Origin of the sequence: Pseudomonas sp. GM79 (assembly GCF_000282495.1) — a bacterium.
Taxonomy (GTDB): domain Bacteria; phylum Pseudomonadota; class Gammaproteobacteria; order Pseudomonadales; family Pseudomonadaceae; genus Aquipseudomonas.
On record NZ_AKJE01000021.1, the window covers coordinates 1 to 56627 of the forward strand.

Annotated in this window: 52 protein-coding genes (1 of these 52 running past the window's edge); 40 read left to right on the forward strand and 12 right to left on the reverse strand. The window is 59.7% G+C overall.

What is annotated here, in order from left to right; genetic code table 11:
• The first annotated feature begins 155 nt into the window (after positions 1 to 155).
• Both argE and argA read left to right on the forward strand, forming a co-directional pair.
• Positions 156 to 1325, forward strand: coding sequence for an acetylornithine deacetylase (gene argE / locus PMI36_RS26115; RefSeq protein ID WP_008067964.1), 1170 nt, complete (start codon positions 156 to 158; stop codon positions 1323 to 1325).
• Between the two features lie 265 nt (positions 1326 to 1590).
• Positions 1591 to 2889: an amino-acid N-acetyltransferase gene (gene argA, locus PMI36_RS26110; protein ID WP_007899457.1), complete on the forward strand. Its 1299-nt coding sequence runs from the start codon at positions 1591 to 1593 to the stop codon at positions 2887 to 2889.
• A gap of 167 nt (positions 2890 to 3056) precedes the next feature.
• On the opposite strand, the gene tauA is transcribed toward argA, so the two are convergent.
• Positions 3057 to 4043, reverse strand: a complete 987-nt coding sequence (tauA, locus tag PMI36_RS26105; RefSeq protein WP_008067966.1) for a taurine ABC transporter substrate-binding protein — start codon at positions 4041 to 4043, stop codon at positions 3057 to 3059.
• A gap of 368 nt (positions 4044 to 4411) precedes the next feature.
• On the opposite strand from tauA, the gene PMI36_RS26100 reads away from it, so the two are divergent.
• From PMI36_RS26100 to PMI36_RS26065, 9 genes are all read left to right on the forward strand, one after another.
• Positions 4412 to 5773 carry an OprD family porin gene (locus PMI36_RS26100; RefSeq protein ID WP_008067968.1) on the forward strand — a complete coding sequence of 454 codons (1362 nt, stop codon included), beginning with the start codon at positions 4412 to 4414 and terminating at the stop codon, positions 5771 to 5773.
• Positions 5774 to 6066: 293 nt separating this feature from the next.
• Positions 6067 to 6705 carry a peroxiredoxin gene (locus PMI36_RS26095; RefSeq protein ID WP_008067970.1) on the forward strand — a complete coding sequence of 213 codons (639 nt, stop codon included), beginning with the start codon at positions 6067 to 6069 and terminating at the stop codon, positions 6703 to 6705.
• 82 nt (positions 6706 to 6787) lie between these two features.
• Positions 6788 to 7057 carry a hypothetical protein gene (locus PMI36_RS31365; protein ID WP_157214929.1) on the forward strand — a complete coding sequence of 90 codons (270 nt, stop codon included), beginning with the start codon at positions 6788 to 6790 and terminating at the stop codon, positions 7055 to 7057.
• Positions 7058 to 7651 carry an NADPH-dependent FMN reductase gene (gene ssuE / locus PMI36_RS26090; protein ID WP_007899466.1) on the forward strand — a complete coding sequence of 198 codons (594 nt, stop codon included), beginning with the start codon at positions 7058 to 7060 and terminating at the stop codon, positions 7649 to 7651.
• A gap of 101 nt (positions 7652 to 7752) precedes the next feature.
• Positions 7753 to 8718, forward strand: a complete 966-nt coding sequence (locus PMI36_RS26085) for a sulfonate ABC transporter substrate-binding protein (RefSeq protein WP_008067972.1) — start codon at positions 7753 to 7755, stop codon at positions 8716 to 8718.
• Between the two features lie 25 nt (positions 8719 to 8743).
• Positions 8744 to 9892 carry an FMNH2-dependent alkanesulfonate monooxygenase gene (ssuD, locus tag PMI36_RS26080; RefSeq protein ID WP_008067973.1) on the forward strand — a complete coding sequence of 383 codons (1149 nt, stop codon included), beginning with the start codon at positions 8744 to 8746 and terminating at the stop codon, positions 9890 to 9892.
• A gap of 9 nt (positions 9893 to 9901) precedes the next feature.
• Positions 9902 to 10684, forward strand: coding sequence for an aliphatic sulfonate ABC transporter permease SsuC (gene ssuC / locus PMI36_RS26075; RefSeq protein ID WP_008067974.1), 783 nt, complete (start codon positions 9902 to 9904; stop codon positions 10682 to 10684).
• On the forward strand, positions 10681 to 11487 hold the full coding sequence (gene ssuB, locus PMI36_RS26070) for an aliphatic sulfonates ABC transporter ATP-binding protein (protein ID WP_008067975.1): 807 nt from the start codon (positions 10681 to 10683) through the stop codon (positions 11485 to 11487). Before ssuC ends, ssuB begins: the two co-directional genes overlap by 4 nt.
• Before the next feature lie 106 nt (positions 11488 to 11593).
• Positions 11594 to 11809 (forward strand): TOBE domain-containing protein, encoded by a 216-nt coding sequence (locus tag PMI36_RS26065; RefSeq protein ID WP_003229256.1) that lies wholly within the window; start codon positions 11594 to 11596, stop codon positions 11807 to 11809.
• 201 nt (positions 11810 to 12010) lie between these two features.
• On the opposite strand, the gene PMI36_RS26060 is transcribed toward PMI36_RS26065, so the two are convergent.
• Both PMI36_RS26060 and PMI36_RS26055 read right to left on the reverse strand, forming a co-directional pair.
• Entirely contained in the window at positions 12011 to 12649 is a 639-nt protein-coding gene (locus tag PMI36_RS26060) for a TetR/AcrR family transcriptional regulator (protein ID WP_008067976.1), read from the reverse strand.
• Between the two features lie 241 nt (positions 12650 to 12890).
• Positions 12891 to 14267: a glutamine synthetase family protein gene (locus PMI36_RS26055; protein WP_007897683.1), complete on the reverse strand. Its 1377-nt coding sequence runs from the start codon at positions 14265 to 14267 to the stop codon at positions 12891 to 12893.
• Between the two features lie 278 nt (positions 14268 to 14545).
• Here PMI36_RS26055 and PMI36_RS26050 point away from each other — a divergent pair, with 278 nt between their 5' ends.
• The 8 genes from PMI36_RS26050 (at position 14546) to PMI36_RS26015 (ending at position 23770) form a co-directional block, all read left to right on the forward strand.
• Positions 14546 to 15322 (forward strand): gamma-glutamyl-gamma-aminobutyrate hydrolase family protein, encoded by a 777-nt coding sequence (locus PMI36_RS26050; protein ID WP_008067977.1) that lies wholly within the window; start codon positions 14546 to 14548, stop codon positions 15320 to 15322.
• Between the two features lie 37 nt (positions 15323 to 15359).
• Complete coding sequence (locus PMI36_RS26045) at positions 15360 to 16718, forward strand: glutamine synthetase family protein (protein ID WP_008067984.1); 1359 nt, start codon at positions 15360 to 15362, stop codon at positions 16716 to 16718.
• A gap of 57 nt (positions 16719 to 16775) precedes the next feature.
• On the forward strand, positions 16776 to 18140 hold the full coding sequence (locus PMI36_RS26040) for an aspartate aminotransferase family protein (RefSeq protein WP_008067985.1): 1365 nt from the start codon (positions 16776 to 16778) through the stop codon (positions 18138 to 18140).
• Positions 18141 to 18322: 182 nt separating this feature from the next.
• Entirely contained in the window at positions 18323 to 19420 is a 1098-nt protein-coding gene (locus PMI36_RS26035; protein ID WP_032830096.1) for a polyamine ABC transporter substrate-binding protein, read from the forward strand.
• Between the two features lie 244 nt (positions 19421 to 19664).
• A complete protein-coding gene (locus PMI36_RS26030) occupies positions 19665 to 20762 on the forward strand; it encodes a polyamine ABC transporter substrate-binding protein (RefSeq protein ID WP_008067987.1) in 1098 nt (365 codons plus the stop codon).
• A gap of 61 nt (positions 20763 to 20823) precedes the next feature.
• Positions 20824 to 21966 (forward strand): ABC transporter ATP-binding protein, encoded by a 1143-nt coding sequence (locus tag PMI36_RS26025; protein ID WP_008067988.1) that lies wholly within the window; start codon positions 20824 to 20826, stop codon positions 21964 to 21966.
• Positions 21967 to 22001: 35 nt separating this feature from the next.
• Positions 22002 to 22883 (forward strand): ABC transporter permease subunit, encoded by an 882-nt coding sequence (locus PMI36_RS26020; protein WP_177319477.1) that lies wholly within the window; start codon positions 22002 to 22004, stop codon positions 22881 to 22883.
• On the forward strand, positions 22880 to 23770 hold the full coding sequence (locus tag PMI36_RS26015; RefSeq protein WP_007897694.1) for an ABC transporter permease subunit: 891 nt from the start codon (positions 22880 to 22882) through the stop codon (positions 23768 to 23770). Before PMI36_RS26020 ends, PMI36_RS26015 begins: the two co-directional genes overlap by 4 nt.
• A 226-nt stretch (positions 23771 to 23996) precedes the next feature.
• On the opposite strand, the gene PMI36_RS26010 is transcribed toward PMI36_RS26015, so the two are convergent.
• Together PMI36_RS26010 and PMI36_RS26005 are read right to left on the reverse strand one after the other, a co-directional pair.
• Complete coding sequence (locus tag PMI36_RS26010) at positions 23997 to 26408, reverse strand: penicillin acylase family protein (RefSeq protein ID WP_008067992.1); 2412 nt, start codon at positions 26406 to 26408, stop codon at positions 23997 to 23999.
• A 103-nt stretch (positions 26409 to 26511) separates the two neighbouring features.
• Entirely contained in the window at positions 26512 to 27090 is a 579-nt protein-coding gene (locus PMI36_RS26005) for a DUF6436 domain-containing protein (protein WP_008067994.1), read from the reverse strand.
• Between the two features lie 97 nt (positions 27091 to 27187).
• On the opposite strand from PMI36_RS26005, the gene PMI36_RS26000 reads away from it, so the two are divergent.
• Positions 27188 to 28135: an alpha/beta hydrolase gene (locus tag PMI36_RS26000; protein WP_008067996.1), complete on the forward strand. Its 948-nt coding sequence runs from the start codon at positions 27188 to 27190 to the stop codon at positions 28133 to 28135.
• Between the two features lie 133 nt (positions 28136 to 28268).
• Here PMI36_RS26000 and PMI36_RS25995 read toward each other — a convergent pair whose 3' ends face one another.
• Positions 28269 to 29021, reverse strand: coding sequence for a DUF2059 domain-containing protein (locus tag PMI36_RS25995; RefSeq protein ID WP_008067998.1), 753 nt, complete (start codon positions 29019 to 29021; stop codon positions 28269 to 28271).
• A gap of 133 nt (positions 29022 to 29154) precedes the next feature.
• Here PMI36_RS25995 and PMI36_RS25990 point away from each other — a divergent pair, with 133 nt between their 5' ends.
• Both PMI36_RS25990 and PMI36_RS25985 read left to right on the forward strand, forming a co-directional pair.
• Positions 29155 to 29787: a 2OG-Fe(II) oxygenase gene (locus PMI36_RS25990; RefSeq protein WP_008068000.1), complete on the forward strand. Its 633-nt coding sequence runs from the start codon at positions 29155 to 29157 to the stop codon at positions 29785 to 29787.
• 2 nt (positions 29788 to 29789) lie between these two features.
• On the forward strand, positions 29790 to 30275 hold the full coding sequence (locus PMI36_RS25985) for a DUF523 domain-containing protein (RefSeq protein WP_008068002.1): 486 nt from the start codon (positions 29790 to 29792) through the stop codon (positions 30273 to 30275).
• Between the two features lie 125 nt (positions 30276 to 30400).
• On the opposite strand, the gene PMI36_RS25980 is transcribed toward PMI36_RS25985, so the two are convergent.
• On the reverse strand, positions 30401 to 30988 hold the full coding sequence (locus PMI36_RS25980; protein ID WP_008068003.1) for a transporter substrate-binding domain-containing protein: 588 nt from the start codon (positions 30986 to 30988) through the stop codon (positions 30401 to 30403).
• Positions 30989 to 31123: 135 nt separating this feature from the next.
• Between PMI36_RS25980 and PMI36_RS25975 the strand changes: the two genes are divergently transcribed.
• Positions 31124 to 31549 carry a DUF4399 domain-containing protein gene (locus PMI36_RS25975; RefSeq protein WP_008068004.1) on the forward strand — a complete coding sequence of 142 codons (426 nt, stop codon included), beginning with the start codon at positions 31124 to 31126 and terminating at the stop codon, positions 31547 to 31549.
• A 77-nt stretch (positions 31550 to 31626) separates the two neighbouring features.
• On the opposite strand, the gene serA is transcribed toward PMI36_RS25975, so the two are convergent.
• Entirely contained in the window at positions 31627 to 32856 is a 1230-nt protein-coding gene (serA, locus tag PMI36_RS25970; RefSeq protein WP_007897715.1) for a phosphoglycerate dehydrogenase, read from the reverse strand.
• A gap of 204 nt (positions 32857 to 33060) precedes the next feature.
• On the opposite strand from serA, the gene PMI36_RS25965 reads away from it, so the two are divergent.
• The 4 genes from PMI36_RS25965 (at position 33061) to PMI36_RS25950 (ending at position 37359) form a co-directional block, all read left to right on the forward strand.
• Entirely contained in the window at positions 33061 to 34455 is a 1395-nt protein-coding gene (locus tag PMI36_RS25965) for an FAD-binding oxidoreductase (RefSeq protein WP_032830097.1), read from the forward strand.
• Positions 34456 to 34478: 23 nt separating this feature from the next.
• Positions 34479 to 35144: a fumarylacetoacetate hydrolase family protein gene (locus PMI36_RS25960; RefSeq protein WP_008007329.1), complete on the forward strand. Its 666-nt coding sequence runs from the start codon at positions 34479 to 34481 to the stop codon at positions 35142 to 35144.
• Between the two features lie 270 nt (positions 35145 to 35414).
• Positions 35415 to 36344 carry an SdiA-regulated domain-containing protein gene (locus PMI36_RS25955; RefSeq protein ID WP_008068008.1) on the forward strand — a complete coding sequence of 310 codons (930 nt, stop codon included), beginning with the start codon at positions 35415 to 35417 and terminating at the stop codon, positions 36342 to 36344.
• Positions 36345 to 36441: 97 nt separating this feature from the next.
• Positions 36442 to 37359 (forward strand): SdiA-regulated domain-containing protein, encoded by a 918-nt coding sequence (locus tag PMI36_RS25950; RefSeq protein ID WP_008068010.1) that lies wholly within the window; start codon positions 36442 to 36444, stop codon positions 37357 to 37359.
• A gap of 122 nt (positions 37360 to 37481) precedes the next feature.
• Here the strand turns inward: PMI36_RS25950 and rpiA are convergent, their stop codons facing one another.
• Positions 37482 to 38156 (reverse strand): ribose-5-phosphate isomerase RpiA, encoded by a 675-nt coding sequence (gene rpiA, locus PMI36_RS25945; protein WP_008068012.1) that lies wholly within the window; start codon positions 38154 to 38156, stop codon positions 37482 to 37484.
• A gap of 348 nt (positions 38157 to 38504) precedes the next feature.
• Here rpiA and ilvA point away from each other — a divergent pair, with 348 nt between their 5' ends.
• Together ilvA and PMI36_RS25935 are read left to right on the forward strand one after the other, a co-directional pair.
• Positions 38505 to 40019: a threonine ammonia-lyase, biosynthetic gene (gene ilvA, locus PMI36_RS25940; protein WP_008068014.1), complete on the forward strand. Its 1515-nt coding sequence runs from the start codon at positions 38505 to 38507 to the stop codon at positions 40017 to 40019.
• A gap of 39 nt (positions 40020 to 40058) precedes the next feature.
• A complete protein-coding gene (locus PMI36_RS25935) occupies positions 40059 to 40484 on the forward strand; it encodes a DUF2269 domain-containing protein (RefSeq protein ID WP_008068016.1) in 426 nt (141 codons plus the stop codon).
• A gap of 122 nt (positions 40485 to 40606) precedes the next feature.
• On the opposite strand, the gene PMI36_RS25930 is transcribed toward PMI36_RS25935, so the two are convergent.
• Positions 40607 to 41263 carry an HAD family hydrolase gene (locus PMI36_RS25930; RefSeq protein WP_008068018.1) on the reverse strand — a complete coding sequence of 219 codons (657 nt, stop codon included), beginning with the start codon at positions 41261 to 41263 and terminating at the stop codon, positions 40607 to 40609.
• 143 nt (positions 41264 to 41406) lie between these two features.
• Here PMI36_RS25930 and PMI36_RS25925 point away from each other — a divergent pair, with 143 nt between their 5' ends.
• Together PMI36_RS25925 and ptsP are read left to right on the forward strand one after the other, a co-directional pair.
• A complete protein-coding gene (locus PMI36_RS25925; protein WP_007897732.1) occupies positions 41407 to 41886 on the forward strand; it encodes an RNA pyrophosphohydrolase in 480 nt (159 codons plus the stop codon).
• A 22-nt stretch (positions 41887 to 41908) separates the two neighbouring features.
• Positions 41909 to 44188 (forward strand): phosphoenolpyruvate--protein phosphotransferase, encoded by a 2280-nt coding sequence (ptsP, locus tag PMI36_RS25920; protein ID WP_008068020.1) that lies wholly within the window; start codon positions 41909 to 41911, stop codon positions 44186 to 44188.
• 130 nt (positions 44189 to 44318) lie between these two features.
• On the opposite strand, the gene PMI36_RS25915 is transcribed toward ptsP, so the two are convergent.
• Positions 44319 to 45065: an NRDE family protein gene (locus tag PMI36_RS25915; protein ID WP_008068022.1), complete on the reverse strand. Its 747-nt coding sequence runs from the start codon at positions 45063 to 45065 to the stop codon at positions 44319 to 44321.
• Between the two features lie 134 nt (positions 45066 to 45199).
• On the opposite strand from PMI36_RS25915, the gene PMI36_RS25910 reads away from it, so the two are divergent.
• From PMI36_RS25910 to PMI36_RS25900, 3 genes are all read left to right on the forward strand, one after another.
• The gene (locus PMI36_RS25910) at positions 45200 to 45982 is read left to right on the forward strand and encodes a sulfite exporter TauE/SafE family protein (protein WP_007897738.1); all 783 of its coding nucleotides are present in this window, start codon (positions 45200 to 45202) and stop codon (positions 45980 to 45982) included.
• Between the two features lie 82 nt (positions 45983 to 46064).
• Complete coding sequence (gene lgt, locus PMI36_RS25905; RefSeq protein WP_008068023.1) at positions 46065 to 46871, forward strand: prolipoprotein diacylglyceryl transferase; 807 nt, start codon at positions 46065 to 46067, stop codon at positions 46869 to 46871.
• 64 nt (positions 46872 to 46935) lie between these two features.
• Positions 46936 to 47907 (forward strand): thymidylate synthase, encoded by a 972-nt coding sequence (locus tag PMI36_RS25900; protein ID WP_008068024.1) that lies wholly within the window; start codon positions 46936 to 46938, stop codon positions 47905 to 47907.
• Positions 47908 to 47970: 63 nt separating this feature from the next.
• Here PMI36_RS25900 and cadR read toward each other — a convergent pair whose 3' ends face one another.
• Positions 47971 to 48420 (reverse strand): Cd(II)/Pb(II)-responsive transcriptional regulator, encoded by a 450-nt coding sequence (gene cadR, locus PMI36_RS25895; RefSeq protein ID WP_007897786.1) that lies wholly within the window; start codon positions 48418 to 48420, stop codon positions 47971 to 47973.
• A gap of 84 nt (positions 48421 to 48504) precedes the next feature.
• Between cadR and PMI36_RS25890 the strand changes: the two genes are divergently transcribed.
• The 6 genes from PMI36_RS25890 to PMI36_RS25865 form a co-directional block, all read left to right on the forward strand.
• Positions 48505 to 50763: a heavy metal translocating P-type ATPase gene (locus PMI36_RS25890; protein WP_008068025.1), complete on the forward strand. Its 2259-nt coding sequence runs from the start codon at positions 48505 to 48507 to the stop codon at positions 50761 to 50763.
• 16 nt (positions 50764 to 50779) lie between these two features.
• Positions 50780 to 51643 carry a LysR family transcriptional regulator gene (locus tag PMI36_RS25885; protein WP_008068027.1) on the forward strand — a complete coding sequence of 288 codons (864 nt, stop codon included), beginning with the start codon at positions 50780 to 50782 and terminating at the stop codon, positions 51641 to 51643.
• Positions 51644 to 51883: 240 nt separating this feature from the next.
• On the forward strand, positions 51884 to 52960 hold the full coding sequence (locus PMI36_RS25880; protein WP_008068029.1) for a putative 2-aminoethylphosphonate ABC transporter ATP-binding protein: 1077 nt from the start codon (positions 51884 to 51886) through the stop codon (positions 52958 to 52960).
• Positions 52960 to 54684, forward strand: coding sequence for a putative 2-aminoethylphosphonate ABC transporter permease subunit (locus tag PMI36_RS25875; RefSeq protein WP_008068030.1), 1725 nt, complete (start codon positions 52960 to 52962; stop codon positions 54682 to 54684). Before PMI36_RS25880 ends, PMI36_RS25875 begins: the two co-directional genes overlap by 1 nt.
• Before the next feature lie 39 nt (positions 54685 to 54723).
• The gene (locus PMI36_RS25870) at positions 54724 to 55749 is read left to right on the forward strand and encodes a putative 2-aminoethylphosphonate ABC transporter substrate-binding protein (protein ID WP_008068032.1); all 1026 of its coding nucleotides are present in this window, start codon (positions 54724 to 54726) and stop codon (positions 55747 to 55749) included.
• A 127-nt stretch (positions 55750 to 55876) separates the two neighbouring features.
• Positions 55877 to 56627: the 5' portion of a TIGR03364 family FAD-dependent oxidoreductase gene (locus tag PMI36_RS25865; RefSeq protein ID WP_008068033.1), read on the forward strand. Its footprint extends 383 nt past the window's final position; the window shows 751 of its 1134 coding nt (coding positions 1–751); the start codon lies at positions 55877 to 55879; the stop codon falls past the right edge of the window.

The following is a 56627-nucleotide window of genomic DNA, read 5'->3' on the forward strand; positions in this document are numbered from 1 at the left end:
GCTCTTCCGATCTATCTACACTCTTTCCCTACACGACGCTCCCCCGCCGTCGCGGCTCGTCACCAAGCGTCAACACACCCTACGCGCCGCGACGGTTTATTCCTGTCGCCGGATGGTTCTATGATGGACTTCAATTCGGGAGTTGGGAGTCAGCGATGCCTTTGCCGTCCATGAAAGATCAGTTCGCTGCGCTGATCGCCGCGCCGTCCGTCAGCTGTACCCAACCCAGCCTGGATCAAACCAATCGGCCGGTCATCGACTTGTTGGCGACATGGCTTGGGGACTTGGGTTTTGCCTGTGATATCCAGCAGGTCAGCCCCGGCAAATTCAATTTGCTGGCCAGTTTTGGCTCCGGCCCCGGCGGCCTGGTGCTGGCTGGTCACAGCGATACAGTGCCCTACGACGAGGCGTTATGGCAGACCGACCCGTTGAAACTGACGGAAGTGGACGGTCGTTGGGTCGGCTTGGGCAGTTGCGACATGAAGGGTTTTTTCGCCTTGGCCATCGAAGCCGTCAAACCCTTGCTCGACCAACCGTTCAAGCAACCCTTGCTGATCCTCGCCACTTGCGATGAAGAAAGCTCGATGTCTGGCGCTCGCGCTCTGGCCGAAGCCGGGCGGCCATTAGGTCGTGCGGCGGTGATCGGCGAGCCGACCGGGCTGAAGCCGATCAGGATGCACAAAGGCATCATGATGGAACGCATCGACATCCTCGGCCAGAGCGGCCATTCCTCGGACCCGCGTCTGGGCCACAGCGCCCTCGAAGCCATGCACGACGCCATGGGCGAATTGCGCGGCCTGCGCCTGGCGTGGCAGCGCGAATTCCATAACCCGCAGTTCAGCGTGCCGCAGCCGACCCTTAACTTCGGCTGCATCCATGGGGGTGACAATCCCAACCGAATCTGCGGTCAGTGCTCGCTGGAGTTCGACTTGCGTCCGTTGCCGGGCATGGACCCCAAAGCGCTGCGCGCGGCGATTCTGCAGAAGCTCAATCCGATTGCCGAACGGCACAAGGTGAAGATCGATTACGCGCCGCTGTTCCCCGAAGTGCCACCCTTCGAGCAGGCCGAGGACTCGGAATTGGTGCGGGTTGCCGAAAAGCTCACCGGCCATCGCGCCGAAGCAGTGGCGTTCGGCACGGAAGCGCCTTATCTTCAGCGTCTTGGTTGTGAAACACTGGTATTGGGACCGGGCGACATCGCCTGCGCACACCAACCGGGGGAATACCTCGAAATGTCACGTTTGCAGCCTACCGTGCATCTATTACGTCAACTGATTGAACATTACTGCCTGACACCGGCCAAAACGGCGATGCCAGTCAGTTGAGCGCAACCCATGTGGGAGCGGGCTTGCTCGCGAATAGGGAGTGTCAGTTGATATTAATGTGTCTGATACACCGCCTTCGCGAGCAAGCCCGCTCCCACAGGTTCTGTGTTTTGGCTGACTAAACGTATAAATTGCCAGTGTCCCAACCCGTATTCATGAGGAGAGCGCGCGTGTCGCCAAGCCTGTTCCGACGATAACCATCAGCCCGCTGTGCGTTTACTGCTTTACCCTTTTTTCGGCTGCTATTTATTACAGGCCCAGGTTCATGCCCGAATACGTCAATTGGCTTCGTCACGCTTCGCCTTACATCAACGCCCACCGCGATTGCACTTTCGTCGTCATGCTGCCCGGCGACGGCGTGGAGCACCCGAACTTCGGCAACATCGTCCACGACCTGGTGCTGCTGCACAGCCTGGGTGTGCGACTGGTGCTGGTTCACGGTTCGCGCCCGCAAATTGAAACCCGCCTCGCCGCTCGCGGCCTGACTCCGCATTACCACCATGGCATGCGCATCACCGATGCGGCGACGCTTGAGTGCGTGATTGATGCGGTCGGTCAACTGCGCATCGCCATCGAAGCCCGGCTGTCCATGGACATGGCCTCATCGCCAATGCAGGGTTCGCGCCTGCGGGTGGCCAGCGGCAATCTGGTCACTGCACGGCCGATCGGCGTACTTGAAGGTGTCGACTATCACCATACCGGCGAAGTGCGCCGTGTCGACCGCAAGGGCATCAATCGCCTGCTGGACGAACGCTCCATCGTGCTGTTGTCGCCGTTGGGTTACTCGCCGACCGGTGAAATCTTCAACCTCGCTTGCGAAGATGTCGCCACCCGTGCAGCTATCGATCTGGGGGCAGACAAGCTGCTGCTGTTCGGCGCCGATCTGGGCTTGATCGACGAAAATGGCCGGCTGGTTCGCGAATTGCGCCCGCAACAGGTGCCGGCGCATTTGCAGCGTTTGGGCAGCAACTATCAAGCCGAGCTGCTGGATGCGGCCGCTGAAGCGTGCCGGGGCGGGGTGGCGCGCAGTCACATCGTCAGCTATGCCGAAGATGGCGCGTTGCTGACCGAACTGTTCACCCGTGACGGTGGCGGTACGCTGGTGGCCCAGGAGCAATTCGAGGTTGTGCGCGAGGCGGCCATTGAGGATGTCGGCGGTTTGCTGGACTTGATCAGTCCGCTGGAAGAGCAGGGCATTCTGGTACGGCGTTCCCGCGAGGTGCTGGAGCGTGAGATCGAGCAGTTCAGCGTGGTCGAACGCGAAGGCATGATCATCGCCTGCGCCGCGCTGTATCAGATTGCCGATTCGGATGCTGGGGAGTTGGCGTGTCTGGCGGTGAACCCGGAGTACCGCCATGGCGGTCGCGGTGATGAACTGCTGGAACGCATCGAAACCCGCGCCCGGGCCCAGGGGCTGAAAACCTTGTTCGTGCTGACCACCCGGACCGCTCACTGGTTTCGTGAGCGGGGCTTCGTGCCGAGCAGCGTCGAACGTCTGCCATCGGCGCGGGCGTCGCTCTACAACTACCAGCGTAATTCGAAGATCTTCGAAAAAGCCCTCTGATTGCCACTGTCTGTGTTGGCATTTGTGGCGAGGGAGCTTGCTCCCGCTGGGCAGCGAAGCGGCCCCAAAACCAGCGAACGCGTTATGACTGATTCACCGCGTTGTTGGATTGGGGAGTCCTCCGGCCTCCAGCGGGAGCAAGCTCCCTCGCCACAGGTTTGGGGGTGTTATTCAGTGACGAATTTCGCGCTGACATAGGGCGAATAATCCGGCAGCACCGTCTCGACCTTCCCTTGCTCCTTCAAAAACTTCGCCGTCTCGCCAATCGCCTTGGCTGTGCCTCCGTCCAGTAGCGCGGAGGTCTGTTGTGCCTTGGCATCCGGGAATGCGGAGCCGGCCAGCAGCTCCGGCACATCGGCGGCATTGGCACCGGTCAATTTGGCGATTTTCTGCACCGGCACCGAATCGGCGGTCCAGCTGTCTTTATGGGCGGCATAGTCGGCGAAGGAGTCCAGAGTGACTTTGGCAAATTTGGCCACGACCTCAGGGTGCTTCTCGGCGTAATCCTTGCGAGCGACCCACACCTCGAAGGTCGGCGCGCCCCATTGGCCGACCTGCGCCGCGTCGGTCAACGTCTTGCCGGTCTTGCGGATTTCCCCCAGCGCCGGTGACCAGACAAACGCGCCGTCGATGTCGCCACGCTTCCAGGCTGCGGCGATTTCGGCGGGTTGCAGGTTCACCACTTTGACTTTCGAGGCATCCAGCCCCCAGTGCTTCAGCGCGCCGAGCAGGCTGTAATGGGAGGTTGAAACGAAGGGCGTGGCGATGGTTTTGCCGATCAGATCTTCCGGTTTATCGATACCGCTGCCGTTGCGCACCACAAGGGCTTCGGCAGCGTTGATCTGAGCAGAAACAATGAACGCGACAATCGGCAGGTTGCGCGAAGCGGCCGCCGCCAGCGGGCTTGAGCCGAGGTTGCCAATCTGCACATCGCCGGAGGCAATGGCAGTGACCACGTCCGGGCCACTGTTGAAACGTCGCCAATCGATTTTCTGGCCAATGGTTTTCTCGTAAACACCATCAGCCTGAGGGACTTTGCTGGGGTCGATACCGGTTTGATAACCGACCGTGAGAGTCGCCGCTTGGGCGGAAAAAGAAAATATAAGCGATACACAAACTGTAACAAATTGACTAGATAGTGCGCGTTTGGCCATGATGGCGTCGCCTTTTCGAAAGTGATTGACGTATGGGGGATGCGCCAAAGCTAATCGATCTAAAAAAAGGCTAATAAATACCATTTAGGAATTAACTTATGAGCCGATAGGTTGTGTCCCGGTTCGGATCGTTGATGGAAAGATATATTCCTAAATGGTATGAAAAAGGATGAAATAATTCTTTTTGGGTTTATGAGGAAATCATTACCCTGCAGGGACCAAATCACAGCGGTTAGACCTTGGTCGTAGACACACATGGTTACGATTGACTTGTCAGTCACGGACCAGTGCTAATCGCGCATCTGTGGATCTTGGGCGTTAGACCCGAGACCAAAGAACACAAAAATTAGAACGAGAGGAGCGAAACAATGAAGAAGTCCACCTTGGCCCTGGCTGTGGCCGTAGGGGTTTTGGCGCAGCAGGCAGGCGCCGCCGGTTTCATCGAAGACAGCAAGGCTACATTGGGGCTGCGTAACTTCTACATCAACACCGATAACCGCGATGGCACTGCCAGCCCAAGTCGAAACGAAGAGTGGGGCCAAGGCTTCGATCTGCGCTTCACTTCCGGTTATACCCAAGGCACTGTCGGCTTCGGTATCGACGCCATCGGCCTGCTGGGTGTACGTCTGGATTCGGGCGGCGGCACTAATGGCAACGTTAACGCCAATGGCACCCCTGGTAACGCTTATGGCGGCACTGTGTTCCCGAGCAAGTCCAACGGCGAAGCGGTTGATAATTTCTCCAGCCTGGGCCTGACTGCCAAAGCCAAGATCTCCCAGACTGAATTGAAGCTGGGTACCTTGCAGCCAAAACTGCCGGTGATCGTGACCAACGATGGTCGTCTGCTGCCACAAACCTTCCAGGGCGGTCAGATCACTTCGGGCGAGATCAAGGACCTTACACTGGTCGGTGGTCAGATCGAGCACGCCAAGGGCCGTAACTCCAGCAACAACGAAGAGTTGTCGATCGCGGGTGCCAACGGTCGCACGGCGACTGGTCGCGACAGCAACAAATTCTATTACGGTGGCGGTGACTACAAAATCACCAAAGACCTGACTGCCCAGTACTACTACGGCAACCTGGAAGACTTCTACAAGCAGCACTTCCTGGGTCTGGTTCACAACTGGGCAATCGGCCCGGGTGTTCTGAAATCCGACCTGCGCTACTTCAACAGCCGGGATGACGGTGCCAACGGTCACGACGCTAACTACTTCACCTCTGGCAACTACAATGCGCCAAACGGTAAAGGCAAGGTCGACAATAACCTGTACAGCGGCCTGTTTCTTTACACCGTTGCTGGTCACACCTTCGGTGGCGGTTATCAGGTAAGCAACGGTAGCAGCGACTTCCCTTGGCTTAACCAGGGCGACGGCTCCTCGGCTTACATCATCACTGACATGCAAATCCAGAAGTTCGCCCGTGCCGGCGAGCGCACTTGGCAAGCACGCTACTCGTATGACTTTGCCAAGGTCGGTGTACCAGGTCTGACGGCCGGTCTGGTCTACCTCAAAGGTGATGAAATTGATACCGTCAACGCTCGCGGTGGCGAATTGGCTAACGGTGCTTCCGAGTGGGAACGCGACCTTACTCTGGCTTACGTCGTACCAGAAGGCCCGCTGAAAAACCTTGGCTTCACGTGGAAAAACGCTACCTGGCGTACCGACCTGCCGAGGACTCGTTCGCAGGATGAAAACCGTCTGATCGTCAGCTACTCGATCCCGCTGTTGTAACAGCGCTCGCGTAACCGACGTAAAAAAAGCCCCGCCCGGCATCACGCCGGGCGGGGCTTTTGCGTTTTCAAGGAGGGCTCACCCCCGTAAACCCTCCTTGAAATTCCCCTTTTTGCAACAACTCAAGGCCTTCTCGAACCTTGTCGGCGATGTTCGTCCTCATGTGCATTCAGGTCCAGTGAACAGATATTTAATATTCGTTTACGGTCTAAATAAATCGATATTTATTCTTTTTAATCTATAAGGAATGCAGGCACAGTTGGGCTCAACAAGCACTCACAAGGAGCAGCACCATGAGCCTCAGACTCGGCGATATCGCCCCCGATTTCGAACAGGATTCCAGCGCCGGCACTGTCCGTTTCCACGAATGGCTGGGCGATAGCTGGGGTGTGTTGTTTTCCCATCCGGCGGACTTCACGCCGGTGTGCACCACCGAGCTGGGCTTCACCGCCAGGCTCAAGGATGAATTCACCCAGCGCGGCGTCAAAGCCATTGCTCTGTCGGTCGACCCGGTGGACTCGCATCACAGGTGGATCGAGGACATCAACGAAACCCAGAACGCCATCGTCAACTTCCCGATCCTCGCCGATGCGGACCGCAAAGTGTCCGACCTGTATGACCTGATCCATCCGAATGCCAACGACACCCTGACCGTACGTTCTCTGTTCGTGATCGATCCGAACAAGAAGATTCGGCTGACGATTACTTACCCGGCGAGTACTGGCCGTAACTTCAATGAAATTTTGCGGGTGATCGATTCGCTGCAGCTCACCGACAACTACAAAGTGGCCACCCCGGCCAACTGGCAAGACGGTGATGAGGTGGTGATCGTGCCGTCGCTCAAGGACGAAGATGAAATCAGGCAACGCTTTCCCAAGGGTTATCGCGCGGTGAAGCCGTACCTGCGTCTGACGCCGCAGCCGAACAGGTAATCATCCGAATTTTGCGGTGTGGCTAAAATCGCTATCGCGGGCAAGCCCGCTCCCACAGCGGATTGGGGAGGATCAGAGATGTGTGGCAGACCTAAAACCCTGTGGGAGCGGGCTTGCCCGCGAAGGCGGCAGACCGGCCAGTGAAAATTTCATGTCATCCATAAAGCAGGGGATTTTGGGCCGTTTCTACGGCCTTTTTTTTTGCCTGGAAAAAGCAGTTTCACATAGAACTACAATGCATAACCAAATGAATAAATATGATTTATGGATATATAAATCAGCTGTTAAGGTCACTCCATCAACGCGAGATCGCAAGCCGCGAATCGCTAACACGCTCAAAGGAATTGTCTGAATGCTGGTCGTCTCACTCGGTGGCAGTCCCAGCCCACGCTCCCGTTCCGGGGTTTTGCTGGAGCGCTCGCGACGCTGGTTGCAAGAGCAAGGTGTGGAAGTGGTGAGTTATCAGGTACGGGACTTCCCGGCCGAAGATTTGCTGCATGCCCGCTTCGACAGCCCGAAGGTGATTGACCTGCTGCAACAGATTGAAAACGCCGATGGCTTGCTGATCGCCACGCCGGTTTACAAAGCGTCGTTCTCCGGTGCGCTGAAAACCTTGCTCGATCTACTGCCCGAACGCGCCTTGAGCCACAAGGTGGTTTTACCGATGGCTACCGGTGGCAGCATCGCCCACATGTTGGCGGTGGATTACGCGCTCAAACCGGTGCTGTCAGCGTTGAAAGCCCAGGAAATGCTGCAGGGGATTTTCGCCGTGGACAGCCAGATCGCTTACGGCGAAGGCAGCGCCCAGGCGCAATTGGCGCCAGAGCTTGCGCAACGATTGTTTGAAGCGCTGGAGCAGTTTTTCAGCGCCATGGCTCGACGGCCCAAGCCGCTCGATCCGAACCTGTTGAACGAACGTTTGTTGAGTGCTCGCTGGAGCATTTAAGCCAGCCCTCAAGCCACATCTGAATTTGAAATACTCCACCTTACTGGCCCGCTAACGGGCAAGCAGGTGCAGCCAAAACCCAACTGCAAAAGGAGAGCGCTATGCGCACTGTCATTTTGCGTCGTGGTCTGGTCGCTCTGTTTGCTGCGGCTGTAACCTTCGGCGCCATTACTCAAGCTCAGGCCGAGACACTCCGGATCGGCTATCAAAAATACGGCACTCTGGTGCTGCTCAAAGCCAAAGGCACACTGGAAAAACGCCTCGCCGCCCAAGGCGTGGACGTGCAATGGACTGAATTCCCCGGTGGCCCGCAACTGCTCGAAGGCCTGAACGTCGGCTCCATCGACTTTGGCGTCACCGGTGAAACGCCGCCCGTGTTCGCTCAGGCGGCCGGCGCCGATCTGCTCTATGTTGCCTATGAACCGCCAGCGCCCCACAGCGAAGCGATCCTGGTGCCGAAGGACTCGCCGATCAAATCGGTGCAGGACCTCAAGGGCAAGAAAGTCGTGCTCAACAAAGGCTCCAACGTGCATTACCTGCTGGTGCGTGCGCTTGAAGATGGCGGCCTCAAATACACCGACATCCAGACCGTGTTCCTGCCGCCAGCCGATGCCCGCGCCGCATTCGAGCGTGGCAGCGTCGATGCCTGGGTGATCTGGGACCCATACCAGGCCGCCGCTGAACAGCAACTGCAAGCACGCACTCTGCGCGACGGCAAAGGCCTCGTCGACAACCATCAGTTCTACCTGGCTACCAAACCTTACGCGCAGAAAAATCCTGAAGTGATCAAGGCTCTGGTGGAAGAAGTGCGCGCGGTTGGCGAATGGTCCAAGGCCAATCCCGAGGACGTGACCAAGCAAGTTTCGCCGCTGCTCGGCCTGCCAGCGGACATCACCCTGACCTCGGTGAAACGCCAGGGCTACGGCGCGCTGTTCCTCACGCCGGAAGTAGTCGCCGCCCAGCAAAAAATTGCCGACAGCTTCTACCAGCTCAAGCTGATTCCCAAACCCTTGAGCATCAAAGACGTGATCTGGGCGCCACCTGCCACCGTGGCCAAAGCGCCGTAATTCGATTTCCTGAGGAGACCACTCCATGAGCCTTAATATCTTCTGGTTCCTGCCTACCCATGGCGATGGCCATTACCTTGGCACCGCTGAAGGCGCTCGCGCCGTCGACCACGGTTACCTGCAACAGGTCGCGCAAGCGGCGGATCGCCTGGGCTTTGGCGGGGTGCTGATTCCCACCGGTCGCTCCTGCGAAGACTCGTGGCTGGTAGCCGCGTCGCTGATCCCGGTGACCCAGCGTTTGAAGTTCCTTGTCGCCCTGCGCCCCGGGATCATTTCCCCGACGGTGGCGGCGCGTCAGGCCGCGACACTGGATCGCTTGTCTGGCGGTCGGGCGCTGTTCAACCTGGTCACTGGTGGCGATCCGGAAGAACTGGCCGGCGACGGTTTGTTCCTCAGTCACGAAGAGCGCTATCAGGCTTCGGTGGAATTCACCCGCATCTGGCGCCGGGTGCTGGAAGGTGAAACGGTTGATTACGACGGTCAGCACATCAGCGTGAAGGGCGCCAAGTTGCTCTATCCGCCGATCCAGCAACCGCGCCCGCCGCTGTATTTCGGTGGCTCGTCGGAAGCCGCCCAAGACCTCGCGGCAGAGCAGGTCGAAATGGTTCTGACCTGGGGCGAGCCACCGGCCGCCGTGGCAGAAAAAATCGAGCAGGTTCGCGCCAAAGCCGCGAAGCTCGGTCGCACCGTGCGCTTCGGTATTCGTTTGCATGTGATTGTTCGCGAAACCAATGCCGAGGCATGGCAAGCGGCGGATCGACTGATCTCGCATCTGGACGATGACACCATTGCCCGTGCCCAGGCGTCACTGGCGCGTTTCGATTCGGTCGGCCAACAACGCATGGCCGCATTGCATGGCGGCAGCCGCGACCATCTGGAAGTCAGCCCCAACCTGTGGGCCGGTGTCGGTCTGGTGCGCGGCGGGGCCGGTACGGCGCTGGTCGGCGATGGCCCGACCGTGGCCGCTCGGGTGAAGGAATACGCGGACCTGGGCATCGATACGTTCATCTTCTCCGGTTATCCACACCTGGAAGAGTCCTATCGGGTGGCTGAGTTGCTGTTCCCGCACTTGGATATCGAGCGTCCGGAGCTGCCGAAAAGCGCCGGTTACGTCAGCCCGTTCGGCGAGATGGTAGCCAACGACATTCTTCCCAAAGCCGCGTCCCAGAGCTGAGGCGCCGCCATGAAGAAAATCATCCACAACCTCGCGCCCTGGGCGCTGCCGGTCTTGTTGCTGGCGGTGTGGCAGTTGTCGGTGTCGGCGGGCTGGTTGTCGACGCGGATTCTGCCGGCGCCGATCGCGGTGATCGAAGCCGGTGTGAGCCTGGTCAGCAGCGGTGAAATCTGGACTCACCTGGCCATCAGCGGCTGGCGCGCGGCGCTCGGGTTCGCCATTGGCGGCGGCATCGGTCTTGCGTTGGGCTTCATCACCAGCTTGTCGAAATGGGGCGAGCGCCTGCTCGACAGTTCGGTGCAGATGATCCGCAACGTGCCGCATCTGGCGTTGATTCCGCTGGTGATCCTGTGGTTCGGCATCGATGAGTCGGCGAAGATTTTTCTGGTGGCGTTGGGCACGTTGTTCCCGATTTACCTCAACACGTATCACGGCATTCGCAACGTCGATCCGGCGCTGGTGGAGATGGCGCGCAGTTATGGCTTGTCCGGTTTCAGCCTGTTTCGCCAAGTGATTTTGCCGGGTGCGCTGCCATCGATTCTGGTCGGTGTGCGTTTTGCGCTGGGCTTCATGTGGTTGACATTGATCGTGGCGGAAACCATTTCCGCGAGCTCGGGCATCGGCTATCTGGCGATGAATGCCCGGGAATTCTTGCAGACCGACGTGGTGGTGCTGGCGATTCTTTTGTACGCAGTGCTCGGCAAGTTGGCCGACCTTGCGGCGCGTGGGCTTGAACGCGTGTGGCTGCGCTGGCATCCGGCTTATCAGGTTGCCAAGGGAGGTGCTGTATGACGGCTCAACAACCTCCACGCCTGCGGCGCGGTATTCCGCTGGTGGTGCGCAAGCTGCAAAAAACCTTCGGTTCACGGCAGGTGCTGCGTGAAATCGACCTGCACATTCCGGCCGGGCAGTTTGTGGCGGTGGTCGGGCGTAGCGGCTGCGGCAAAAGTACTTTGCTGCGCTTGCTCGCCGGTCTCGACAAGCCCACGGGGGGTGAGCTGCTTGCCGGCGCAGCGCCATTGAGTGAGGCGCGGGAAGACACTCGACTGATGTTCCAGGAAGCGCGTCTGCTGCCGTGGAAAAAGATCATCGACAACGTCGGTCTCGGGCTCAAGGGCAACTGGCGGCCGCAAGCGTTGGAAGCGCTGGAAGCCGTCGGCCTGGCGGATCGCGCCAACGAATGGCCGGCAGCGTTGTCCGGCGGGCAAAAGCAGCGTGTGGCCCTGGCTCGCGCGTTGATCCATCAACCGCGCTTGCTGTTGCTCGACGAACCGCTGGGCGCATTGGATGCCCTGACCCGAATCGAAATGCAGCAACTGATCGAACGGCTCTGGCAACAGCATGGTTTCACCGTGTTGCTGGTGACCCACGACGTCAGCGAAGCGGTGGCGATTGCCGATCGGGTGATTCTGATTGAAGAGGGCGAAGTCGGCCTCGACCTGCCTGTGGAACTGCCGCGCCCTCGGGTCCGTGGCTCCCATCGGCTGGCGGCGCTGGAAACCGAAGTGCTCAACCGCGTGCTGTCCCTGCCTGGCCAGCCGCCGGAACCGGAACCTGTTTCACCACTGCCTACGCAATTGCGTTGGGCGCAATAAGAGCAGCGCAAGCTTCAAGCTTCAAGCTGCAAGTAAAAGCGCTCTGCTTCTTCTTGCAGCTTGTAGCTTGCAACTTGCAGCTCATTTCGACCTCAGGAGAAATCTTATGACTATCAAAGCCATCAACGTTCGTAACCAGTTCAAAGGCTCGATCAAGGAAATCGTGCTGGGTGACGTGCTGTCGGAAATCGACGTGCAGACGGCCTCCGGCATTGTCACTTCGGTGATTACCACCCGTTCGGTGAAAGAGCTGGAGCTGGTGGTCGGCAGTGAAGTAATCGCGTTTGTGAAATCCACCGAGGTGTCGATCGCCAAATTGTAAGCGCGTGCGCCAACTACAACCCCGGAGGGTGTGAACCCTTCGGGGTTTTTTATGCGTGTGATTCTGTGAGTTCGGCGGTGCGGCCTTCGCGAGCAAGCCCGCTCCCACATTCGATCTTCAGTGGACACAGATTCTCTGTACGACAGAGATTCACTGTGGGAGCGGGCTTGCTCGCGAAGGGGTCAGTGAAGCCCGCGAGGATCAGGCTGTAATACCGCGCTTGGGCAGATAGGGTGGCAAATACAACCCAAGATAAGCATCAAACACCCGCATCCCTTCCTCGGCCATGCGCGGCGTGATCTGCCCATGCTGCTGCACCGAGCGTGCATACACCCGATCCCCCAGCTCCATGGCCAGTGCAAACACATCGACATCACTCGGCAGCGTCGGTAATTGGAAGTGGTGGTCGAACAACTTGTGCATCAGGTCGCCGAGTTCGATGTCGTGCTGGCGGTCGGCCTGGGTGACTTCGGTCAGGCCATGCTGGGCGAGGATCAGTTGGCGGGCGGCGGCGTCTTCGTCGTAGATGGCGAGCATGCGTTGTTCCACCAGTCGCGACAGATCGCGCCAGCCGTTGAGGGCATGGTGATCGATGGGCGCTTGCAGGCAGGCGCGGAATGCGGCGTGGACATCGGCGGTCAGGGCTTCGAGCAGGGCCGGGACGCTGGCGAAAAAATGGTAGACGGAGGAGGGCGGAATCTCGGCGCGTTCGGCGACGCTGTAGATCGACAGGCTGGCCACGCCCTCGGCGGCCAGCAGCGTGCGGGCGGCATCGAGTATCGAATCGATCCGGGCCTGACTGCGGGCGCGGGGTTTGCGAATGGTGGCGGTGCGCGTCATTGAAGTCTCCTGCGGGGCAGCGGGCATTGTACGAGCAGGGTTTGATGTTGTCTGCCCGGACGCCTTCGCGAGCAAGCCCGCTCCCACTTTTGATCTCTGCCGTACAACAATACTTTGTTCACTGGAGATCTAATGTGGGAGCGGGCTTGCTCGCGAAGCAGGCGCCTCGGTCCCGCTGAAAAAAGCCATAAAAAAACGCCGCGAGCTGTGAAGCCGGCGGCGTTGTTTTTACTGCAACCGCTTACACGGTATGCAGGTACCAGTTGTACTCGAGGTCGGAGATGGAGTGTTCGAACTCCTCCAGCTCGCTCTCTTTACAGGCGACAAAAATGTCGATGTATTTTGGATCGATGTACTTGGCCATGACTTCGCTGTCGTCCAGCTCGCGCAATGCATCACGCAGGTTGTTCGGCAGGCTTTGCTCGTTCTGCTCGTAGGAGTTGCCTTCTACGGGTGCGCCCGGCTCGATTTTGTTGGTCAGGCCGTGGTGCACGCCCGCCAAAACAGAAGCCATCAACAGATACGGGTTGGCGTCGGCGCCGGCGACACGGTGTTCGATGCGCACGGCATCGGAGGAACCGGTCGGTACGCGGATGGCCACGGTACGGTTGTCCAGGCCCCAGCACGGCGAATTCGGCACGTAGAACTGTGCGCCGAAACGACGGTAGGAGTTGACGTTCGGGCAGAGGAAAGCCATCTGCGCCGGCAGGGTCTCGAGCACACCGCCGATCGCGTGACGCAGTGCGGCGTTCTGCTCGGGATCCTCGCTGGCAAAAATGTTTTTGCCATCTTTATCAAGAATCGAGATGTGGACATGCAGACCGTTACCCGCCTGGCCAGGGTAAGGCTTGGCCATGAAGGTGGTGTCCATCTCATGGTCGTAGGCGATGTTTTTGATCAGACGCTTGAGCAGGACCGCATAGTCGCAGGCCTTGATCGGGTCGGCCACGTGGTGCAGGTTCACTTCGAACTGTGCCGGGGCACTTTCCTTGACGATGGCGTCGGCAGGGATGCCTTGCTCTTTCGCACCTTCCAGAATGTCCTGGAGGCAGTCGACGTATTCGTCGAGGTCGTCGATCAGGTAGACCTGTGTCGAATGCGGGCGTTTGCCGGAGATCGGCGAGCGCGGCGGTTGTGGGCGGCCGTTCACGTTCTCCTGGTCGATCAGGTAGAACTCCAGTTCGAACGCAGCGCAGATGGTCAGTCCCATCTCGTCAAACTTGGCTACGACTTGTCGCAGGACTTCGCGCGGGTCGGCGAAGAAAGGATCACCTTCGAGTTCGTGCATGGTCATTAACAGTTGCGCGGTCGGGCGCTTCTGCCAGGGCTCATTGCACAGGGTGTCGGGGATTGGATAGCAGATTCGGTCAGCATCGCCGATGTCCAGGCCCAGGCCGGTGCTTTCCACCGTCGAGCCATTGATATCCAGAGCAAATAGAGAGGCCGGCAGGTTGATGCCTTTCTCGTAAACCTTGTGGAGGCTGGTGCGTTCAATGCGCTTGCCGCGCACCACACCATTCATATCCGCAATCAGAAGGTCAACGTACAGAACCTCAGGATGTTCCTTAAGGAACGCGTTCGCTTCGTTAAGCTGAACGGCACGCGGGGGTACCGACATGATGCAACACCTTTGTTGTTAAAAATATCAATCATTGATCTCTTCGGATTCCAGTCAACCCGAACGGCATGCCGAAGTCAAGCGAGGCCTTTTTTGCCCTAAAAAAGCACTCATGGGGCTTTTTTGAGGCACTTTGGGGCGTTTTTTTGCCTTCAGCCTTCTTGGCGCCCGCGAGCTTGAGCGGGCCGTGTTGTATTTTTTACGGGGGTGTTGTGTAAAAAAATGAACAAGGCTAAGCTCGATTTAAACCCATAACAGCAATAATACCGGGGTGCTTCATGTCTCGCCTGCCGTTAATCGGCGTCACCGCCTGCTCAAAGCAGATCGGTCTGCATGCTTATCACATCAGTGGCGACAAATACGTACGCGCCGTGGCATCAGCTGCCAAGGGCCTGCCGTTGATTCTTCCATCCCTGGCGGATCTACTGGTGCCGTCCGAAATTCTGGACGCTCTGGACGGCATTCTCTTTACAGGCTCTCCTTCTAATATAGAACCGTTTCACTATAACGGCCCGGCCAGTGCGCCAGGTACTGCTCATGATTCTGCACGCGATGCCACCACTCTCCCGCTGATCCGCGCCGCTGTCGAGGCCGGTGTTCCCGTGCTCGGCATTTGCCGTGGCTTCCAGGAAATGAATGTGGCGTTCGGTGGCAGTCTGCATCAGAAGGTTCACGAGGCAGGTCCATTCATGGATCACCGTGAAGACGACAGCCTGCCGCTGGACGGGCAGTACGCGCCAAGTCACCCGGTGCACGTTCAGCCGGGCGGTGTACTCGCCGGGCTGGGCCTGGCGAGCGAGATTCAAGTCAATTCGATTCATGGTCAGGGCATCGAGCGTCTGGCGCCTGGCCTTCGTGTGGAAGCGGTGGCACCCGACGGGTTGATCGAAGCCGTCTCTGTCATCGAAGGCAAGGCTTTTGCTTTAGGGGTGCAATGGCATCCCGAATGGCAGGTAAGCTTGAATCCTGACTACCTTGCGATTTTCCAGGCATTTGGCGATGCCTGCCGCAAGTACGCTCTACAACGCGACGCCGATGCGTCAAACAACGCCTGACTTATAAGAGTCAGGAAACTCAGCCTAAGAGGCATTTATGAGTAACAACCTCGACCAGCTCACCGATTGGTTGAAAGACCACAAGATCACAGAAGTCGAATGCATGATTGGCGACCTGACCGGCATCACCCGGGGCAAGATCTCGCCGACCAACAAGTTCATTGCCGAAAAAGGCATGCGCCTGCCCGAAAGCGTTCTGTTGCAGACCGTGACCGGCGACTATGTCGAAGACGACATCTATTACGAACTGCTCGACCCGGCTGACATCGACATGATCTGCCGCCCCGACCATAACGCGGTGTTCCTGGTGCCTTGGGCCATCGAGCCCACCGCCATCGTGATCCACGATACTTACGACAAGCAGGGCAACCCGATCGAGCTGTCGCCGCGCAACGTGCTCAAGAAGGTGCTGAAACTCTACGCCGACCACGGCTGGCAGCCGATAGTGGCGCCGGAAATGGAGTTTTACCTCACCAAGCGCAGTGATGACCCGGACTACCCGCTGCAACCGCCGATTGGCCGCTCCGGTCGCCCGGAAACCGGTCGCCAGTCGTTCTCCATTGAAGCGGCGAACGAATTCGATCCGTTATTCGAAGACGTCTACGACTGGTGCGAACTGCAGGAGCTGGACCTCGACACGCTGATCCATGAGGACGGCACCGCGCAGATGGAAATCAACTTCCGCCATGGCGATGCCCTGTCCCTGGCCGACCAGATTCTGGTGTTCAAGCGCACCATGCGTGAGGCCGCGCTCAAGCACAACGTGGCCGCGACCTTCATGGCCAAGCCCATGACCGGCGAGCCGGGCAGCGCCATGCACTTGCACCAGAGCATCATCAGCCTCGAGACCGGCAAAAACGTCTTCTCCAATGAAGACGGGACCATGAGCCAGCTGTTCCTCAACCACATCGGCGGCCTGCAGAAATTCATTCCTGAGCTGCTGCCGCTGTTCGCCCCCAACGTCAACTCGTTCCGCCGCTTCCTGCCGGATACCTCGGCGCCGGTGAACGTGGAGTGGGGCGAAGAGAACCGCACCGTGGGCCTGCGGGTTCCGGATGCAGGACCGCAGAACCGTCGGGTGGAAAACCGTCTGCCGGGTGCCGATGCCAACCCTTACCTGGCCATCGCCGCCAGCCTGTTGTGCGGCTTTATCGGCATGGTCGAAGGGCATAACCCGAGTGCTCCGGTCGTCGGTCGTGGCTACGAACGGCGCAATCTGCGCCTGCCATTGACCATCGAAGACGCCCTGGAACGGATGGAAAACAGCAAGACCATCGAAAAATACCTGGGCAAGAAATTCATCACGGGCTACGTCGCGGTCAAGCGGGCCGAGCATGAAAACTTCAAGCGCGTGATCAGTTCGTGGGAGCGGGAGTTCCTGCTCTTCGCCGTCTGATGCGCCGGGCGCGGCTGTAAATCGCCGCGCCTTCACTGGAATCCAAGGAGAATTCGCATGACCAGCAACAACCCGCAAACCCGTGAATGGCAAGCCCTGAGCAGCGATCACCACCTGGCCCCGTTCAGCGACTTCAAGCAGCTGAAAGAGAAAGGCCCGCGCATCATCACCAGCGCCAAGGGCGTTTACCTCTGGGACAGCGAAGGCAACAAGATCCTCGACGGCATGGCCGGCCTGTGGTGTGTCGCGATCGGTTACGGTCGCGATGAGCTGGCCGATGCCGCCAGCAAACAGATGCGCGAACTGCCTTATTACAACCTGTTCTTCCAGACGGCTCACCCGCCGGTGCTGGAGCTGGCCAAGGTGATCTCCGACGTCGCGCCTGAAGGCATGAATCACGTGTTCTTCACCGGTTCCGGTTCCGAAGGCAACGACACCATGCTGCGGATGGTTCGCCACTACTGGGCGATCAAGGGCCAGCCGAAGAAGAAAGTCATCATCAGTCGCAAGAACGGCTATCACGGTTCTACCGTGGCCGGCGCGAGCCTGGGTGGCATGACGTATATGCACGAACAGGGCGACTTGCCGATCCCGGGCATCGTCCACATTGCCCAGCCGTATTGGTTCGGCGAAGGCGGCGACATGACGCCGAACGAGTTCGGTATCTGGGCGGCCAATCAGCTGGAAGAGAAAATCCTGGAAGTCGGCGTCGACAACGTCGGTGCCTTTATTGCCGAGCCGATCCAGGGCGCCGGCGGCGTGATCATTCCGCCAGACAGCTACTGGCCGCGTATCAAGGAAATCCTCGCCAAGTACGACATTCTGTTCGTGGCCGACGAAGTGATCTGCGGTTTCGGCCGTACCGGTGAGTGGTTCGGTACCGATTTCTACGACCTCAAACCCCACATGATGACCATCGCCAAAGGCCTGACCTCCGGCTATATCCCGATGGGTGGCTTGATCGTGCGCGACGATGTGGTCGAGGTGCTCAACGAAGGCGGTGATTTCAACCACGGTTTCACGTATTCCGGGCACCCGGTGGCCGCTGCGGTAGCGCTGGAAAACATTCGTATCCTGCGCGACGAGAAAATTGTCGAGCGCGTGCGCACAGAAACGGCACCTTATTTGCAAAAGCGTCTACGGGAACTGAGCGATCACCCGTTGGTGGGGGAAGTGCGTGGGGTCGGTCTGTTGGGGGCCATCGAACTGGTTCAGGACAAAGCCACCCGCAAACGTTACGAAGGCAAGGGCGTTGGCATGATCTGCCGCACGTTCTGCTTCGAAAACGGCCTGATCATGCGCGCCGTCGGCGACACCATGATCATTGCTCCGCCACTGGTGATTACACCGGCTGAAATCGACGAGTTGGTGACCAAGGCACGCAAGTGCCTGGACCTGACCCTGAGTGCGTTGCAGGGCTAAGTGCTAGGCTCTGAGCGAGGTGCGAAGATTGCACTTCGCTCAGTGCAAACAAAGGATGGGTCTTTCCTTGAAAGCCTGCCTTGGATCTTGCCAGACTAACGGTTGTTCGGATGCCCGGTAACAGGCCGCTGAGCACGTGGTTAAAAAGAAAAATTGGAGCATTACCCATGAAGGCATTAGGTATGAAGATAGCTGGCAAGACCCTCCTCGCCATGTCGCTGATGGGCGTGATGGCGGGCGCCGTTCAGGCGGACGACAAAGTGCTGCACGTGTACAACTGGTCCGATTACATCGCGCCGGATACCGTCAAGAAGTTCGAGGCCGAGTCGGGTATCAAAGTCGTCTACGACGTGTTTGACAGTAACGAAACCCTTGAAGCCAAGTTGCTGGCAGGCAAGTCAGGCTACGACATCGTTGTGCCGTCGAACAACTTCCTGGCCAAGCAGATCAAGGCCGGCGTCTACCAGAAGCTGGACAAGTCCAAGCTGCCTAACTGGAAAAACCTGAACACGGACCTGCTCAAAGCGGTATCGGTGAGCGACCCGGGTAACGAACACGCATTTCCTTACATGTGGGGTTCGATCGGTATCGGTTTCAACCCTGACAAGGTCAAGGCTGCGCTGGGTGCCGATGCGCCGACCAACTCCTGGGACTTGCTGTTCAAACCTGAAAACGCTGCCAAGTTGAAGTCGTGCGGTATCAGCTTCCTCGATTCGCCAACCGAGATGATTCCGGTGGCGTTGCATTACCTGGGCTATCCAACTGACACCCAGGACAAGAAACAACTGGCTGAAGCCGAAGCGCTGTTCCTGAAAATCCGTCCTTCGGTGGGCTACTTCCACTCGTCCAAGTACATCTCCGACCTGGCCAACGGCAACATCTGCGTCGCCGTGGGTTACTCGGGTGACATCTACCAGGCCAAGGCTCGCGCCGCTGAAGCCGGTGACAAGGTGAAAGTCAGCTACAACATTCCCAAAGAAGGTGCCGGCAGCTTCTACGACATGGTCGCCATCCCTAAAGATGCCGAAAACGTCGAAGGCGCCTACAAGTTCATGACCTTCCTGCAGAAGCCGGAAATCATGGCTGAAATCACCAACGCCGTGCGTTTCCCGAACGGTAACGCAGCCGCCACGCCACTGGTTGAAAAAGAAATCACTGCCGACCCGGGTATCTACCCGCCAGCGGAAGTGTTGGCCAAGCTGTACGCGATTGCCGACTTGCCGGCCGCGACCCAGCGGATCCTGACTCGCAGCTGGACCAAGATCAAATCCGGTAAATAAGTAATAAACCCTGTAGCAGCTGCCGAAGGCTGCGTCCAACCGCGCAGCGGTTGCGCTCTCAAGAACGCGGGAAGGTCCTTCGGACCTTAACGCAGCCTTCGGCAGCTGCTACAGGGTTCTGCATAAAAGTTTTGCTGGAACGGTTTTTCGAGGGTAAGTTGCGCGCCGGTTTTGTTGCCAGGCAGCCATGGCTGTCATGTAACGCGGGGCAACTTGGGCCCAACTAATTTTAGAGGACCTCCACTTGCCTATTTTTTCTTTGTTGCGCAATGCCCTGCTGGTCGGCGCCGGGCTGACACTCGCTGTCAGTGTTCAGGCCGCTGGCACAGTGCATATTTATAATTGGTCGGATTACATCGGTGAAACCACCCTGGCCGACTTCCAGAAAGAAACCGGCATCAAGCCGGTGTATGACGTATTCGATTCCAACGAAACCCTGGAAGGCAAGTTGCTGGCCGGGCGTACCGGTTATGACGTGGTCGTGCCGTCCAACCACTTCCTTGGCAAGCAGATCAAGGCCGGGGCTTTTCAGAAGCTCGACAAATCGAAGCTGACTAACTATTCCAACCTCGACCCGGTACTGCTCAAGCGCCTGGAACAGAACGATCCGGGCAATCAGTACGCCGTACCGTATCTGTGGGGCACCAACGGCATCGGTTACAACGTCGACAAGGTCAAGGCCGTGCTGGGTCTCGACAAGATCGATTCGTGGGATGTGGTATTCGAGCCGCAGAACATCAAGAAGCTGCACAGCTGTGGCGTGGCGTTCCTCGACTCCGCCGATGAAATGATGCCCACGGTCCTCAACTACATGGGCCTGAACGCCAACAGCACCAACCCTGAAGACTACAAAAAGGCTGAAGCCAAGTTGCTGGCGGTGCGGCCTTACGTGACGTATTTCCACTCCTCCAAATACATCGCGGACCTGGCCAACGGTGACATCTGCGTGGCGATCGGTTTCTCCGGCGATATGTTCCAGGCCAAGGCCCGCGCGGCTGAAGCTGGCAAAGGCATGAACATCGCCTACTCGATTCCGAAAGAGGGCGGCGCGCTCTGGTTCGACATGCTGGCGATCCCCAAGGATGCCGCCAACGTCAAAGAAGCCCATGCCTTCATCAACTATTTGCTGAAACCCGAGGTGATTGCCCAGGTCAGCAATTCCGTAGGCTACGCCAACCCGAACCCCGGGTCGGACAAACTGATGGAACAGTCCATACGCACCGACGCATCGGTATATCCACCGCAAGCGGTCCTCGACAAGACATACGTATCCATCGAGTTGCCACCGAACATTCAACGTTTGATGACGCGCAGCTGGACCAAGGTCAAGTCGGGCAAATAGCTTCAAACTATCCAGGTTCGCCACGTTGAGCGAACTGCAAATTCTGTTGGGAGTTTCGTAAATGGCAGTTGCCTCCGGCGCCTATAAGAAAGCCCTCGAGGGCGACCAGACACCTAAACAGGTGCTGGTCAAAATCGACCGGGTCACAAAAAAGTTCGACGAGACGATTGCCGTGGACGACGTGTCCCTGGAAATCAAGAAAGGCGAAATCTTCGCCCTGCTCGGCGGCTCGGGTTCGGGCAAATCCACCTTGCTGCGGATGCTGGCAGGTTTCGAACGGCCCACGGAGGGGCGCATTTACCTCGATGGGGTAGACATCACGGACATGCCGCCGTACGAGCGGCCGATCAACATGATGTTCCAGTCCTACGCCTTGTTCCCGCACATGACCGTGGCGCAGAACATCGCCTTCGGCCTCAAGCAGGACAAGCTTCCCGCCGCTGAAGTCGATGCACGTGTGGCCGACATGCTCAAGCTGGTGCAGATGAGCCAGTACGCCAAGCGCAAGCCGCATCAATTGTCCGGTGGCCAGCGTCAGCGTGTGGCGCTGGCGCGTTCTCTGGCCAAGCGACCGAAGCTGTTGCTGCTCGACGAACCGATGGGCGCGCTGGACAAAAAACTGCGCTCGCAAATGCAGCTGGAACTGGTCGAGATCATCGAGCGGGTCGGCGTGACCTGCGTGATGGTGACCCACGACCAGGAAGAAGCCATGACCATGGCCGAGCGTATCGCGATCATGCACTTGGGCTGGATCGCCCAGATCGGCAGTCCGATCGACATCTACGAAACCCCGACCAGCCGCCTGGTCTGCGAGTTCATCGGCAACGTCAACATCTTTGACGGTGAAGTGATCGACGACGCCGAAGGCCACGCGATCATCACCTGCAAGGACCTGGACCGGCAGATTTATGTGGGCCACGGCATCAGCACTTCGGTGCAGGACAAATCCGTGACCTACGCGATCCGTCCAGAAAAACTGCTGGTGACGCCGACCATGCCGACCTGCGAATACAACTGGTCCAGCGGCAAAGTGCATGACATCGCCTACCTCGGTGGCCACTCGGTGTTCTACGTCGAACTGCCGAGCGGCAAGATCGTCCAGTCGTTCGTCGCCAACGCCGAGCGCCGCGGCCAGCGGCCGACCTGGGGTGACCAGGTCTACGTGTATTGGGAAGACGATAGTGGCGTGGTACTTCGCTCATGAACCTGCGCAAATTCAAACGCCGCCTCAATCGAATAATTCCCGGTGGCCGTCAGCTGGTCATCGGGGTTCCGTTCATTTGGCTGTTCATGTTCTTCATGTTGCCGTTCTTCATCGTCTTGAAGATCAGCTTCGCCGAAGCCGACGTGGCCATTCCGCCGTACACCGAGATCTACAGCTTCATCGACCAGAAGCTCCAGGTGCTGCTTAACCTGAGCAACTACGCGATGCTGGGCGATGACGAGTTGTACATCGCCGCTTACCTCGGTTCGCTGAAGATGGCGCTGATCAGCACCGTCCTCTGTTTGCTGATCGGCTACCCGATGGCCTACGCCATTGCCAGTGCCCGCAAAGAGCTGCAGACGGTGCTGGTGTTGCTGATCATGATGCCGACCTGGACCGCGATCCTGATCCGCGTGTATGCGTGGATGGGCATCCTCAGCAACAACGGCCTGCTTAACGGCTTTTTGATGAGCATGGGCTGGATCGACGAGCCGCTGCAGATCCTCAACACCAACCTCGCGGTTTACATCGGGGTCGTTTACTCCTATCTGCCGTTCATGATCCTGCCGCTCTACGCCAACCTGGTCAAACACGACACCAGCCTGCTGGAAGCCGCGTCGGACCTCGGTTCGAGCACCTTCAACAGTTTCTGGAAGATCACCGTGCCGCTGTCGAAAAACGGCATCATCGCCGGCTGCATGCTGGTGTTCATCCCGGTGGTGGGTGAGTTCGTGATCCCGGAGCTGCTCGGCGGTCCGGAAACCCTGATGATCGGTAAAGTGCTCTGGCAAGAGTTCTTCAACAACCGTGACTGGCCAGTGGCGTCAGCGCTTGCGGTGGTGATGCTGGCGATCCTGATTGTGCCGATCATTCTGTTCAACCGTAGTCAGGCCAAAGAAATGGAGGGCAAGGAATGAAGCGCTTCCGTTTCTCAAGTTTCATGCTGGTAGCGGGTTTGCTGTTCATCTACGCGCCGATGCTGATCCTGGTGATCTACTCGTTCAACGCCTCCAAACTGGTGACGGTGTGGGGCGGTTGGTCGATCAAGTGGTACGTGGGGTTGATGGACAACACCCAACTGATGGGCTCGGTGGTGCGCTCGCTGGAAATCGCCTGCTACACCGCGATTGCAGCGGTGGCACTGGGGACGCTGGCGGCCTTCGTGCTGACGCGAATCACCCACTTCAAGGGCCGCACGCTGTTCGGTGGCCTGGTCACCGCGCCGCTGGTGATGCCCGAAGTGATCACCGGTCTGTCGCTGTTGCTGCTGTTCGTGGCCATGGCGCAGATGATCGGCTGGCCGCAGGAACGCGGCATCGTCACCATCTGGATCGCTCACACTACGTTCTGTGCGGCGTATGTGGCGGTGGTGGTGTCGGCGCGCTTGCGTGAACTGGACCTGTCCATCGAAGAGGCAGCCATGGACCTGGGCGCGCGGCCGTGGAAGGTGTTCTTCCTGATCACCATTCCGATGATCGCGCCGTCGCTGGCGGCGGGCGGGATGATGTCGTTCGCCTTGTCGCTGGATGACCTGGTGCTGGCGAGCTTCGTGTCCGGTCCGGGTTCCACGACCCTGCCGATGGAAGTGTTCTCGGCGGTGCGCCTGGGCGTGAAGCCTGAGATCAATGCCGTGGCCAGCCTGATTTTGCTGGCGGTGTCGCTAGTGACGTTCCTGGTCTGGTACTTCAGCCGTCGTGCCGAAGAGATTCGCAAGCGTGCGATCCAGCAAGCCATCGAAGAAGGCGCCGCCGATTCCTGGAAACAACCCGACGTGCGCCGGGCGCAGGCGCCGGAAGCAGCTTGAGCTTGATGCCGGGTTGACCACGCATGTGTGGCCAACCCAAATCCACTGTGGGAGCGGGCTTGCTCGCGAAGACGGACTGACATTCAACATCCATGTTGACTGACCCACCGCTTTCGCAAGCAAGCCCGCTCCCACAGCGGTCGGTGTGAAGCAACAATCTTGTGATCACCACAAAACCTGTGGAAGCAGGCTTGCCCGCGATGACGTCAGTTAAACCAACAGAAATCTATTGCCCTGAGCGCGCTGGCAGCAGCTTCAACGTGCTACGGGTATTGGCCGTCACTTCTTCATCATTGAAATGCGCCTGGTAGTAAACCCCCTCGATATACGCCTCGGCCTGGTCGGCATAGTGGCTGTCGAACGGCACGCCGCTCTGGCCGACCGGGTTGATGGTCAGGCTGTGTGCCGGGTCGGCGAAGTCGATCAACCGTCGGGTTGACGGGCCATAAGTCACAGGCCACGGCGCCGGGCCGATCTTGGCCGAGAGGTTGTTCGGCACTTCGTGGGTGCCGGGCGCCGCGAATGGCCCGACGTTGAAGATGCGGTCCAGCGGTTTCTGCATCCCTAGCGGATGGCCGTGAGTCAAGGTGTGCGCCTTGCCCCACTTCCACTGTGCGAAATCGGCACCCAGGGTGGTTTTGAGGTGGACCATGCTCGCTTGCCAGGCCACCTTGACCGTATCGGCGCGGGTTTCCTTGCCGGGGGTGTTGCGGTTGTCCCACCACGGTGAGTCGGCGGAGGCCGCCAGCCGCGGCAGTGCGGCATCGATCACCCGGGTCGGCAGCAGCGTTTCGAAGAAGTCATTGCCCAGTTCATCGCGCATCGCCGCGTCGGCAAGGTTGAACAGAAACTGGTTGAACAGCGTGGCGCTGATGGAGTCCAGCGGGTAATCGCCGCTCCACTGCGCCAGTTGTTCCACCAGTTTGAGCTCGGCGGGATCGCTCACCCCTTCACGCAGTACCGGTAGTAATGGCACCAGCAAGCGCGGACCGTAGTCGGTAGTGGTGCCCAGTTGCAGCTTCTGGCTGGACTCGTTGTCCCACTTCACATTCTTGTCGCTGAGCTGGCGATTGAGCTGCTGACCGCGATCGGCGAGGTTGTAGTAACCGGGAATTTCCATGCCGGTCGGCGACACCGGTTGGAAGTTGGCCGAGACGATATAGCCCCGCGCCGGGTTCTCTTCCTGTGGGTTGGCGCTGAACGGGTAAAAACCTTCCTTGTCCGCCTGAGGAGTGCTGCCGTCGAGGATGAAACCGGGCTTCACCCCGGCCGGGCGCTTGGGCAGCAGCGCCGAGGCCCACCAACCGATGTCGCCCTTGGCGTTGGCGTAGACGATGTTCAGCCCCGGTGCCTGAACCTTGGCCGACGCGGCGCGGGCCTTGGCCAGGGTGTCGGCGCGGTTGAGCTGATAGAAGCCGTCGAGGATCGGATTCGGCGTCTCGAGGAAGGCCCACCACATGGCGACCGGTGTCTTGCCGGCGGCGGTGCCGAGCGCATCGTTGATGATCGGGCCGTGGGGCGACTGGCGCAGGGTAAGCGTGACCGGTGACTGGCCTTTGACCGCGATCTGTTGTTCGGTGTTGACCATGTCGACCCACTGGCCGCGATACCAGACCTGGTTCGGGTTGTCCGGGTTGACCTTCTCGGCGATCAGGTCCAGATCGTCGTTCTGGAACATCGTCAGGCTCCAGCCGAAGTCCAGGTTGTGGCCAAGAAACGCAAACGGCACCAGCGCCTGATGGTAGCCATACAGCTCGAAGCCCGGCGCTGACAGATGTGCTTCGTACCACACCGAAGGCACCGAGAAGCGAATGTGCGGGTCGCCGGCCAGCAGTGGCTTGCCGCTTTTGCTACGGTTGCCGGAAATCACCCAGGCATTGCTGCCTTCGAATTGCGGCAGGCCATTGTCGGCCAGGGCTTGCTCACTCAAGCGTGCGAGGGCGTTCAGCCCCTTCCAGTCATTGGCGGTGAGGGTCGGCGCAGGGTTGGCGCGCCCTTTGGCCAATACGCCCTTGGGCTGCCAGTCGAGATCGAAGATGTTCAGGTACTCGGCGCCCAGTTGGTCACGCACATAAGTCAGCAAGGGTTCGGTGCGAAACGCCGCGGCAAAGCTGTAGGCCATGTAGCCGGCGATGCTGATGCTGTCTTCGGCGGTGAAAGGGCGCTTGGGGATCCCCAGCACGTCGAACTCGGCGGGCGCCGCGTGGCTGTCCTGATATTGATTGATGCCGTCCAGATAGGCTTGCAGAGCCTTCCATGCCGGCGACTGACGATCCAGCGCGGCAACATAACTTTCAGCCCGCTCGCGGATACGCAGGCTGCGAAACAGTTTGTCGGTGTCGATCAGTTTCGGGCCGAGGACTTCGGCCAGCTCACCACGGGCCAGGCGCCGCATGGCTTCCATCTGGAACAGTCGGTCCTGGGCATGCACATAGCCAAGGGCGCGGTAGAGGTCGGTTTCGTTTTCGGCGCGGATATGCGGCACGCCGCGCTCGTCGTAGCGCACGGTCACCGAACCTTGCAGGTGCTGCAGTTCCACCTGGCCCTGGCGCGTCGGTTGCTTGCTGTACACATACCAGCCGCCCCCGGCGGCGAGTACGACGATCAGAAAGGCAAGTACGGTCAGGACGCGTTTCATGGTGACTCCTTGTTCTTTCGGGATTGCCGCCCGTGGGGGCTGCAAACGTGTAGCACAGACCTCCTGTGCCGGGCATCGCGGTCCTGGAAAAGTCAGGAATGCCTTACTTCACCTCAGCAGGCCACGGGCAGTAGCAACCCACCGCCAGTGTGTGGGTGGCGTTCACCGCCCGGCCTTCATTCAGCGCTTGCAGAATGGGCTCGATAAAGCTGTTGCTCGAATTGCAGGTCAGGCCTTCGCTGTACGGCCCGAAATACGCCAGCTTGCCACTGCGGTCCCAGATCGCCACCGCCGGGCTGGCAGGGATCTGTTCGGAACCTGGCAAGACAGTGATGGTTTTAAGGCGACTCAACGTGCCGGGCAGTTGACCGTGGCTGCCGGGCTTTTGGACCGCATAGAACTCGACGCCCTGCGGTACATACTGCTCGACCAGTTCGGTCAGGTGTTGTTGGTTGCCGACATTGCACGGGCAGGCCGGGTCCCAGAAATGCACCAGGCGAATGGCGCCGGGGCCGGCAAGTTCGTCTGGCAGGCGCAATGGGTCGCCGGAGAACACCGCAGTGTGCGAGCTGAAGGCGCGCAAGTAGCGCCCCTGAAACCAGTCGTAGGCGGCCCATAGCACGCCGACACACACAAGGGCGAGCAGGCTGGCAAGCAGTGTGGTGCGGTAGACCGGACGCATGGGTTTCAATCCTCGAAGGTCGGCTAGCTTGCCATGCTTGCCGCGACAGATGAATATCGCAGGCCCATAAAGTCCGTTTCGCGCTCTGGAATAGCCCATGTCTGCCACTTTCGACCCCGATCATTTGCGTGCCAGCCTGCGGCCATTGGCCGAGTGGCAGCCGCTGTCGACGGAAGCCAAGGCCTATCAGCATTTTTATGGACTGGATTTCCCGCAGCGAAACCTGCGCAGTGGCCTGGGGCGTTTCGAGGTCGATGGCTATGAAGTGGTCAGCCAGCTCTGGTGGCCCGAGCGGGCGAAGGCGACGCTGTTTTTGTTTCACGGTTTCTACGATCACACCGGGCTCTATCGGCATGTGATCGAGTGGGCGCTGGACCAGGGTTTTGCGGTGATCGCCTGTGACCTGCCGGGGCATGGCTTGTCCAGTGGCGAACGGGCGAGCATCAAGGACTTCGCCGAGTATCAGAGCGCGCTGCAAGGGCTGTTGGCCGAGGCGCAATCGCTGGGCCTTCCGCAGCCTTGGCACCTGTGCGGGCAAAGCACCGGCGGGGCGATCGTGATCGATCATGTGCTCAATCAGGGCGCGAGCAGTCCGGCCCAGGGGCAAGTGATTCTGCTGTCGCCGCTGGTGCGGCCGCGAGCCTGGGGCTGGTCGCAGCTCAGCTATTACCTGCTCAAACCGTTCGTAAAAGGCATCGCCCGGCGTTTCAGCGAGAACTCCAACGACCCCGACTTCCTCGCATTCCTGCAAGCCGATCCGCTGCAACCGCTGCGTCTGCCGACGGCCTGGGTCGGTGCGCTGGGGCGATGGATCAAGCGTATCGAAGCGGCACCAAGCAGCCCACGGCGGCCATTGATTGTGCAGGGGCAGGCGGACATGACGGTGGATTGGAAGCACAACCTTGATGTATTGCGAGGTAAGTTCGATCGACCGCAGGTGCTGATGCTGCCTGAGGCGCGGCATCATCTGGCGAATGAGTCAGCGGGATTGCGGCAGGAGTATTTCGGGTTTTTGAGCAAGCGGATGAAGGGGCGGAATCTCTAGCGGTCGTTCGGGCCTCTTCGCGAGCAAGCCCGCTCCCACATTAGATCTCCAGCGGATACAGAATTCATGTACGCCAGAGATCAAGTGTGGGAGCGGGCTTGCTCGCGAAAGCGATCGTCCAGACGCTGCAGCCTTACTGAGTAAGGCTCGACGTACTCTGCCCCACCGCCAACCCCGCCCGAATCGCCGCCAATGCCGCTTGGTAGTAAGCCTTGCCTTCACTGGACTCGGCGAATGTGGCGAATTCTTCCAACTCGTCATCCGACAGGTCGCGATAGACATACAGCAGCGTATTGTTCAGGTCAGCGCCGATCTGCTCCATCAGGCGCTGGCGCTGGCCGTTCAGCATGCCTTGTGCCTGACCGCCACCGAGCAGGCCGGGGATCATCGAGCTCAGGCTGTCGGCCGCCACGCCTGCTATTGCCAGGCTGACTTCAGCGCCGGCCTCGCGGGCAGGCAGGGCTTGGGCCAGGTGACCAATGATCAGCTGACGGGTATCGCTGGCCTGCATTTTCGGCAAGCCCTTGGCGTTTTTCGCCAATTGATCGCGACGGGTCGCCAGCAGTTCGGCGGCGACGATTTTCTTGCCCAAGGACGATTGAAAGAAGGTCAATGCAGGTTTCGGATCGGCTAGCTTTTTGCGCAGCTGCGCTTCGGCACGCTGGTCCATGGCCTTGGGGGCGAAACGCTGATTACTGTTGTTGACCAGGGCCTGAAACACCGCCGGCGGCAGGCTGTTCTGGTAACGCTGCTGAGCGGCGGAGAGAGCATCGCTGAAATGCGCGCGTTGTTCTGGCCAACCGGCGACCTTGTACAACTGGTCGTGGCCGTCCGCCCAGGCGGGCAAAACACAGAACATCAGCAGTGAGAAAAGCAAACGGCGCATAGGGACTCCTGTCAGCAGGCGACTATTCTCCGTGCGGCATTCGCACTTGTCGAGAATTCGTATCAGGTTGCGCGCCTTATCCGACCAATACTCCGCTGCGCGGCTCTGTCGGATTTGCGGGCACAGGAATACTATGCGCGCCATGCAAATATCCTCTGATCATCCGCTGCTGTTACGTATCGTCGACGACCTGGCTGAGCGCGGCTGGTCGCAGCAGACTATTTTCCTGCCTCTGGATCTGACCCGGGCGCTGGCGGCCGAGTGCCGCAAACGTGCCGCCGAGGGTGAGCTCGCCCCGGCCGCCGTCGGGCGCGGGCCGTTTTCGGAGATCCGCGAGGGCATTCGTGGCGACCATATCCAGTGGCTCGAACCCGGTCAGGTCGAGGCCTGCGACAGTTATCTGGGGTTGATGAACAGCCTGCGTGAGGCGATGAATCGCAGTTTGTTTCTGGGCCTGGAAGATTTCGAAAGCCATTTCGCCCTCTACCCACCTGGCGCTTTCTACCTCAAGCATCTCGACCGTTTCCGCGATGACGACCGGCGCATGGTCTCGGCGGTGATCTACCTCAATGACAGCTGGCTGCCCGAGCATGGCGGTCAGTTGCGCATGTACCTGGACGAAGGCGTCGAACACGATGTGGTGCCCACCGGTGGATGCCTGGTGGTCTTCCTGTCGGGCGAAGTCCCCCACGAAGTCCTGCCCGCGACCCGAGATCGCCTGTCGTTGACGGGCTGGTTCCGCCGTCGTGGCAACGAGCCGTTCTGATCATGCAAAAGATTCTGGTAAGCCGTTGTTTGCTCGGTCACCGCGTCCGTTACGACGGCGGCGCCAGTGGGCCATTCAATCTGTTGGAGCAGTGGATTGCCGAAGGCCGGGTGGTGCCGTTGTGTCCGGAAGTTGCCGGTGGTTTGCCGACGCCAAGGGCCGCGGCGGAGATTCCGGGCGGGCAGGGCGGTGAAGTGCTTGATGGCCTTGCGTCGGTCATCACCACCGAGGGCGAGGACGTCAGTGCCGAGTTTCTTTCGGGGGCTTATCAGGCGCTGGAGCTGGTGCAACAGCACGGCATCCGTATCGCCGTGCTCAAGGCCAACAGCCCGTCTTGCGGGAATCTGTTGACCTATGACGGGACGTTCAGCGGCGTGAAGGTCAATGGCGAGGGTGTCACTGCGGCATTGCTCAAGCGCCATGGCGTGCAGGTGTTCAGTGAGCTGGAGTTGGCCGAAGCGGCGCAAGCGCTGGCAACCCTGAACTAACGACTTGCCACAAAACCCATGTGGGAGCGGGCTTGCTCGCGAAGAGGGGGTGTCAGTCGGCATCAATGTTGCCTGACACACCGCCTTCGCGAGCAAGCCCGCTCCCACACTAAATCTTCAGTGGCTTATGGTTTCGGCACCACACTCGCATCCGCCCCGAACCATTTCTGTTCCAGCGCCTCCAATCGGCCATCTCCCTTGATCCGCTGCAAGGCGTTTTCCAGGCTGGCATGAAACGCCGGGTTACCCTTCTGAAACGGAATCGCCAGGCTCACAGCCGGGGCGGCTTTCGGCTTTTCCTCCGTCAGCGACTGCACCAACAGGATCGAACGCGGCGGCTCTTCTTTCTGCGCGATCAACTGCGCATTGGTGTGAATGTAAGGTTCGCTGAAGTCGAAACGATCCTTCAGGTCCGGAGTCGGTGCTACGTGATTGATGGCGACGTCGTATTTACCGCTTTCGACGCCGGTCAACAGATCGTCGGAATCGGTGACGACGAAGTCGGCCCGCACATCCAGCTCATCGGCCAGCAGTTGACCCAACTCGACTTCGAAGCCGGTCAGTTTGTCGTCATCCTTGAAATTGAAGGGCGGTGTATTAGCCTCAAGGGCAATGCGCAATTCGCCGCGGTCGTTTACATCGTCAATCAGTTCGGCATGAGCCAAAGGGCTCAAAAGGGGTAGCAGGCAGATCAGGCCAGGCAAAAAGCGCATGGTCACTCCTTTGAATTCATTTATCGCGACGCGCTGTTCAGGCTCGCTTTGCTATGGTTGTCGTGTGCCTTCGACAACGAATGGCCGTGAAGTTGTCACGGTCGAGCGAATTTTACGGAAAAACTGGAGAAGAGAATGAAAAGCTTTATGTCACGTGCAGCGTTGGCTGGCCTGTTGCTGGGTGCATTGATGCTGGCAACGGCTGCTACACCGGCTCCCAAAGGTGCAGAAGTGTTCATCGTTTCTCCTGCGGACGGAGCCACGGTTCCGCAAACTGTCGTTGTCAAGTTCGCTGTCGAGAACATTGCGCTGGCTCCGGCGGGCGATGTCACCAAGAACACCGGCCATCACCATTTGCTGATCGATGTCGATAAGCTCCCAGCCGCTGGCGCCCCGATTCCGAACGATGCCAACCACTTGCACTTTGGCAAGGCGCAGACCCAGGCTGAAGTCAAATTGACACCGGGCAAGCACACCTTGCAGCTCGAGCTGGGCGACAGCGGTCACATGCCGTTCGATCCGCCAATCGTTTCGAAGAAAATCACCGTGAATGTGAAATAACTTTCCCACAGCCATGAAAAAGCAGCCGTAAAAAAGGGAGCTCCGAGGAGCTCCCTTTTTTGTCGCTCAAGTAGCGATCAGAACAACACGCGGCAACGAATGGTGCCGTTGATGTGCTGCAGCTTCTCTTGCGCCATTTCCGAGTATTCGGCATCGACGTCGATCACGACGTAGCCGACTTTCTCGTTGGTCTGCAGGAACTGACCGGAAATGTTGATGCCGTTTTCGGCGAAGACCTTGTTGATCTCGCTCATCACACCCGGAATGTTCTCGTGGATGTGCAGCAGACGGTGCTTGCCAGGGTGAGCCGGCAGGGCCACTTCCGGGAAGTTCACGGACGATACCGACGTACCGTTGTCGCTGTACTTGACCAGTTTTTCCGCCACTTCCAGACCGATGTTGGCTTGCGCCTCAGCAGTGGAACCACCGATGTGCGGGGTCAGGATCACGTTGTCCAGGCCGCGCAGCGGGCTTTCGAACTCTTCTTCGTTGGAGCGCGGCTCCACCGGGAATACGTCGATGGCCGCGCCGATCAGGTGCTTGTCCTTGATCGCGTCCGCCAGGGCGTCCAGTTCAACAACAGTGCCGCGAGCAGCGTTGATCAGAATGCCGCCCTTCTTGATGGCGCGGATTTCCTTCTCGCCGATCATCCACTGGGTGGCTGCGGTTTCCGGAACGTGCAGGGTGACGATGTCGGACATGCCCAGCAGCTCGTGCAGGTTGCCGACCTGGGTGGCGTTACCCAGTGGCAGCTTGGTCACGGTGTCGTAGAAGTACACCTGCATCCCCAGGCCCTCAGCCAGAACCGACAGTTGGGTGCCGATCGAGCCGTAACCGACGATGCCCAGCTTCTTGCCACGGATCTCGAAGGAGTTGGCTGCGCTCTTGATCCAGCCGCCACGGTGGCAGGAAGCGTTCTTCTCCGGGATGCCGCGCAGCAACAGGATCGCCTCGGCCAATACCAGCTCGGCTACGGAGCGAGTGTTGGAGTACGGCGCGTTGAATACCGCGATGCCGCGTTCGCGAGCCGCGTTGAGGTCGACCTGGTTGGTGCCGATGCAGAAACAGCCGACAGCCACCAGTTTCTTCGCGTGATCGAAGATCTCTTCGGTCAGCTGAGTGCGGGAGCGAATGCCGATGAAGTGCGCATCAGCGATCTTTTCCTTGAGCTGGGCTTCCGGCAGAGAACCTGTGAGGTACTCGATGCTGGTGTAGCCCGCCGCCTTGAGGACGTCGACAGCCGATTGGTGGACGCCTTCGAGAAGAAGGAACTTGATCTTGCTCTTATCGAGAGAAGTCTTGCTCATCTGCGTAAACCTGTATCCCGGAGAAAAATGGCAGGAAATGGTCAACAGATGCTGACCCGGACGGCAAGAAAGCCGTCGCCGCAGGACAGCCGTTGGGCACTATGCTGCGGGGTCGATATGCTAGCATATGCACCCCGCTAAACACTCATTCCTGCGACGTGAAGCGTTCTCAGGATGACCATGAATTGTTCGAGAGTTCTGTCGATGACCGATCCTGCGCTGATTGATGAGCTGAAGACCCTGGTTGAGCCTGGCAAGGTCCTGACCGACGCCGACTCCCTGAATGCTTACGGTAAGGATTGGACCAAGCATTTCGCCCCGGCCCCGACGGCCATTGTGTTCCCCAAGACCACCGAGCAGGTCCAGGCCATTGTCCGTTGGGCCAATGAACACAAGGTTGCGCTGGTGCCGTCTGGCGGTCGTACCGGGCTTTCGGCTGCGGCCGTGGCAGCCAATGGCGAAGTGGTCGTGTCCTTCGACTACATGAACCAGATCCTCGACGTGAACCTGACTGACCGCACGGCCGTTTGTCAGCCGGGCGTGGTCACCGAGCAATTGCAGAACAAGGCCCAAGAGCACGGTCTGTACTATCCGGTGGATTTTGCTTCGGCAGGTTCCAGCCAGATTGGCGGCAACATCGGCACCAATGCCGGCGGGATCAAGGTGATTCGCTACGGCATGACCCGCAACTGGGTGGCCGGCATGAAAGTCGTCACCGGTAAGGGCGATCTGCTGGAGCTGAATAAAGATCTGATCAAGAACGCCACCGGCTACGACCTGCGTCAGCTGTTCATCGGCGCCGAAGGCACGCTGGGTTTTGTGGTCGAGGCCACCATGCGTCTGGACCGTGCGCCGAAAAACCTCACCGCGATGGTCCTCGGCACTGCCGATTTCGATTCGATCATGCCGGTATTGCACGCGTTCCAGAGCAAGCTTGACCTGACTGCCTTCGAATTCTTCTCCGATAAAGCCTTGGCCAAGGTTATGGCGCGCGGTGACGTACCGGCGCCGTTCGAATCCGATTGCCCGTTCTACGCGCTGCTGGAATTCGAAGCGACCACCGAAGAAGTGGCCAATCATGCCCTGGAAACCTTCGAGCACTGCGTCGAGCAGGGCTGGGTACTGGACGGCGTGATGAGCCAGAGCGAAACCCAGTTGCAGAACCTGTGGAAGTTGCGCGAGTACATCTCCGAAACCATCTCCCACTGGACGCCGTACAAGAACGACATTTCGGTCACTGTGTCGAAAGTCCCGGCGTTCCTGAAAGAAATCGACGCGATCGTCGGCGAACATTACCCGGATTTCGAAATCGTCTGGTTCGGCCACATCGGCGATGGCAACCTGCATTTGAACATCCTCAAGCCGGACAACCTGAGCAAGGACGAGTTCTTCGCCAAATGCGCGACCGTCAACAAGTGGGTGTTCGAAACCGTGGAGAAGTACAACGGTTCGATTTCCGCCGAACATGGCGTGGGCATGACCAAGCGTGATTACTTGACCTACAGTCGCTCGCCGGTTGAGATCGAGTACATGAAAGCCGTCAAAGCGGTGTTCGACCCGAACGGCATCATGAACCCGGGCAAGATTTTCGCTGTTTGAATCAATGAATCAGGAGTCGGTCAATGAGCTATCAGCACCAGTATGTCGACGGCACGCGTATTCACTTCCCGTTGGGCAAAGTGGTATGCATCGGCCGTAACTACGCCGAACACGCCAAGGAACTGGACAACCCGGTGCCTACCGAGCCACTGCTGTTCATCAAGCCGGGCAGTTGCGTGGTGCCGCTGGAAGGCGGTTTCAGTATTCCGACCGAACGTGGCTCGGTGCATTACGAAGCGGAAATCGCCGTGTTGATCGGCAAGCCACTGTCGACCAAGCCGAGCCGTGAAGAAGTTCTGGATGCCATCTCCGGCATCGCCCCTGCCCTGGACCTGACCCTGCGCGACAAACAGGCCGAGCTGAAAGCCAAGGGCCTGCCGTGGGAAATCGCCAAGTCCTTCGACGGCGCGGCAGTGATTGCGCCGTTCGTGGCGGGCAGTACCTTCGCCGACCTGACCGACATCGGTATCCGCCTGACCATCAATGGTGAAGTGCGCCAGGATGGCAACAGCAAGGACATGCTGAATCCGATCGTGCCAATGATCCAGTACATGGCCGGTTGCTTCTCGCTGCAGGCCGGTGACGTGATCCTCACCGGTACGCCGGTGGGTGTTGGCCCGTTGAATGTCGGTGACGAACTGGTGCTCGAACTGCCAGGCGCCAGCCGCTTCACCAGCAGCGTGCGCTGACCCAACACAAAACCCTGTGTGGGAGCGGGCTTGCTCGCGAAGAGGCCGTCAAATCCAGCATCAATGTTGGATGACACACCGCTTTCGCGAGCAAGCCCGCTCCCACTTTGGTTTGTGATTCGCTCTGCAAATCGCATCTGCCCGCAAAGGGCAATCCCGCCATTTCCCGTTTTTTTCACATACTGTCCGGATAATTCCGGGGCTTCTGGCGTCTGAGCCAGTCCCAATGTGCTATTACCCATAGCCTGAATTTCTGGAACACATCCCTGCATGGCCACCCAACCGCTGTCCAAGCTGAAAACTGCCCGCCGCTCGCGCTTTGTCATGCGTTGGTATTCCTGGCTTTTGCTGGTAGCGGCTGCTGTGTATGGCCTCGTGTTTGCGATGCACTGGGATGATCGCGGCGTGCTCTGGGTGATGGAGCGTTTCGAAAGCCCGGCCGAGCGAAAAGAGAGTATCTGGCTGCCGGATTACCGGGCGGTGATCGACGCCAAGTTGCTGCCGGGCATGGAGAAGGACGAAGCGTCAGATGTTTCTTATGACCCGCAGACCAAAACCCTGTTTGCGGTGATGGGCAAGAACCCGTTCCTGGTCGAGCTGACGTTGCAGGGCGATGTGTTGCGCAAGATGCCGCTGGTGGGTTGGGGCAACCCGGAAGCGGTAGCGGTCATGGGCAACGGTTTGCTGGCAATTACCGATGAGCGCAAACACCTGCTTTCCATCGTCAAGGTCGATGCCGATACCCGGGAACTGAATATCGCCAGTTTCCCGAAATACGACCTGGGCCCGTCGGAAAACCAGAATAAGGCCTTCGAGGCGATCGCCTGGGATGCGCGTAACCAGCAACTGCTGCTGGGCGAAGAGCGTCCGCCGGCGCTGTTCAGCTGGAAAAGCGATGGCAGCCAAATCCTCAAGGGCGACAAGCAGAAGCTGTCCAGCGACGAACTGGATATCCGCAACCTGTCGGCCTTGGCCATCGATCCGCGCACCGGCCATACCTTGGTGCTGTCCGCCGACTCTCACTTGTTGCTGGAATTGGACGAAAAAGGCGAGCAGGTCAGTTTCATGACTCTGCTGGGTGGTTTCAATGGTCTGAAAAAAACCATTCCCCGTGCCGAAGGCGTGACGATGGACGAAGCGGGCACGCTGTACATTGTGAGTGAGCCGAACCTGTTCTATCGCTTCGAAAAACAACCGTAGGAGTTCGGCAATTGTCGTCAAAGGCCATTGGCCATTAAGCTTGAATTCATACTGCCGTGGTATTTCATCCACCCGTCTTGTTTCCGAGCCTGCCTGAATGCGCCGACTTGCCCGTCCCAAACCCCTGATACTGATCCTGTCGGTCATTGCGCTGATCATGCTGGTTGCCGTCGGCCAATACCTGCGCCTGTTCGAGCGCACCTGGTTCAATGTGCAGACGTTATGGCAGCCGATGAATGCCCAGTCGATTGGCCTGGATCAATATCAGGTAACGATCGAGGCGCAAGTCATTGACGGTCTGGATGACGATGTTTCGGCGCTGACCTTCGATCCCGTGCGCAAAAGCCTGTTCACGGTTACCAACAAAAATGCCGAACTGATCGAATTGTCCCTGGAAGGCAAAATCCTGCGGCGTGTGGCACTGATCGGGTTTGGCGACCCGGAGGCGGTGGAGTTCATCAGCGCTGACACTTACGTGATCACCGACGAGCGCCAGCAACGGTTGATCAAGATTCATCTGGAGGCGGACACGACGTTCCTTGATGCCGCCGACGCTGAACAGATCACCCTCGGCGTGCATATGCGTGGCAATAAGGGTTTCGAAGGGTTGGCCTATGACTCGGTGGGCAAGCGCTTGTTCGTTGCCAAGGAGCGCGACCCGATGCTGATCTACGAAGTGCAGGGCTTCCCGCACTACAACCCGGAGAAATCCTACGCAGTGCATGTGGTGAACAACCCCAAGCGCGATGCCGGGATGTTCGTGCGAGACCTGTCGAGCCTGCAATACGACGAGCGCAGCGGTCATTTGCTGGCGCTGTCCGATGAGTCGCGACTGATTCTGGAGCTGGATGTCGATGGGCGGCCGTTGACCACCCTGTCACTGAGCAAGGGGCGTCAGGGATTGCAGAAGACTGTGCCGCAAGCGGAAGGCATCGCCATGGACGACGACGGCACCCTGTACCTCGTCAGCGAGCCAAATCTGTTCTACGTCTTCAAAAAACCACCGCAAAACTAACCAACACCGCAAAACACTGTGGGAGCGGGCTTGCTCGCGAAGAGGCCAGCACATTCAACATTGATGTTGGATGACAGACCGCTTTCGCGAGCAAGCCCGCTCCCACAGGTTTGGTGTATGCCTTACTCGGCGCGCAGGGTTTTCACGCCTTCACTCGTGCCCAACAGCAGCAAATCGGCCGGGCGGGCTGCGAACAAGCCGTTGGTGACCACGCCGACGATGGCATTGATCTGTGTTTCCAGCTCCACCGGGTTGGTGATCTGCATGTTGAACACGTCGAGGATGATGTTGCCGTTGTCGGTCAGCACGCCTTCACGGTAGACCGGGTCGCCGCCTAGCTTCACCAGTTGGCGGGCCACGTGGCTGCGGGCCATCGGGATCACTTCCACCGGCAGCGGGAACGCACCAAGCACCGGCACCAGTTTGCTGGCGTCGGCGATGCAGATGAAGGTCTTGGCCACGGCCGCAACAATCTTCTCGCGGGTCAGGGCCGCGCCACCGCCCTTGATCAGGTTCAGGTGCGCGTCGCTTTCATCGGCGCCATCGACGTAGAACTCCAGGTCGCTGACGGTATTGAGCTCATACACCGGAATGCCGTGGCCTTTGAGGCGGGCGGCGGTGGCTTCGGAGCTGGCGACCGCGCCATCGAACGCGCCTTTGTGCTTGGCCAGGGCATCGATGAAGCAATTGGCGGTGGAGCCGGTGCCGACCCCGACGATGCTCTTGTCGTCGAGTTTCGGAAGGATGAAGTCGACGGCGGCCTGAGCCACTGCCTGTTTGAGTTGATCCTGGGTCATGCGGGCTCCGAAGTGCCGAAGAGGGGACGAAAGGCCGGCATTATAGGCCTCGCGATGGGGAAGGTCATTGCCGGTATGTCGAATGGTGGCGAGGGGGCTTGCCTGTGGCGAGGGAGCTTGCTCCCGCTCGGCTGCGCAGCAGTCGTAAAACCTGCTGATGCGGTGTGTCTGAAAGAGCGGGGTATCGGTTTTGGGGAGCGCTTCGCGCTCCAACGGGAGCAAGCTCCCTCGCCACAATGAGTCTCTTGCGCTGGCGAGCGGCTAAAACCACCTGTTTAGTGTGGTCGCCCGCCCAAAAGCCGGGTTAGACTCCTTGGCCCTGCCCAACCCGCTCAGTGATGCTTTCCGATGCTCGAACAGTACGTCAAAAAGATCCTCACCTCGCGCGTTTATGACGTTGCCGTAGAAACCCCATTGCAGACTGCCCGCCAGCTCTCCGAGCGGCTGGGCAACGATATCTGGCTCAAGCGTGAAGACTTGCAGCCGGTGTTTTCGTTCAAGATTCGCGGCGCCTACAACAAGCTGACGCAACTGAGCGATGAAGAGCGCGCTCGCGGCGTGGTCACCGCGTCGGCGGGCAACCATGCGCAAGGCCTGGCCCTGGCGGCCAAGGTTCTGGGCGTGAAAGCGACCATCGTGATGCCCAAGACCACCCCGGAAATCAAGGTCGAAGGTGTGCGCTCGCGTGGCGGTAAAGTGGTGCTGCACGGGGATTCGTTCCCGGAAGCCCTGGCCTACTCGCTGAAACTGGTCGACGAAAAAGGCTACGTCTACATTCACCCTTACGATGACCCCCACACCATTGCCGGGCAGGGCACGGTGGCCATGGAGATTCTGCGCCAGCACCCGGGGCGTCTGGATGCGATCTTCGTTCCGGTGGGCGGCGGCGGGCTGATTGCCGGGATTGCGGCGTACGTGAAATACCTGCGCCCGGACATCAAAATCATCGGCGTCGAACCGGATGACTCCAACTGCCTGCAAGCCGCCATGGCGGCCGGCGAGCGCGTGGTGCTGCCGACCGTGGGGCTCTTCGCCGATGGCGTTGCCGTGGCTCAGATCGGCCAGCACACTTTCGACATCTGCAAAGACTACGTAGACGAAGTGATCACTGTCAGCACTGATGAGATCTGTGCGGCAATCAAGGATATCTACGACGATACCCGCTCGATCACTGAGCCTGCCGGCGCCTTGGGCGTGGCCGGGATCAAGAAGTATGTCGAGCAGCGCGGTGTCACCGGCCACACCTTCGTGGCCATCGATTCCGGCGCCAACGTCAACTTCGACCGCTTGCGCCACGTGGCCGAACGCGCTGAACTGGGCGAGGGTCGCGAAGCCATCATCGCCGTGACCATCCCCGAGAAACCGGGCAGTTTCAAGGCGTTCTGCGAAGCCATCGGCAAGCGCCAGATCACCGAATTCAACTACCGCTACAACACCGGCAGCGAAGCGCACATCTTTGTCGGCGTGCAGACGCATCCGGAAAACGACCCGCGCAGTGCGCTGCTCGCCAGTCTCTCCGAGCAGGGTTTCCCGGTGCTCGACCTGACCGACAACGAACTGGCCAAGTTGCACATCCGCCATATGGTTGGCGGGCGCGCTGTCCATGTGGTCGATGAAGTGGTGCTGCGCTTCGAGTTTCCGGAGCGTCCGGGTGCGTTGTTCAACTTCCTCAACAAGCTCGGCGGGCGCTGGAACATTTCGATGTTCCACTACCGCAACCACGGCGCGGCCGATGGCCGTGTGGTCGCGGGCCTGCAAGTGCCGCACGATGAGCGTCATCTGGTACCGGCCGCGCTGGAAGAAATCGGCTACCCGTACTGGGACGAAAGCGACAACCCGGCCTATCAGCTGTTTCTCGGCTGAGCGGCTACGCTGATCGGCAGGCCATAAGGAAATCGAACAATGGAAACGTTAACCGCCCTCAAAATCGCTCATAGCGTGGCGACGGTATTGCTGTTGATCAGCGCACTGGGGTTGGCGATCTGGGTCTGGCGCGCCCGCCGTAACGGCGACGCGAGCGCTCACACTCGTACTTTGCAACGACCGCTGGTGTTCATCTGGCTATTGATGGGGCTGGCACTGTTGAGCATGCCGTTCACCGGTTGGTGGATGGTGCATCTGGTGGGCTGGCCGTTGGGACAGACCTGGCTGCTGGCGTCCAGTGTGCTCTACACCGTGGCGGCGTTGGGCTGGTTCTGGCTGGTGGTGCGGCTGAATCGGCTGCGCACTGTTCCGGGAGGCAATGGCAAGTTTACCTTCGCCCTCGCATTGTTCAGCGTTGTCTGCTTTATCGCCATTGCGGGGTTGATGGGGGCCAAGCCGGTTTAGGGCTTTGGACCGAGTCGGCCCCTTCGCGAGCAAGCCCGCTCCCACACTAGATCTTCAGCGAACACAGATTTTGTGTACGACGCAGATCAAATGTGGGAGCGGGCTTGCTCGCGAAAGCGGTTTCAGTCGCGCAGGCTAATCACCGGCCAGCCACGCTTCTCGGCCTCGGCCCGCAGATTCGGATCCGGATCAACAGCAATCGGATTCGCCACCTGTTCCAGCAACGACAAGTCATTCATCGAATCACTATAGAAATAGCTGTCTTCCAGATTGTGGCCAGTCTCTTCCAGCCAACGATTCAACCGAGTCACCTTGCCTTCACGGAAGCACGGGACATCAGTGCTGCGCCCGGTGTAACGGCCGTCGATCATTTCGCATTCGGTGGCGATCAGGGTCTCAACGCCTAAACGTGCTGCAATCGGCCCGGTCACAAAGCGGTTGGTGGCGGTGATGATCACCAGTTTGTCGCCGGCCTCACGGTGTTTGGCCAGCAGTTCGATGCCCTTGGGCAGCACGATCGGTTCGATGCAGTCGCGCATGTAGTCCAGGTGCCATTGATCCAGCGTGGTCATCTCGGTGCGGCCGAGCACTTCCAGGCAGAAGTTCAGGTACGCGTCGTTATCCAGCTTGCCGGCCAGGTAATCCTGATAGAACTCGTCGTTGCGTGCCTTGTAGGCGACGGCGTCGAGGAAACCGCGTTCGCACAGATAGTCGCCCCAGGCGTGGTCACTGTCACCGCCCAGAAGCGTGTTGTCCAAGTCGAATAAAGCCAGCCGCATTACAGTTACTCGCTGAAAAGTCTGTAGAAAGGTGTCCAGAATACGGACTTTTCACAAGAGTGCACATAAGGTAGGTCGGCTCGTTGCTGCTTTCACAACCTTTGTGGAACAATGCGACGACATGCGTTTGCGAGGTTGTTGCCGTGATCGACCCCGATGGTTTCCGCCCCAATGTCGGGATCATTCTGACGAATGATGCCGGCCAGGTGCTATGGGCTCGCCGTATCAATCAAGATGCCTGGCAGTTTCCACAGGGAGGGATCAACCCCCAGGAGACGCCGGAAGACGCCTTGTACCGCGAGTTGAACGAAGAAGTGGGCCTGGAGCGCGAAGATGTTGAAATACTCGCCTGCACCCGGGGCTGGTTGCGCTATCGTTTGCCGCAACGTCTGGTCAGGACGCATAGCCAACCGCTGTGCATCGGCCAGAAGCAGAAATGGTTTCTCCTGCGCCTGATCTCCAACGAGCAGCGGGTGCGGATGGATTTGACCGGTAAACCGGAATTCGATGGCTGGCGTTGGGTCAGTTATTGGTATCCGTTGGGCCAGGTGGTGACATTCAAGCGCGAGGTTTATCGCCGCGCTCTCAAAGAGCTTGCCCCGCGCCTTTTAGCGCGCGACTGACGACGGAGTTCGACCCCGAGCCATGCTCAATACGCTGCGCAAGATCGTCCAGGAAGTTAACTCCGCCAAGGATCTCAAGGCGGCGTTGGGGATTATTGTGTTGCGCGTCAAAGAGGCCATGGGCAGCCAGGTCTGCTCGGTCTACTTGCTTGACCCCGAGACCAATCGCTTCGTGCTGATGGCCACCGAGGGCTTGAACAAGCGCTCGATCGGCAAAGTCAGCATGGCACCCAACGAAGGTCTGGTCGGCCTGGTCGGCACGCGTGAAGAACCCCTGAACCTCGAAAACGCCGCGGATCACCCGCGCTACCGTTACTTCGCCGAGACCGGTGAAGAGCGCTACGCCTCGTTCCTCGGGGCGCCGATCATTCACCACCGTCGCGTTGTCGGCGTGTTGGTCATTCAGCAAAAAGAACGCCGTCAGTTCGATGAAGGTGAAGAAGCCTTCCTCGTGACCATGAGCGCGCAACTTGCCGGCGTTATCGCCCACGCCGAGGCCACCGGTTCGATCCGTGGCCTGGGTCGGCAGGGCAAAGGTATCCAGGAAGCAAAGTTCGTCGGTGTACCGGGTTCGCCGGGCGCGGCGGTCGGAACCGCGGTCGTCATGCTGCCACCGGCCGATCTGGATGTGGTGCCGGACAAGACCATCACCGACATCAACGCGGAACTTGGCCTGTTCAAGACCGCCATCGAAGGTGTGCGCGCCGACATGCGTGCCTTGTCCGCCAAGCTGGCGACCCAGCTGCGGCCTGAAGAGCGGGCGCTGTTCGACGTTTACCTGATGATGCTCGACGATGCTTCGCTCGGCAGCGAAATCACCACGGTGATCAAGACCGGTCAGTGGGCTCAGGGCGCGTTGCGTCAGGTGGTCACCGAACACGTCAACCGATTCGAATTGATGGACGACGCCTACTTGCGTGAGCGCGCCTCGGACGTCAAGGATCTCGGGCGGCGCTTGCTGGCTTACCTGCAGGAAGAGCGGCAGCAGACGCTGGTCTACCCCGACAACACCATTCTGGTCAGCGAAGAACTGACGCCGGCGATGCTCGGCGAGGTGCCGGAAGGCAAGCTGGTGGGTCTGGTGTCGGTACTCGGTTCCGGCAACTCCCACGTGGCGATCCTGGCGCGCGCCATGGGTATTCCGACGGTGATGGGCCTGGTCGACTTGCCGTACTCCAAGGTCGACGGCATCCAGATGATCGTCGACGGCTACCACGGTGAGGTCTATACCAACCCCAGTGACGTGCTGCGCAAGCAGTTCGCCGAGGTGGTCGAGGAAGAGAAACAGCTGGCCCTCGGGCTGGATGCATTGCGGGACTTGCCGTGTGTAACGGTCGACGGCCACCGCATGCCGCTGTGGGTCAACACCGGTCTTCTGGCGGACGTCGCGCGGGCGCAGAAGCGCGGTGCCGAAGGCGTGGGGCTGTACCGCACCGAAGTGCCGTTCATGATCAACCAGCGCTTCCCGAGCGAAAAAGAGCAGCTGGCAATCTATCGCGAGCAGCTCGCCGCGTTCCATCCGCAACCGGTGACCATGCGCAGCCTGGACATCGGCGGCGACAAGGCGCTGTCGTACTTCCCGATCAAGGAAGACAACCCGTTCCTCGGCTGGCGCGGCATTCGTGTGACCCTCGACCATCCGGAAATCTTCCTGGTGCAGACCCGCGCCATGCTCAAGGCCAGCGAAGGCCTGAACAACCTGCGTATTCTGCTGCCGATGATTTCCGGCATCCATGAACTGGAAGAAGCCCTGCACCTGATTCATCGGGCCTGGGGCGAAGTCCGCGACGAAGGCACCGACGTGCCGATGCCGCCGGTTGGCGTGATGATCGAGATTCCGGCGGCGGTGTATCAGACCAGGGAACTGGCGCGACAAGTGGACTTCCTGTCGGTCGGCTCCAACGACCTGACCCAGTACCTGCTGGCCGTGGACCGCAACAACCCGCGGGTGGCCGATCTCTACGACTACCTGCACCCGGCAGTGTTGCAAGCCTTGCAGAACGTGGTGCGTGATGCTCATGCCGAAGGCAAGCCCGTAAGTATCTGCGGCGAAATGGCCGGTGACCCGGCGGCGGCAGTGCTGTTGATGGCGATGGGCTTCGACAGCCTGTCGATGAACGCTACCAACTTGCCGAAAGTGAAGTGGATGCTGCGTCAGATCAACCTGAGCAAGGCCAAGGAGTTGCTGGCTGAGCTGATGACCATCGACAACCCGCAAGTTATCCACAGCTCGCTGCAACTGGCGCTGAAGAACCTTGGGTTGGCGCGGATGATCAATCCGGCTTCGGTCAAAACCCTTTAAAAGGCTGATGGCCCCATCGCAGGCAAGCCAGCTCCCACAGGAATTTGGGTCGATTCACTGATTTGTGATCAACACCAAAACCTGTGGGAGCTGGCTTGCCTGCGATAGGGCCAGTCCAGGCAGCACAAAATTAAATCCTGATCTCTACTTCCCCCAAATGCCCCCCATACGGCCCGAAACTCCTTTCGACCATATGCCTTCCCCCATCCGCCTGAACAATCAACGCCGTGCTCGCCCGTGTCCCGTAAGTCGGGCTTTTGATAAACACGCTCGACAACAACGTCTCGGTAGCCTGTCCCACGCCAGTGTCCGGCAGTTCGGCAAGCGGTGCCGTCTGCGGGTCGCTCAGCAAGGCTAACAGCGCCTGCGGCTGCGGATCGCCCAATACTTCGCTCAATGCTGCCTTGGCCTTGAGCACTTTCGGCCACGGCGTATCAAGCCCCGCGTTCGATAACCCATAAATGCCCGGCTGGAGCATGACCGCCTCCGTCTCCCGGGCATTGAAGTGCCATAGCTCGTTGGCATTGCCAATCAACAGATTAAACCCGGCGTATTCAGGCGAACGTCCGACAACGTCCTTTAAATAGTCGTCAATCGACATGTCCCCGCTGAGAAACTGCGCCACCAGTTCGCCTCGCGACTTGCGCGCCGGCGGCTGAAGGGGATCACGGATGTTGGTCAGCGCGGCGAAGCGCCCATTGGCGCCGACCCCGAGCCACGTACCGCCAGCCTCAAGGTCGCGACCGGCATACACGTGCGGGGCTTGCGGCCATTGCGCCAGGGGCAGGCTGGGCCGGGCATAGAATTCGTCGCGGTTGGCCGCCACGATCAGTGGCTGGGCATGACCCGGCCGCCAGGCAAAAACAATCAGGCACATAAGGTGGTCCTTGTGTGTTTTTTGCTCACTCTACGCAGACATCGCTCATCGATCCATCGCCATCCACAGTGGAGCCCGAGGCCATGCTTCCGTTACCATGCCGCTCCTGATTCGGGATGCTTGGGGATGCGGCCATGGAATTTCTGCTCTATCTGGCGCTGGGCGCCTGTGCGGGCGTGCTGGCCGGGCTGTTCGGGGTAGGCGGCGGGATCATCATTGTCCCGGTGCTGGTGTTCAGTTTCACCTTGCAGGGATTTGATGCGTCGATCCTGACGCATCTGGCAGTCGGCACCTCCCTGGCGACGATCATCTTTACGTCGGTCAATGCGGTTCGCGAGCACCATCGCCGCGGCGCCGTGCGTTGGCCGATTTTTGCCTGGATGACCCTCGGCATTCTGATCGGTGCCGGTTTCGGCGCGCTGACTGCCGAAGCGATTTCCGGGCCGAATTTGCAGAAGATCATTGGTGTATTTGCGCTGATCATCGCCGTTCAACTGGCTTTGGACTTCAAACCCAAGGCCAGCCGAACGGTGCCGGGCAAAGTCGGTCTGACCGTGGCGGGCAGCGTCATTGGCTGGGCCTCGGCGATTTTCGGGATTGGCGGCGGCTCGTTGACCGTGCCGTTCCTGACCTGGCGCAGCGTGCCGATGCAGCAAGCGGTGGCCACTTCGTCGGCCTGTGGCCTGCCAATCGCCTTGGCCAGTGCATTAAGTTTCATGATTCTGGGGTGGCACGATCCGCTGCTGCCGGCCCATAGTCTCGGTTTTGTTTATTTGCCGGCGCTGCTGGGGATTGCCCTGACCAGCATGGTATTCGCCCGCCTTGGTGCGCGACTGGCCCACAGGCTGTCGCCGCGCTTGCTGAAAAGACTGTTTGCCGCTTTGCTGTTTTGCGTCGGCTTGAGCTTCTTGCTCTGACGCGTAGCGCAATCCTGGCTTAATCCTGGTGTGACAGCGTCGCCCGGGAATTTGAAGGTTTCAACTCTAACGAGGAGTCGCAATGCTGCCTTACCCGCAGATCGACCCGGTGGCCCTGGCCATCGGTCCGCTGAAAATCCACTGGTACGGCCTGATGTACCTGATCGGCATCGGCGGCGCGTGGTGGCTGGCATCACGCCGGCTGAACCGCTTCGACCCGACCTGGACCAAGGAGAAACTCTCCGACATGGTGTTCTGGATGTCGATGGGTGTCATTGTCGGCGGCCGCTTGGGCTATGTGCTGTTCTACGATCTGAGTGCTTACATCGCCAACCCGCTGTTGATCTTTGAAGTGTGGAAGGGTGGCATGTCGTTCCACGGCGGGTTTATCGGTGTAATGCTGGCGGCGCTGTGGTTCGGTAAAAAGAACGACAAGTCGTTCTTCCAGCTGATGGACTTCGTCGCGCCGATGGTGCCGATCGGCCTGGGTGCCGGGCGTATCGGTAACTTCATCAACGCCGAGTTGTGGGGCAAGGCGACCGACGTGCCGTGGGCGATGGTCTTCCCGACCGATCCGGCGCAACTGGCGCGTCATCCGTCGCAGCTGTACCAGTTCGCGCTGGAAGGCGTGGCACTGTTCGCCATCCTCTGGCTGTTCTCGCGCAAGCCGCGGCCGACCATGGCGGTGTCCGGGATGTTCGCGCTGTTCTATGGCATCTTCCGTTTCATCGTCGAATTCGTTCGCGTACCGGATGCGCAACTGGGTTATCTGGCCTGGAACTGGCTGACCATGGGCCAAGTGCTGTGCGTACCGATGATTGTCGGCGGACTGTTCCTGATCTGGCTGGCTTATCGACGCGCCCCGGCGGCCCCGGCAGCGGCTGTATAAGAAGCAGGCGCTATAAATTCGAACCCTGGGGCGATGGTCCCGGGTTCAAGGACACAGGTAATTCATGAAGCAATATCTCGAACTGGTCGCCCACGTCATCAAGAACGGCACCAAACAGGCCAACCGCACCGGCGTGAACACCATCAGCTTTCCGGGCGCGATGCTGCGCTTCGATCTGCAGGAAGGTTTCCCGGCGATCACCACCCGCAAGATGGCCTTCAAATCCGCCATCGGCGAGATGTGCGGTTTTCTGCGCGGGGTGAACAACGCCGCCGAATTCCGTGCGCTGGGCTGCAAGGTCTGGGACCAGAACGCCAACGAAAACGCGCAGTGGCTGGCCAACCCGTTCCGTCAGGGCGAAGACGACCTTGGCGAGATCTACGGCGTGCAATGGCGCAAATGGCCGGCGTACAAGCAGATCCCGGTCAGCAATCAGGCCGCCATCGAGCAGACCCTGAGCCAGGGTTATCGTCAGATCGCCGAAGGCGAAGAAGATGGCCAGGCTTATGTGGTGCTGTACAAGGCGATCGACCAGATCCGCCAGTGCGTCGACACCATCATCAAGGACCCGGGCAGCCGTCGCATCCTGTTCCACGGCTGGAACGTTGCGCAGCTCGACGAAATGGCCTTGCCGCCGTGCCACTTGCTGTACCAGTTCCACCCGAATGTCGAGACCAAGGAAATCTCCCTGACCCTCTACATCCGCTCCAACGACCTGGGACTGGGCACGCCGTTCAACCTCACCGAAGGCGCCGCGCTGCTGAGCCTGATCGGTCGCCTGACCGGTTACACACCGCGCTGGTTCACCTATTTCATCGGCGACGCCCACGTCTACGAAAACCACCTGGACATGCTCAACGAACAGCTCAAGCGCGAGCCGTTCCCGATGCCGAAACTGGTGATTTCCGACCGCGTGCCGGAGTTTGCCAAGACCGGTGTTTATCAGCCGGAGTGGCTGGAGTTGATCGAGCCGAGCGATTTCTCGCTCGAAGGCTATGAGCACCACGCGCCGATGACCGCGCCGATGGCGGTATAAGCCTCGACACCGAACCAATGTGGGAGCGAGCAAGCCCGCTCCCACATTTGATTTGTGGTGTTCTTAGTGGCCGTGGCTTCGGCCGACATGGGAATGCTCAACCTCCGTCGCCACAACCCCGCCGCTCACTTCCAGCCGCTGCAAAATCCCGCACTGATCGATATCCGGCCCTTCGCTGCAGCGTTGGCGCAGGTCGAGCAATTGTGTCTGCAAGGCCAGCAAGCCGTCGATTCGAGCCTTTACATGATGGATATGCTCGTCGATCAACGCGTTGACGTTTTCGCATTGATCCTGCGGGCTGTCGCGCAGGGCCAGCAGGCTGCGGATTTCCTCGAGGGTCATGTCCAGGGTTCGGCAGTTGCGGATGAAGGTCAGGCGCTCGGCGTGGGCCTGGGTGTAGACGCGGTAATTGCCGTCGCTGCGGGCCGGCTCCGGCAGCAGGTTTTCGCGCTCGTAGTAGCGGATGGTTTCCACGGCGCAGTCGGTGAGTTTCGCCAGTTCTCCGATTTTCATCGCGACAATCTCCAAAAGGATGCTTGACCCTATAGTGGCTACAGGGTCTTTACTTGGCAACAGGCACCTTCATGGACGCGAACAATGAGCGATTCTCTTCACACCCACAAACCCGGGCACGATCACAGTCACAAGCTGCAGCCTGTGTCCAAGCATGACCATGGCGGCCACGGGGATTCCTGCTGTTCCTCCAAAGCAGCAGCGCCGTCGTTGATCAAGTTGAGCGAGACGCCGACCGCCGGTGCGCGGCTGAGCAGTTTTCGGATCGAGGCCATGGACTGCCCGACCGAGCAGACGCTGATCCAGAACAAACTCGGGAAGCTGTCGGGTGTGCAGCAACTGGAATTCAACCTGATCAATCGGGTATTGGGCGTGACCCATGACCTGCCAGGTACCGCGCCGATCATCGATGCGATCAAGTCCCTCGGCATGCACGCCGAGCCGTTGGAGCCGGGCGTCGAAGCGCCAATCCTGGCGCCTGAGAAAAAGCCCTGGTGGCCATTGGCATTTTCCGGCGTTGGCGCGCTGGCAGCTGAAGTCATCCATTTCACCAACGCGGCGCCGAACTGGGTGGTGGCGGTTATCGCGCTGATCTCGATCCTCAGCGGTGGCCTCAGCACTTACAAAAAGGGCTGGATCGCCCTGAAAAACCTCAACCTGAACATCAACGCGCTGATGAGCATCGCGGTGACCGGCGCGATTCTGATCGGCCAATGGCCGGAAGCGGCGATGGTGATGTTCCTGTTCACCGTGGCCGAGTTGATCGAAGCCAGGTCTCTGGACCGGGCGCGCAACGCCATTGGCGGGCTGATGCAGATGACCCCCGAGCAAGCCACGGTGCAGCAGGCCGATGGCAGTTGGATCGCACAACCGGTTAAAAACATCGAACTGGGTGCGCGGGTGCGGGTGCGTCCGGGCGAGCGGATCGGTCTGGACGGCGAAGTGCTGTCCGGCAACTCGACCATCGATCAGGCGCCGATCACCGGTGAAAGCCTCCCGGTGGAAAAAACCATCGGTGACAAAGTGTTCGCCGGCACCATCAACCAGTCCGGTTCGCTGGAATACACGGTAACCGCGGCGGCGAACAATTCGACCCTGGCGCGGATTATCCACGCCGTGGAACAGGCTCAGGGTGCACGCGCCCCGACCCAGCGTTTCGTCGACAGTTTCTCGAAAATATACACCCCGGCAGTGTTCATCCTGGCCCTGGCCGTAGCGGTGATTCCGCCGCTATTCATGGATGCGCTGTGGTTCGACTGGATCTACCGGGCGCTGGTGTTGCTGGTGGTCGCCTGCCCGTGCGCATTGGTGATTTCCACCCCGGTGACCATCGTCAGCGGTCTCGCGGCAGCGGCGCGCAAAGGGATTCTGGTCAAGGGCGGCGTCTATCTGGAGCACGGTCACAAACTCGATTACCTGGCCCTCGACAAGACCGGCACCCTCACTCACGGCAAACCGGTGCAGACCGACTATTTGTCCCTCGACCCCATCGCGGATGAAATAGCTCCGGCCATTGCGGCGGCACTGGCCGGTCGTTCGGACCACCCGGTGTCCCTGGCCATCGCCAATGCGGCTGCAGTTGTGGATAACCGGCGCGCCCCCGCTGTGGATAACTTCGAAGCCCTGGCGGGTCGTGGTGTGCGCGGCGAGATCAACGGTGAGCTCTACCACTTGGGCAACCATCGTCTGGTGGAAGAGTTGGGCCTGTGTTCGCCAGCGCTGGAAGAGAAACTGTTTGCTCTGGAGAAACAGGGCAAATCCGTGGTGCTGTTGCTCGATAAATCCGGTCCACTGGCATTGTTTGCCGTGGCAGACACCGTGAAAGCGTCCAGTCGCGAAGCGATCCAGCAGTTGCATGAGTTGGGCATCAAAACCCTGATGCTGACCGGCGACAACGTTCACACCGCTCAGGCCATCGCCGCCCACGTGGGCATTGATCAGGCGCAGGGCGATCTGTTGCCGACCGATAAGCTGCAAGCCATCGAAAGGCTGTATGCCCAAGGCCATCGGGTCGGGATGGTCGGCGACGGCATCAACGACGCACCGGCACTGGCGCGGGCCGAGATCGGTTTCGCCATGGCGGCGGCCGGTACCGACACCGCCATTGAAACCGCCGATGTCGCCCTGATGGACGACGATCTGCGCAAGATTCCGGCTTTCATCCGCCTGTCGCGGCAGACCTCGAATATCCTCAAACAGAACATTGCCCTGGCATTGGTCATCAAGGCGATCTTTCTTGGGGTAACCTTCGCCGGGATCGCCACCATGTGGATGGCGGTGTTCGCTGACATGGGCGTGAGCCTGTTGGTGGTGTTCAACGGTTTGCGCCTGTTGCGCAAATAGACGATGAGGGAAGGGTGTGCTGAGTGCCGAGCTGAAGGCGTTTTACATGGTGGCCCGGCTGGGCAGTATTACCCTGGCGGCGAAAAAGCTCGGCCTGAGCCAACCGACGGTAACGACCCAGGTTCGCCATCTGGAAAGCCAGTACTCGGTTGAGCTGTTCTACCGTGGCGGCCGCCGTCTCAGCGTCAGCGACGAAGGCGCGCGGTTGTTGCCGATGGTCAAGGCGCTGTTGCAGCAGGAAGCCGACATCGAGTTCTTCCTGCGCAACAGCGGTCAGGTTCAGGGCACGTTGCGCATCGCTGCCACGGCGCCGTATTACATCCTCGACCTGGTGAAGACCTTTCGCGAGCGCTTGCCGCAGGTGGAGGTGTCGGTGGAAATCGGCAACTCCCAACAGGTGCTCGAAGCGCTGGAGGATTACCGGGTCGATGTCGCGGCGTCCTCGCAGTTGCTGGACGATGCGCGGCTGATCCGCCGCGTGCTCGGCAGCGATCCACTGGTGCTGGCGGTGCATCGTAATCATCCGCTGGCGGTGCATGATCATGTGCCGCTCAGTGCGTTGGCGGGGCATACGTTGTTGATGCGTGAGTCGGGCTCGACGACTCGGCGCTTGACCGAAGAGTTGCTGGCCGGCGCCGGGGTGAGTTTCGGGCCGTTGCTGGAGATTGGCAGCCGCGAGTCGATTCGTGAGGCAGTGCTGCGCAACATTGGTATCAGCATCATTGCTCGGCAGGAAGTGCCTCACGATCCGCAATTGCGGGTGCTGACCCTCGAAAATGCGCCGCAGATTCCTGAGTATCTGTATTGCCTCAAGGAGCGAAAAGGTGCGCGGCTGCCGGCGGCGTTTCTCGGGTTGGCGCAGGAAATGGCCCCGGCTTAAGTCCTGCGGTGACTGTGCCGGCCCCTTCGCGAGCAAGCCCGCTCCCACAATTGATCTGTGTTCGACGCAAATCAAATGTGGGAGCGGGCTTGCTCGCGAAGGCGCCAGATCAAACAACACAGAACCTGAACCCTCAACCTAAATCCCCAAATACCACTATCGGCCGTTTTTGCCTCATTGCCACATGACGGACGCATTGCAAACCTAGGATGGCCCTCATCTGCTTGATGAGGCCTGTCCATGAACCACTCGACTGCAACTGCCCTGACCAACCCCGGTGCGCCGATGAAAGTGCGCGGCGTGCAGAAACGCTTCGGCGCGTTCACTGCGTTGGATAACGTCTCCCTCGACGTGGCGGCCGGTGAGCTGGTATGCCTCTTGGGGCCGTCGGGCTGTGGCAAAACCACCTTGCTGCGCTGCATCGCCGGCCTTGAGAAACAAGACAGCGGCGAGTTGTACCTTGGCGATCGCGACGTTTCCCACCTGGCACCTCAAGCCCGGGACTACGGCATTCTCTTCCAGTCCTACGCACTGTTCCCCAATCTCAGCGTCGAGGCGAATATCGCCTACGGCCTCACCGGCAGCAGTCGCGATGAAGTGCGCCAGCGTGTCGGTCAGATGCTGGAACTGGTTGGCCTGATCGGCAGTGAGAAAAAGTACCCCGGCCAATTGTCCGGCGGTCAGCAGCAGCGAGTCGCACTGGCTCGGGCCCTGGCGCCGGCCCCTTCATTGTTGCTGCTGGACGAACCGATGTCGGCGCTCGACGCCCGAGTCCGCGAGCATCTGTGCACCGAACTGCGCCAATTGCAGCGCAACCTCGGCGTCACCACCCTGATGGTCACCCACAATCAGGATGAAGCCATGCTGATGGCCGACCGCATCGCCGTGATGAACAACGGCAAGGTCGAGCAGTACGCCACGCCGCAGGAAATCTACGACCGCCCGGCCACACCGTTTGTGGCGGAGTTCGTCGGTCAGGGCAACTGGTTGCCGTTCCGCCGCAGCAGCGACAGTCATGCCCAGGTCGGCGGGATGAACGTGCGCCTGGCTGAAGGCAGCGCTAAAACTGCCTCGGGCCGTTTGTTCTGCCGCCCCGAGGCGATCAACGTCAACCCGCCGGTGCATGAAGAAAACCTGTTCCCGGCCAAGGTTCGCGAGATCACTTTTCTCGGCAACCGCTGTCGCATGAGCTTCGAACTCGATCAACTGCCGGGCCACGCATTGCTGGCGGAACTGGCACCGGAAGCCATGCCGCGTCTCGGCGCGCAGCAGATCATGGTCGCCTTGCCGCCGCGCAGCCTGCAGGTGTTTGCCTGATGAGCGCGAACCTCGCGCTGCCGATACCGCACAAGCAGGTTCGGCAGGCCTCCCGTGCCGAAATCGGCGACCGGTTGTTTGTGGTTGGCGGCAAGGTCCTGCTGCTGGTGTTGCTCGGCGTTGCGGTGTTGATGCCATTGCTGGCGATCTTCTGGCGCGGCTTCAGCTCTGAAGCCGGGCAGGGCGGTGGACTGATCGCCGCTCGCGAACTGCTGACCAGCGCCAATTTCCACTGGCTACTGGGCAACAGCCTGAAAGTGTCTGTCAGCGTCGCGGCCATCGTCGTACCGCTGGCTTATCTGTTTGCCTACGCGCTGCAACGTACATTGATTCCCGGTAAAGGCATCTGGCGCGGCATGTCGCTGTTGCCGCTGATGGCGCCGTCGATGCTGCCGGGGATTGCGCTGGTTTATCTGTTCGGCAATCAGGGCATGCTGCGCGGCCTGCTCTCGGACAATATCTACGGCTTCTGGGGCATTGTTCTGGGCGAGGTCATCTACACCTTTCCACACGCCTTGATGATTTTGCTGTCGGCGCTGTCCCTGGCGGATGCGCGACTGTTCGATGCTGCTTCAAGCATGGGCGCCAGTCCGGCAAAAGCGTTTCGCAGCATCACTTGGCCGGCGACCCGTCAGGCGGTGTTCGCGGCGTTCTGCCTCGTCTTCACCCTGACCATCACCGACTTCGGCGTGCCCGTGGTGGTCGGTGGCGACTATCAAGTGCTGGCGCTGGAAGCCTACAAAGCTGTGGTCGGCCAGCAACAATTCGGTCGCGGCGCGTTGATCGGCATGGTCTTGCTGCTGCCGGCGCTGTTCAGCTTCGGCGTCGACGCCTGGCTGCGTCGGCGTCATGGCGATTCCATGAGCGGTCGGGCGCAAGTGTTTCAACCGGCGCCATCGACGCTGCGCGACGCTTGTTATCTGGCCATCGTGCTGCTGATCTGCGCGGTATTGCTGCTGGTGTTTGGCATGGCGGTGTTCTCATCGCTGGTGAAGTTCTGGCCGTACAACCTGTCGCTGTCGCTCAACCATTACCAGTTCAACGACACGGCGGGCGGCGGTTGGCTGGCCTACGGCAACAGCGTGAAGATGGCGTTGTGTACGGCGTTGATGGGCAGTGTGCTGATCTTCACCGGTGCTTACCTGATGGAGAAAACCCGTGGCCAGCGCGGACTGAATTTGACCCTGCGCATGCTCAGTTTCGTACCGATGGCGGTGCCGGGTCTGGTGTTGGGTCTGGGTTACGTCTTCTTCTTCAATCTGACCGGCAACCCGCTGCATGTGCTCTACGGGACCATGACCCTGCTGGTGGTCTGCACCATTGCTCACTATTTGACCACTGCGCAAATGACCGCCACCACCGCGCTGCGCCAACTCGATGCCGAGTTCGAAGCGGCCGCGCTGTCGCTCAAGGCGCCGCTGTATCGGCACTACCTGCGGGTCACCGTGCCGATCTGCCTGCCGGCATTGCTGGACATCGTGCGCTACCTGTTCGTCTCGGCCATGACCACCGTCTCGGCGGCGATCTTCCTCTACAGCCCCGACACCATCCTCGCGGCGGTGGCGGTGCTGAACATGGACGACGCCGGCAACGTCGGCGGCGCGGCGGCGATGTCGACCCTGATTATGTTCACCTCGGCGGGCGTGTCCCTGCTGCTGGCCTGGGCCTCGCGCGGTTTGTTGCGCCGCTCTCAGGCCTGGCGGCAGACCGCGCCCGGTCACTGATTTGCCCCCCCCACACCTCAACTCAAACAGGAAAAGATCATGTTCAAGCCTTTGGCCCTGGCCGCTGCTGTCCTCACCGCTTTCAGCCTGAACGCCTTTGCGGCGAAAACCGAGTTGACGGTGTACACCGCCCTCGAAGCCGAACAACTGAAGACCTACAAAGAGGCCTTTGAAAAGACCAACCCGGACGTCGAGATCAAGTGGGTGCGCGATTCCACCGGCATCATCACCGCCAAACTCCTCGCCGAAAAAGCCCGCCCACAGGCTGATGCGGTGTGGGGCCTGGCGGCGTCGAGCCTGGCGATTCTCGATCAGCAAGGCATGCTGCAAAGCTACGCGCCGAAGGACCTGGGCAAGATTGGCGGCAACTACCGCGACGCTGCCAACCCACCAGCCTGGGTCGGCATGGACGTCTGGGCAGCGACCATTTGCTTCAATACGGTCGAGGCCGAAAAACAGGGTTTGACCAAGCCCGTGAGTTGGCAGGACCTGACCAAGCCTGAGTACAAAGGCAAGATCGTCATGCCCAATCCGGCGTCGTCCGGCACCGGTTTCCTCGACGTCAGTGCCTGGCTGCAAACCTTCGGCGAGAAGCAGGGCTGGCAGTACATGGACGACCTGCACCAGAACATCGGCCAGTACGTTCACTCCGGTTCCAAGCCGTGCAAGCTTGCGGCCGCTGGTGAATTCCCGATCGGCATTTCCTTTGAATACCCGGCTGTTCAATTGAAACGCCAGGGCGCGCCGCTGGACATCATCCTGCCGAAAGAAGGCCTGGGCTGGGAGATCGAAGCCACCGCCGTGATCAAAGGCACACCGCACGAAGACGCGGCGAAGAAGCTGGCTGACTTCTCTGCAAGCCCGGCGGCGATGGAACTCTATAAAGAGAACTTCGCGGTGCTCGCGCAACCGGGTATCGCCAAACCGCAGACCGAATTGCCGGCGGATTATGAGCAGCGTCTGATCAAGAACGACTTTGCCTGGGCGTCGAAGAATCGTGACCAGATCCTCACCGAATGGCGCAAGCGTTATGACGGCAAGTCCGAGAAAGTGGCTGCCAAGTAAGTTCTTTATTGGCTGACAGGGCCTCTTCGCGAGCCAGCCCGCTCCCACATTGGATCTGTGATCGTCGCAAATCCCCTGTGGGAGCGGGCTTGCTCGCGAAGGCGGCTTCGAATTCAGGACAAAACCCATGACACACCACAACGACATATTGATCGTAGGCGCCGGCATTCTCGGCCTGTCCCACGCCTATGCCGCCGCCAGACGCGGTCTGAAAGTCACCGTTTTCGAACGCAGCGAAACGCCGCTCGGCGCTTCGGTGTGCAACTTCGGCCAGGCATTGGTCACCGGCCAGCCACCCGGCCCAATGCTTGAATTGGCCAAGGCCAGCCGCGACATCTGGGGCCAATGGGCACAACTCGCCGGCCTGCAACTCAAGCGCAACGGCTCGTACCTGTTCGCCCGCACCGAAGCGGAAGAGCACCTGCTGGAAGCCTTCTGCGCCGGTCGCGCCATGCAGCACGGTTATCGCGTCGACCTGCTGCGTGGTGCGGCGTTGCGCGATTTATACGGCGGCCAGTTCAGCCATCACCGCGCCGCGTTGCACGGCATGGACGACCAGCAGTTGTATTCGCGCGAAGCGATTCCGGCGTTGATCGACTACCTGCACCGCGAGTTTGGCGTCGAGTTCCACTTCTCTACGCTGGTGCGCGACATCGAGCCGGGGCGCTTGCACAGCACCGCCGGCACCTTCAGCGCCGAGCAGATCATCGTCTGCTCCGGTCACGATTATCAAACGCTGCTGGCTGAGCCGATTGCCGAACTGAATCCGCAAATCTGCCGCCTGCAAATGCTCCGAGCCCGCCCGCAGATCAACCTCAACCTGCAACACGCGCTGCTCACCGGTCTGAGTTGCGTGCATTACGGCGCCTTCGCCGATT

Bases quoted from the DNA above. Each gene is read 5' to 3' on its own strand.
- PMI36_RS25960 (WP_008007329.1), top strand. From the start codon at position 34,479: ATGAGCTATCAGCACCAGTATGTCGACGGCACGCGTATTCACTTCCCG.
- lgt (WP_008068023.1), top strand. From the start codon at position 46,065: ATGCTGCCTTACCCGCAGATCGACCCGGTGGCCCTGGCCATCGGTCCG.
- PMI36_RS25955 (WP_008068008.1), top strand. From the start codon at position 35,415: ATGGCCACCCAACCGCTGTCCAAGCTGAAAACTGCCCGCCGCTCGCGC.
- ilvA (WP_008068014.1), top strand. From the start codon at position 38,505: ATGCTCGAACAGTACGTCAAAAAGATCCTCACCTCGCGCGTTTATGAC.
- PMI36_RS26050 (WP_008067977.1), top strand. From the start codon at position 14,546: ATGTCTCGCCTGCCGTTAATCGGCGTCACCGCCTGCTCAAAGCAGATC.
- PMI36_RS25890 (WP_008068025.1), top strand. From the start codon at position 48,505: ATGAGCGATTCTCTTCACACCCACAAACCCGGGCACGATCACAGTCAC.
- argA (WP_007899457.1), top strand. From the start codon at position 1,591: ATGCCCGAATACGTCAATTGGCTTCGTCACGCTTCGCCTTACATCAAC.
- PMI36_RS25900 (WP_008068024.1), top strand. From the start codon at position 46,936: ATGAAGCAATATCTCGAACTGGTCGCCCACGTCATCAAGAACGGCACC.
- PMI36_RS26065 (WP_003229256.1), top strand. From the start codon at position 11,594: ATGACTATCAAAGCCATCAACGTTCGTAACCAGTTCAAAGGCTCGATC.
- ptsP (WP_008068020.1), top strand. From the start codon at position 41,909: ATGCTCAATACGCTGCGCAAGATCGTCCAGGAAGTTAACTCCGCCAAG.
- PMI36_RS25950 (WP_008068010.1), top strand. From the start codon at position 36,442: ATGCGCCGACTTGCCCGTCCCAAACCCCTGATACTGATCCTGTCGGTC.
- PMI36_RS26025 (WP_008067988.1), top strand. From the start codon at position 20,824: ATGGCAGTTGCCTCCGGCGCCTATAAGAAAGCCCTCGAGGGCGACCAG.
- PMI36_RS26060 (WP_008067976.1), bottom strand. From the start codon at position 12,649: ATGACGCGCACCGCCACCATTCGCAAACCCCGCGCCCGCAGTCAGGCC.
- PMI36_RS26095 (WP_008067970.1), top strand. From the start codon at position 6,067: ATGAGCCTCAGACTCGGCGATATCGCCCCCGATTTCGAACAGGATTCC.
- PMI36_RS25915 (WP_008068022.1), bottom strand. From the start codon at position 45,065: ATGTGCCTGATTGTTTTTGCCTGGCGGCCGGGTCATGCCCAGCCACTG.
- PMI36_RS25995 (WP_008067998.1), bottom strand. From the start codon at position 29,021: ATGCGCCGTTTGCTTTTCTCACTGCTGATGTTCTGTGTTTTGCCCGCC.
- PMI36_RS25930 (WP_008068018.1), bottom strand. From the start codon at position 41,263: ATGCGGCTGGCTTTATTCGACTTGGACAACACGCTTCTGGGCGGTGAC.
- ssuC (WP_008067974.1), top strand. From the start codon at position 9,902: ATGAAGAAAATCATCCACAACCTCGCGCCCTGGGCGCTGCCGGTCTTG.
- PMI36_RS25875 (WP_008068030.1), top strand. From the start codon at position 52,960: ATGAGCGCGAACCTCGCGCTGCCGATACCGCACAAGCAGGTTCGGCAG.
- PMI36_RS25980 (WP_008068003.1), bottom strand. From the start codon at position 30,988: ATGCGCTTTTTGCCTGGCCTGATCTGCCTGCTACCCCTTTTGAGCCCT.
- PMI36_RS26045 (WP_008067984.1), top strand. From the start codon at position 15,360: ATGAGTAACAACCTCGACCAGCTCACCGATTGGTTGAAAGACCACAAG.
- PMI36_RS26015 (WP_007897694.1), top strand. From the start codon at position 22,880: ATGAAGCGCTTCCGTTTCTCAAGTTTCATGCTGGTAGCGGGTTTGCTG.
- PMI36_RS25870 (WP_008068032.1), top strand. From the start codon at position 54,724: ATGTTCAAGCCTTTGGCCCTGGCCGCTGCTGTCCTCACCGCTTTCAGC.
- PMI36_RS25965 (WP_032830097.1), top strand. From the start codon at position 33,061: ATGACCGATCCTGCGCTGATTGATGAGCTGAAGACCCTGGTTGAGCCT.
- ssuE (WP_007899466.1), top strand. From the start codon at position 7,058: ATGCTGGTCGTCTCACTCGGTGGCAGTCCCAGCCCACGCTCCCGTTCC.
- cadR (WP_007897786.1), bottom strand. From the start codon at position 48,420: ATGAAAATCGGAGAACTGGCGAAACTCACCGACTGCGCCGTGGAAACC.
- ssuD (WP_008067973.1), top strand. From the start codon at position 8,744: ATGAGCCTTAATATCTTCTGGTTCCTGCCTACCCATGGCGATGGCCAT.
- PMI36_RS26040 (WP_008067985.1), top strand. From the start codon at position 16,776: ATGACCAGCAACAACCCGCAAACCCGTGAATGGCAAGCCCTGAGCAGC.
- PMI36_RS26035 (WP_032830096.1), top strand. From the start codon at position 18,323: ATGAAGATAGCTGGCAAGACCCTCCTCGCCATGTCGCTGATGGGCGTG.
- argE (WP_008067964.1), top strand. From the start codon at position 156: ATGCCTTTGCCGTCCATGAAAGATCAGTTCGCTGCGCTGATCGCCGCG.
- tauA (WP_008067966.1), bottom strand. From the start codon at position 4,043: ATGGCCAAACGCGCACTATCTAGTCAATTTGTTACAGTTTGTGTATCG.
- PMI36_RS26010 (WP_008067992.1), bottom strand. From the start codon at position 26,408: ATGAAACGCGTCCTGACCGTACTTGCCTTTCTGATCGTCGTACTCGCC.
- PMI36_RS26000 (WP_008067996.1), top strand. From the start codon at position 27,188: ATGTCTGCCACTTTCGACCCCGATCATTTGCGTGCCAGCCTGCGGCCA.
- PMI36_RS25990 (WP_008068000.1), top strand. From the start codon at position 29,155: ATGCGCGCCATGCAAATATCCTCTGATCATCCGCTGCTGTTACGTATC.
- PMI36_RS26085 (WP_008067972.1), top strand. From the start codon at position 7,753: ATGCGCACTGTCATTTTGCGTCGTGGTCTGGTCGCTCTGTTTGCTGCG.
- serA (WP_007897715.1), bottom strand. From the start codon at position 32,856: ATGAGCAAGACTTCTCTCGATAAGAGCAAGATCAAGTTCCTTCTTCTC.
- PMI36_RS25910 (WP_007897738.1), top strand. From the start codon at position 45,200: ATGGAATTTCTGCTCTATCTGGCGCTGGGCGCCTGTGCGGGCGTGCTG.
- PMI36_RS26100 (WP_008067968.1), top strand. From the start codon at position 4,412: ATGAAGAAGTCCACCTTGGCCCTGGCTGTGGCCGTAGGGGTTTTGGCG.
- ssuB (WP_008067975.1), top strand. From the start codon at position 10,681: ATGACGGCTCAACAACCTCCACGCCTGCGGCGCGGTATTCCGCTGGTG.
- PMI36_RS25975 (WP_008068004.1), top strand. From the start codon at position 31,124: ATGAAAAGCTTTATGTCACGTGCAGCGTTGGCTGGCCTGTTGCTGGGT.
- PMI36_RS26005 (WP_008067994.1), bottom strand. From the start codon at position 27,090: ATGCGTCCGGTCTACCGCACCACACTGCTTGCCAGCCTGCTCGCCCTT.
- rpiA (WP_008068012.1), bottom strand. From the start codon at position 38,156: ATGACCCAGGATCAACTCAAACAGGCAGTGGCTCAGGCCGCCGTCGAC.
- PMI36_RS25935 (WP_008068016.1), top strand. From the start codon at position 40,059: ATGGAAACGTTAACCGCCCTCAAAATCGCTCATAGCGTGGCGACGGTA.
- PMI36_RS26055 (WP_007897683.1), bottom strand. From the start codon at position 14,267: ATGTCGGTACCCCCGCGTGCCGTTCAGCTTAACGAAGCGAACGCGTTC.
- PMI36_RS25880 (WP_008068029.1), top strand. From the start codon at position 51,884: ATGAACCACTCGACTGCAACTGCCCTGACCAACCCCGGTGCGCCGATG.
- PMI36_RS25985 (WP_008068002.1), top strand. From the start codon at position 29,790: ATGCAAAAGATTCTGGTAAGCCGTTGTTTGCTCGGTCACCGCGTCCGT.